Genomic DNA, 57,671 nt, shown 5'->3' with positions numbered 1-57,671 from the left:
TATCTGTTTATACTATTGAAATCCAATTGATTTGATATTGGGTACATGATAAAAACAAATCATTAAATTAAAAATTGTATTATGAAAACATTATTTTATCAGGCTTGCATCACATTGCTTCTATTTTGCCAATGTGCCTCTTCAAGTATCATCACCGGGGCTTGGAAGGCTCCCGCTGTAGGCGACACAAAGTACAAAAAGGTTTTTGTCGCAGCGTTGACTGAAAACGTACCGGCACGTCAGAAGGTAGAGGACGAAATAGCGAACGCAATACAGATGCTTGGAACAAATACCGTAAAAAGCATCGAAGTGTTTCCTCCAGATTTTAATAAAACGGGAACAAAGAAATCAGATCTGGCGCTGAGAAGAATTGCGGAAACAAATAGTGACGCCATCTTGACTATTGCCTTATTGGACCAAACTTCAGAAAGTCGATATGTGCCCAATACCAGTATCTATCCTGTAACCAGATTTGGATACTACGGCACATTTGGAGGTTATTATGACTTTTGGTATGGCAACTATAATGACGGATACTATACTACAGATAAGACCTACTACCTCGAAGCCAATCTATATGACGTGAGAACGAATAAGCTAATCTGGTCTACACAATCTGAAACATACAATCCTAGCTCATTGGATAGTTTTTTAAAAGGATATAAGAAAGCAATCATCGATCAATTGAAAAAAGACAACGTACTATCAACTAATTAAAAAATCTCCATTTGACAAGAGAGAAGGCTATCATGCATCCCACAATTTAGCTATCTGAGGGATACAAGCTAAAAGTGCTTTCAACTTTGGTTTCGAAAACTGGCTCAATTGTTCTTCTATAAAACTATCAACCCGGTCGTACCGACGTATGGTTTACATGACAAGTTCATGAAGCATATCGTCCCCCTTCTTCTCGCCTATCAATACATGCAGGAAGCTCTTGCCATCATGCACTAGCTTCCTGCAAAAGGACTCCCAAAAACACCCACAGCCAACTCTGCCCAAACAACTGCAAGTATCAGTATTGCAAGAAAAATTAACCCGTACCGCAAATACCTTTTGCTGACAAGCCGAATCAGCAACTCGCAAAACAGACCTGTCACCGTCAATAAAAAAGCCGCTATTATGAAATCTGAAAACGTCCACTTGACTTCGGATGAAAATTGCATAGCGATCAAGGGAATCGACAAAATGGCTGCTATTCCAACTGCACCCATTTTTACTCTGTTGTTTATTATGGTCATGTCAAACGTAATTAAAAGTACTTTGATTCACAAAGTAACTGAATAAATGATTAGTATCAAAATATTTTTTTTTCTAACCGTCTGTATATTAACTACCCTGCATGAACGCACTTGTTATTGTCACAACGATCAACAAGGAATTCTTCATGGTGAGATAGTCGAGAAACTTGGCTTCAGCTATCGATGCGAGAGTCCAGATCTATCGTTGTTTATCTGTACTAAATGCTTTACAGCGCTCGTCATATTTTCAGGACTTACCTTTGATAACGTCACGAATGTACAGCCATTGAAGACTGCAAATTGTTTCATCCGTTCGGCAAAAGACTTACCCCATAATTCAAAATCTATTTGCGAATTTTCAATATGAAGGTGTATAATTTCAAGCTTCCTTTCTTTTCGGTGCGCTTTGCAATCTACTCTACCTAAAAATGTGCAGCTAAATAGGATCGGTAGGCAAAAATACCCGTACTGTCTTTTCTCCTTTGGTGTATAACATTCGATACGATAATCAAAATCGAAAAATTGCTTAACCCGGTCACGGTGTATAATAGAATTATCGAAGGGGGATAACAGCTTAATTTCCAAAAAATTCTTACATGCTCGCTTCTCCATTAAATCATTTAATACAAAAATAGAAGGGAAACCTTCAATATTGATTTTTTCTATTACTCGATCTTCAAGCATAGTATTTAAAATTTCTCTTACATTTTTTCTTATCGCTTCGCCTGCTTTAAGATGAGTTATTTGTCTGACAGTCGTCCATCCATAGGCCTTCAAGTATGTATTTACTAAATACGAGGCAAACTCGACGGGAGTAGGTACGGTCAAATCAATATCATGAGGTAACACTCTCTCAGGGATATCGTATGTCTTTTGCATGCCATTACGTTCTGAAATCAGCAAATCGCCCTGTAAGAAAAGACGCTCTAAAGCAACTTTAGCTGGTTTCCATTCCCACCAACTTCCTCCCTTTTTGGCTACGCTTTTAAAGTCTCTTGTTTTTTTCGGCCCTTCAGAACGAATAGTATCTATAACATACTTCATCACTCTAGAGTCTGCATTGTAATAATGAGACTCGTTGTGTCTGACCTTTGACATCTGGGGTAATACAAATCGGAAGTCCTTTATAGGAAGATAAGATGCGGCATGAAACCAATATTCAAATACTTTACGTTCTTTCACCAGTTCATCCAAATAGATGGTAGCGTAGTCCGGAACTCTTGTCCAGAGTACGTGGTGATGTGCTCTTTCAACAATCGATAAAGTATCAATTTGTAAATAACCAAGCTGTTCCAATGTACTGAGCACGGCATTTTTCCCTGTTCCGAATGGTGATTTGGACAGTAATCCCTGACTGGATAACGTAATCCGTTGTAACTCCTGTATTGTCAATGTTCTTTGTGAATTATTAAAACTGACTTTTTACCTAAAAACTAGTTTTACCGCTATAGTGTCTTCTTTTATCATTTTCTATCACAAAAGTACAATATGCCTACGACAACCCTATGACAAGAGTCCTCAATGCTTCTTTTACCCCCTGACTTAAAAATAAAATAGAAGGGGTAAAAAATAATTTACTACTCCAAAACGAAGAATACCGTGAAGTAGAGGATACAAATTTTAGAGCTTTGCCCAAAGAGATAAAACTGAAAGCGGAGAAAATGCTGAAAGTTGCAAAAAGTCAACTTTAATGAAGCGGCTGGAATAGAAGAAAGCCGTATTTCTTAACGAAATACGGCTTATAATCTCAAGTAATCCGTTTGTTATTAATTCAAAACTTCGATCTTTTTGACCGCTCGGTGCTCTACTCCATACATATCGGTAACCCGAACTTCAACAGTATGTGTGCCGGCTTTTAAATTGGGTAATTTCATTTCCCAAAGATGTGTTGAATTTACAGCATCGGAAGGTCTACGTCCTTCAATAAGCGCTGTTGCGTTATCAAATTTCAAGACATCATATTGGTAACTTGGATCTGTCGTCTCCACACGATTCATTGCTTTCCAATCTTTACCATCCAGACTATACTCCACTACATCTTCCGTGCGTCCCATAAAAAAGTTTGCATATACTTTATATCGTCTTGCATGTTTACTTTTAACGGCACTTGGAGCTATTAGATTAATCTGATATTCGCTATTATGACCAGCTACTTTATAATCAAAAGCATAAGAGTTATCGCTAATATTCATAATCGCATACCCTTTAGGTGTACCATCTCGCATGGTAGATGCCGGTACCCCTTGATGGTTCATCTGCCCAGAGTACCAATCGCCTGATGTAGTACCCACGTTATACTCATGGTGTGGCTTCGTCTGATGCCAACCTTCAGATTTCCCATAAAAGTTCTGTTGTTGATAATGTGTATGTGCGGAAAGGGAAACGGTATTAGGGAAGTCCTTTAAGAGATCAAAAAGACGTTGTCTATCTTCATTACGAAATACGTCCGAGTTTTTGTGAACTAACGGAATATGAAAAGCTAAAACAATAAGCTTTTCTTTTGGTACATACCTTAAATCATTCTCTACAAAGTCGAGTTGATCTTTGCGAAAACCTCCAAGATAGCCTTTTCCACTACGCGGATTGGGATAGATGATATTATCTAAAATAATAAAGTGCGCATTGCCGTAATTAAACGAATAGTTATTGGGACCAAAGTTCAACTCGAAACTTTCATCTGATAATGAATCTGCGACTACATCATAATTCATATCGTGATTGCCCATTACATTGTACCATGGTAATCCCATACCTGCAATTGTCTCTTTATAAGGCTCGTGAAGCGTTAAATCATCTCCAACAAGATCGCCTAAACTGACTCCAAACAAAAATCGCTCTTTGTTTACTATATCATCGACGATACCTTTTTTGAAAAATTCAAGTTCCTCTTTGGTATATGCCTGTGGGTCACCAAAGACCAATGCTTTGAAATCTGTAGGCTCTTGCTGTGCATACACCGGAAAGTTCAAAGACTTAGGTAGCTGACCTGTGGCTTCAGCTGTTGTGTGTTTTAACTTTGGAGATCCAAAAGGTTTATGTATATAGTAAAAAAGGGGACGATGCTGCTTATCTTGAGGAAAGACGTAATCTTTGGGTTTGATCACAAAGATTATGTTATCATTTTTTACCGGAAGGCTATAATTACCTTTGCTATCGGTCTGTACAACATCTCTACCGTTACTAACGCTAACACCTCCCACTCCGACTTCACTCTTTTCGCGTTTGCCATTTTTATTGGCATCAACAAAGACGGTTCCTTTTACCACTTCTTGCGCCTGCACGATTCCTGTACAAAGCAATACTCCAGCTAATAAATACTTAATGTTCATATAATAATTCGTTTCTCAAAAATACGCTTAAGAAACGAATTGCAATTTAAGATACTATTAAGTAAATGTTAAAAACAAACAATGCGGGCTATCTATTGCTTAGCTTGGTATACAAGTCGACCACAAACTCCAATTGTTGGCTCTGATTCAAGTCGGAATTATCTAATACCACAGCATCTTCGGCTTGTCTTAAGGGGCTCTCGGTACGTGTGCTGTCGATATGGTCTCTATGAGCTAAGTTAGCTTTTACCTCTTCCATAGTTACCTGTTCTCCTTTCGCTGTCAATTCGGCATAGCGTCTCTCTGCCCGCACGTTTGGATCGGCTGTCATAAAGATCTTGAGATCTGCGTCTGGGAATACAGTAGTACCGATATCACGCCCGTCCATCACAATATTACGCTTCTGCCCCAGTTTCTGCTGTTGAGACACCATCGCCTGACGTACCTCTTTTATCGCACTCACCTCACTGACATTGTCCGATATCTCCATCTTCCGGATATCTTCGGAAACATCTTCATTATTAAGAAAAATCTGCACTTTGTCGGTATTAGGTACAAAGTCAATATGAATATCTTCTAAAGCAGTCACAACGGCGTCGTGATCAGTATAATCAATCGTGTTACGTAAGAAATATAAAGTCACTGCTCTGTACATGGCTCCGCTATCCACGAAAACAAAATTCAGTTTTTTTGCTAAAGCTTTTGCAATAGTGCTCTTGCCACATGAGGAGAAGCCATCTATCGCTATAATAAAATTTTTTCTTGCCATAATGTGATTACGAATTTCCTCCTATTAAAACTCCTGGCTTATTAACCAAAGGAACCTTGGATAGATTTTCGTCAACTATGCTTTCAGGTAAAAAAATATATTTTTTATCATAGATAGTATCATCAATATAATAACTTAGCCAATATTCATTGGTCAGGCCAAAAACCTGCTGATCTATCGCTTCTATACGAATTGAACTATTTGCAGCTACATCTCCAATAAAATGACGTAAAGTGGTTGTCTTTACTTCTCTTTCATCTTTCAGACCATAGCCCTTAGAAGTCACAAAGACATTTCTTAACGGTAGTTCCTTCTCATTCACCAAATACACATTCCATGATTTTTGGGTAGGAGAATCGCTTTCGAGTACAACGGCTATAGAAATGTCTTCTACAATATTAATCGGCAAATCTTTCTTCATCTGCTACTTCTTTTTTGTTGCGGCTTTCTTCGTTGCAGGTTTCTTTGTTATTTTTTTTACAGTTTTACCAGCTTTAGGGTCTTCTGCTGCCCATTTTAAAACATCCTCATAAGTGATTGCTGATACGTCTGTCCCTTTAGGAATTTTGATATTCTGTTTTTCCAATCGAATAAATGGGCCCCATCGTCCATTTTCAATCTGGGCTTTTGGATTTTCGTCAAAGACGCGTATTACTTTTTCAATATCTTTCTGTCTTTTCTCTTTAATAATTGCTATAGCCTGCTCTTCGGTCACGTCTAAAGGATCTACTCCTTTGGGTAAGGAGTAAAATGCAGACTCATGCTTGATGTAAGGTCCAAAACGTCCTATAGCGACCGTCATTTCCTTTTCTTCAAATTGACCCACCTTTTTAGGAAGCTTAAATAACTCCATTGCTTCTTCAAAAGTTATCGTTTCGATCATCTGTCCCTTGCGTAAAGATGCAAAGCGTGGCTTTTCCTCGTCATCGGCTGTTCCGATCTGAACCAATGGTCCGAAACGGCCTACACGTACACTAACAGGCTTTCCTGTTTCTGGATCAGTACCGAGCTCCCGCTCGTTGGTCGCTCTTTCGGCATTTTCCAACGTATCCTCTACCTCATGATGAAAAGGACGATAAAACGCTTCTAGCATATCGGTCCACTCCTTACTGCCCTGAGCGATCTCATCGAATTCTTTCTCAACACGAGCCGTAAAGTTAAAGTCCACAATACCTTTAAAATGTTCTACTAAAAAGTCGTTAACTAATACACCTATGTCTGTAGGAAAAAGCTTATTACGCTCTACTCCTGTCATTTCGGTCTTTAATACTTCACTAATCTCAGTTCCGACCAATCGAAGTACGTTGTAATCACGCGGCTTACCATCACGATCCTCCTTAATTACGTAACCACGATTTTGAATAGTAGAAATAGTCGGTGCATATGTAGAAGGTCTTCCGATCCCCAACTCCTCCAATTTCTTTACCAAAGAAGCCTCTGTATAACGGGCAGGAGGACGAGAGAATCGTTCAGTGGCCGTCATCTCGTTGAGCGTTAACACTTGCCCCTGCTCTAAAGGTGGTAACAATGCATTGTCCGCATCCCCATCCGCAACCACATCATTTTCCTCGTCCGTAGACTCCATATACACCTTCAAGAAGCCGTCGAATCGCATGATTTCACCGGTTGCGGTCAATTCCTCTTTCCGTGTAGAAATATCAATCTTGGCCACAGTCTTTTCAAACTCTGCTTCACTCATTTGCGAAGCAATAGCGCGCTTCCAGATCAACTCGTATAAACGTCGCTCGGAAGCATCCCCGTCGATAGAGTGTTCTGAAAAGTAAGTCGGCCGTATAGCTTCGTGTGCTTCCTGTGCTCCTGCGGCTTTTGTTTTATATTTCCTTAGCTTGTGGTACTTCTCCCCATAAGCATTTACAATCTCATTTTCGGCCGCTTGAATTGCGGTATCTGATAAATTAACCGAATCGGTACGCATATAAGTGATCCGTCCAGCTTCATACAGCCGCTGCGCGACCTGCATAGTCCTAGCAACTGAAAAACCTAACTTACGGCTAGCCTCCTGTTGCAACGTCGAAGTTGTAAAAGGTGCAGCTGGATTTCTTCGGGCAGGCTTTTTCTCTAATGATGCAATCGAAAAATCAGCTTTCATGCAGTCATTTAAAAACAACTTCGCATCTTCTTTTTTATCAAAACGTTGTGGTAGCTCGGCTTTGAAAAACTCCTTCCCCTTGCCTGTATAAAAAATAGCGACAATTTTAAAAGCTGCTTCCGCATTAAATTTATTTATTTCGCGTTCACGCTCTACAATAACACGTACAGCCACTGACTGTACACGTCCAGCAGAAAGTGATGGTTTTACCTTTCTCCAAAGCACAGGAGACAATTCAAACCCCACAAGTCTATCAAGTACCCTACGTGCTTGTTGGGCATATACTAGGTTATAGTCTATTTTTCGTGGGTTTTCAATAGCGCTTAATATGGCTGGTTTTGTAATTTCATGAAATACGATACGCTTGGTCGCATCTTCCTTGAGCCCTAATGTTTCGAACAAATGCCATGAAATGGCCTCTCCCTCGCGGTCCTCATCGGACGCTAACCATACTGTTTCTGCAGTCTTTGCTAATTTCTTCAACTCGCTGACAACAGCCTTTTTATCGGCAGGAACTTCATATTTTTGTTCAAACTTATTATCGGTATCGATAGCGTCATCCGTCTTCACCAAATCACGGATATGTCCGTAACTAGACTTTACCAGAAAATCACTTCCTAAATATCCTTCTATCGTTTTAGCCTTTGCTGGCGACTCTACTATCAATAAATTTTTAGCCATTAACTTTATAAGATTTCTGCAAATATTACTATTTCAAAATGGAATGACAATTATTTTTACCAATAATATTGTAAAACTTCGTTATATCATCCAATGCCCTGACAAAACATCCAAGAGATAAAAACAAGCAAAAACAACAGAAGCAATCCCATTTGTCGTCATAAATGCTCTGTCCACCCGCGACAAATCGGTAGGACTCACTATTCGATGCTGATAAACCAACAATGCGCCATAAAATGCCACTCCAATGTAATAAAGAATCCCTACTTGGATAAATAACGCAGGAAGTAGCACGAAAACAAATGATAACAGGTGTAATATTTCGGAGATTCTTAACGCATTCTTTGCCCCAAAATTGGCCGGTATGGATTGCAACTTGTGCTTACGGTCAAAATCCTCATCTTGTAATGCATAAATAATATCAAACCCACTGACCCAGGTTAGCACTGCTAAACCATACCATATAGGTACTAAATCAAACTGGCCTGTTACGGCAAGATAAGCGCCCACGGGAGCAAGTCCCAAACCTAACCCTAAAACAAAATGACAAAGCGGCGAGATGCGTTTCATATAAGAATAGAACAAAACGACAAACAACGCAATCGGCGATAATAACAAACACATCGGATTAATAAAGTAGGTAGCAACTACAAAAACTATACAATTAACAACTGTGAATGTTAAAGCTGCAGAGGGACTGATTTTGCCGGCCGGAATATCACGTACAGCTGTTCTCGGGTTGAGCGCATCTACATCTCTATCTAAATATCTATTGAATGCCATGGCAGCATTACGTGCTGTAACCATACATAACAGCATCAGAAAGAACAGCTTCCACTCAAAATTATATACTGTAGTCGATACCGCTAAAAAAAAACCAATAACTGCAAAAGGAAGTGCAAAGATGCTATGCGCAAAAAGCACCAACGACATATATTTTTTCATATGTGTATAATTATTTCATGAGCTCGCAAACTCGGTTTGATTTTTATCTGTCATAGGGAATATCCAAACTATATTATGCACGTTTTAGTTGCGAAATGCTGTGCATGCTGCTTCGCGGTCATTCGTGTTTGTGTAGCCGGTACTACATGGATATTTCATAACTAGGAAACAGGAGGTACCGTAAATTCTTGATTTATCGCATCAATCTTTTCTAAAATTGGCTCCAGCCCCATCTTATCTTCAGCAGATGTCAAAAACCTCGTAGGAACCTCTTCAAACCATTTGAGAAGTGCCCGCTTAAACTTGGCCATGTTTTGATCAGACTTTACTATTGACTGTTTATCTGCTTTAGTAAAGATCAACATAAAAGGTAGGCCTCTCTCTCCAAGCCAACAACAAAAGTCCAAATCTATTTTTTGAGGTTCTAGACGACTATCGATCAGAACGAAAATACATTGTAGGCTTTCCCTACTCAACAAATACTTTCTAATAAATTTTTCCCAATCGGCTCTATTCTTTTTAGAAGTCTGCGCATATCCATAGCCAGGTAAATCCACCAGATACCAAGTATCATTAATTATAAAATGATTTATAAGTTGTGTCTTTCCGGGTCTTTGGGATGTCTTTGCCAGTCCTTTCTTATTCGTCAAAGCATTGATCAACGAAGATTTACCAACATTAGAACGTCCAATAAACGCATATTCTGGTAATGTAGGATCAGGTAATTTGTCGACTTGTGTATTACTACATACAAATTCAGCGGATTTGATAAGCATAGACAAAGGTAGAATTAATTTAACAAAAATTAAAAAGGCTTTTAAGTTGATTCAAAAACCTCTGATAATTTTACTATTTTAGTCTCTCATAAAAACCTATATGTTAGAAATTAAGAATATTGTAAAACAATATGCAAATCATCGGGCTTTGGATGATGTTTCACTCTATATACCCGAAGGAAAAATATTTGGACTATTGGGCCCTAATGGTGCCGGAAAAACCTCATTAATACGCATTATAAATCAAATTACTGCTCCAGACTCGGGTGAAATATTATTCGATGGAAGCCCACTGTCCAGTGAACATATTGCCCAAATCGGCTATCTTCCTGAAGAACGTGGCTTGTATAAGAAAATGAAAGTAGGTGAACAAATGGTTTATCTGGCACAACTCAAAGGACTCAGTCGCTTAGAGGCCAGACAACGATTAAACTATTGGTTTGAAAAATTAGACATCGGAAGCTGGTGGGACAAGCGAATAGAAGATCTGAGTAAAGGTATGCAGCAAAAAGTTCAATTTGTCGCCACCGTATTGCACCAACCAAAACTCATTATCCTTGATGAACCTTTTTCAGGTTTTGATCCAGTCAATGCGCAAATCATCCAAGATGAAATTCTCGAACTGAACAAAGCTGGAGCTACAATAATTTACTCTACGCACCGTATGGAAACTGTTGAAGAGCTTTGCGACAACATCGCGTTAATCCACAAATCGAAAAAAATACTAGATGGCGCTGTCAAAGAAATTAAGAAACAATACAACAACAGCACCTATTTAATTGATTATAAACTACCTGATATACCTGAACACATACTGCAACAAACAGAATTATTCGATATCATCTCGCAGACTGTACAACACGATGAGGTTCAATTGAAAGTAAAACTAATTGATGGTGTCACATTAAATGACGGTATACGCTATCTGTTGGATAGCATCCAAATAATACAGGTTAAGGAAATCATTCCTTCTATCCACGATATATTCATTGAGAAAGTCTCCCAAACCCCACTAAACCATGCATAAGATTGTTCTAATTATACAAAGAGAATACCTGACACGCGTTAGAAAGCGTTCCTTTTTACTTACGACCTTCTTAGTACCTCTGTTTTTTATCGGAATGTATGTAGGGATCATTTTTCTTACCAAAAAGAGCTTTGAAGAAAATCATGCTACTGTATATATCGTAGACCAAGAAGGAAGTATTGCAGGCAAACTCAAATCATCCAATAATATAACCTATATCCATAGTAATAAAGATTTGCAGACTCAATTATCTGCAATAAAAGATGCCGATAACAACACCAGTATTCTGGTAATACCAAAAGATTTCATAAGTAATCTTAAAGTTGATTTCATGGCGCCCAGCAAGCCCAATGTAGGCATCCAAAACGATATCCGCGCCAATTTGAGTGACATTGTCCGGGATTATAAGTATCAAAAATTGGGCATCAATATAGATAGCTTGAACAAGATTAATACAAGTGTCAGTATTACTGCTAAAGAAATCACAGAAGATGGAGAGGCAAAAAATAGTAATACAGAAGTCGCTATGGGTATAGCTCTTGCGCTCTCCATACTCGTGTACATATCCCTATTTCTTTATGGATCACAGGTTATGCGAGGTATCATCGAAGAAAAAAGCAGTAGAATTATTGAAGTCATTATCTCATCTGTAAAGCCATTTCAGTTAATGATGGGCAAGATCATTGGTATAGGTCTTGTCGGGCTCACACAGTTTGTATTATGGATATTGTTGTCATTTATGTTAGCCGGCGTTGCCTCTACTTTCTTTGTGTCAAAAACCGAATTAAGTAATCAGGTTGTTGGGAATAAGATGGTAGAATCTGACGGAGCCATGCTATCTCCAGAGACTTGGGCTGTGGTGCAATCCATCAATTTTCCTGAAATTATTATTTGCTTCTTTATATTTTTTTTAGGAGGCTATTTAATATACAGCGCACTGTTTGCTGCCGTAGGCTCTGCGGTAGATAGTGAGACAGAAGCCTCCCAATTTACCATGCCTATAACCATGCCTTTACTCCTTACCTATGCACTATCCTTCGGAGTCCTGATGAACGATCCGCACGGTACGGTAGCCACATGGCTGAGCTTCATCCCTTTCACATCTCCAATTGCTATGCTGGTACGCATTCCGTTTGGTGTACCGACTTGGCAGATTGTCATTTCGGCGTTACTTTTGGTGGGTGGGTTCGTTTTGACGACCTGGATCGCAGCACGTATCTATCGTATCGGCATATTAATGTATGGAAAGAAGGCCAGTTATAAAGAAATAGTGAAATGGTTTAGATACAAAAGTTAATTATCTTTGTCGAAAATCAAATTTCAGTATAAGATGTCTAAACTCATTAACCTCCGATCATTTAGAAATTTTTTCGAATCTAGTTCAGGCGGTGGTATTCTCCTGTTTATATGTGTCATACTTGCCTTAGTTATTGCCAATTCCTCTTACGGAGAATCTCTTACCAACCTACTATCAACCACTATAGGTTATGAGAGCGACACAATTCATTTAAAGTATTCTATCAAGCAATGGATTGACGACGGCCTAATGGCCTTTTTCTTTTTACTCGTTGGTTTAGAAATAAAGCGGGAATTGGTTGAAGGCGAACTTGCATCCCCCAAGAAAGCTGCATTGCCAATCTTTGCTGCTATCGGTGGGGCTCTTTTGCCCGCTGCTTTGTACACCTTGTTTAACCATGATCAACCCACTGTGCATGGTTGGGGCATACCTATGGCTACAGACATTGCGTTTGCCCTTGCTGTAATTTCATTACTGGGAAATAAAGTTCCCGCCAGTCTGAAAATATTTCTAGCAGCACTGGCTATCGTCGATGATTTATTAGCTATATTGGTTATTGCACTATTTTACTCAGGGACTCTTCATTATACTTATCTATTATTGGCTATCGGACTTGTTATATTGCAATTGGTTTTCAATAAAATCGGCATTCGCAATCTATTATTTTATATCGTGCCAGGTATATTTATGTGGTACTTTATCCATCATTCAGGGATTCATGCTACTATAGCAGGAGTTTTGACCGCGATGACTATCCCGACCACACCGGATGACAAAGAATCGCCTCTGGAATATCTCGAGCATTTACTGTCAAAACCGGTAAATTTTATTATTATACCGCTATTCGCATTTGCCAATACCGCTATCGTACTACATGCTGAAATGATCCATGGGTTGGCATCCCCCATGGGAATGGGTATTATCTTGGGCCTGTTGGTCGGAAAGTCAGTCGGTATACTCTTTACATGTTGGGTGTGTGTAAAGCTAGGGATATCCACTCTGCCAGAACATGCAGGCTGGAAACACATGTTTGGAGTCGGAATTCTTGGAGGTATCGGATTTACCATGTCCATATTTGTCGCCATGCTTTCCTTTAACGATATGCTACATATCGAAGAGGCTAAATTGGCTGTATTATTGACTTCTTGCGCAGCGGGTATACTTGGCTATAGTTACCTCGCGATGCTAAACAGAAAAATGAAGAGACTATCGTAAAATTCATCTACGTTCGAAATTATATTCATCCCTGTCTTGTTTTTATAAAATAATATTGATTAAATTTAAAGTACTATTAATCATTCGTATTAAATAAACAGAAACAACAATGAGTAAATTAGATGAAAAAGTAGCAGCATACGTTGCCGAAGCAAAAAAACTAAATCTTGATATTGATGCAGACCTCATCGCGTCTGTGGCCAAAGGGCTAGGACCATCTATCTATAAGGCAGACGCAGAAACTATCGCTGCATCGGATAAGGCGGAATTGGATCGTTTAAAAAATAATTTCTTGATCAAAAAGTTGGGATTAAAAGATGATGCTAAACTGGATGCCGCTATCGAAGAGGTTATCGAAGCGGTAGGAAAATCCAACAAAAATAAATATAGAGCAATCGTATATGCACTATTGGTCAAAAAATTCAAAAAGGAATCTATCTATAAATAAAACTACCCTGATCTGCCAGCCGGTGGATCATCAACAAAAAAAAGACATGTGCTAAAGGTTTTTCTTCAGTACATGTCTTTTCTACTCCGATCTAGCTTAACTCAGGAAATTAGTTACAGCATCTTCACCAAATTCAGCAAAATCAACAGCCCTCCCTATTCGTTTCCAGGTCATATAAGCATGAACAATCTGCCCACCGGAACATATAGGTTCTAAGGATTTTTGGAAAAGGACATCTCCCTCGAAATCCAATTTTCGAATCTGTTGGCTATCCTCCCAATTCGGAAAAAGGGAATTTGTAATATCATATACTACATGTGCATTTCTATTGTCGACCGTATACCTCCCACTAAATGCGATATATCCCCGCACACGTCGATCCAATTCGTCGAACGAGGCTTGCATCCTATCCTCCGAAATGTACTTTATTGCATCAGACCCTGAAATCTGTACGGCCATATAGCCATCGGGACTATATAACAGTAGCCCTTTTGGAGATTTTCCGAAAGGGAAAAAAGAGTCTACGCCATCTACTGGAACTTCGATATAGGACAGTAATTCCCACGTTCCTATTATTTCATTTTTAATTGATGTCATTTTGTTGAGGTTGTTTTATACAACAACGAAGAAAGCCAAGGAATAGTTTGCCCACTAAGTTGTATTTATGTCATAAAAAAATTAAATATTTATTACTTTTATGCTTAAGCATTAAAGCATATGATTCTATCCGAAGTAGATACAGTTCAAGATATATCCAAAGAGGAGTTTTTAACAAAGTATTTCCAACCCCAAAGACCAGTACTCATAAAGGGATTTGCACAAAAATGGAAGGATTTTGATAAATGGAACTTAAATTACATATATGACAAAGTTGGGGAGCAAGAAGTTGGGCTATACGACAACAAACCTGCCGACCCAAATAAAGCGACAGACGAACCTGTTACCCATATGCGTTTTAAAGATTACATTACGCTTATCAAAAACCAACCATCGGATCTTAGGATTTTTTTCTATATCATCACCGATCATCTCCCTGAACTTCTAAAAAACTTTACCTATCCCGATCTAGGGTTCAAATATTTTAAACGTATTCCTACACTATTTTTTGGTGGAAGCGAAGCGCGAGTACTCATGCACTATGATGTAGATTTGGGAGATTTGCTCCATTTTCAGTTTGAAGGAAAGAAAAGGGTACTTCTATTCGCTCCCGATCAATCTCCATTTTTATACAAAGTACCGTTATCCGTACACACCGTTTATAATATTGACTTTGAAAATCCCGATTTTGAAAAATTTCCAGCTTTAAAGTACGCTCAGGGCCATGAGATCTTTATGGAACATGGAGATGCCTTGTTTATGCCAAGCGGCTACTGGCATTTCAATCGCTATCTGGAAGCAGGATTCTCCATTACTTTGCGTTCATTTCCAAGCAGTGCTCGACGATTGTTTAAGATGTTGAATGAGGTGTTTATAATCCGATATACCGACAAGTTAATGCGTAAAATTCTAAAAGAAAAATGGGTAGAACGTAAACAAAGACGGGCTTACGAAAAAAGTCAAATGGTATTAACAGAATATCTAAACAAATAACAATACGAACAATGGAATGTCCCTGTGGAAGCACATTGATATTTGAGCACTGCTGCGAGCGGATACACAATGGAATAGTAATACCTAAATCAGCAGAGATGTTGATGCGCGCGCGATACAGTGCATTTGCCGTTGGAAACATTGACTTCTTATACAATAGTTTCCATCCATCGACACGACGATTTCAAAACAAACAAGATATTAAAAAGTGGGCTTCGGAAAATACCTGGCTAGGACTGGAAATCGTTAAATCTACAGCGCTCACAGTCGAGTTTAAAGCTCGATACAAAGACTTAAGAAGCCCGGTACAACATATACATCACGAGAAGTCAAATTTCAAACAACTTCAAGGAGCATGGTATTACGTAGACGGTAAGTTAATACAATAAGGGTTAACATAAAATTAATACAACACTAACACATAACTAATAAATCCCTAGTACATTTGTATTAAATAAAACAAAGTGTTATGATTAAAGATTTAGAAATCACAAATTTAGAGTCAATCTTCGATACAGCAGAGTGGTTGTACGATGGAGATGACTTGGCTATTCTAGAAGACTAATATAGCCATCAAGATACTTAAACCATGTTTAAGTATATCATTAAGCCTCATTCAGTAATTCATTTATATAGCAAAAAAGGCTAATCCATTGGATTAGCCTTTATCTATATCATATAGTAGTTGATACTAACTGCTGAAATATGCTCTCACATTCTTTCCTTCCACCCAGTTCATAAACGCCTTATTAACGACTTTATTTCCTCCTGGCGTTGGATAATCACCTGAAAAATACCAATCACCTTTATGATTTGGACATGCCAGGTGTAGGTTGTCAAGAGTTTGGAAAATAACGACAAGCTCTGCATTTAGATCATGAGGTCTTACTATTCTAGCGATCTCTTCCGAAATCTCTTCGTCTGTAAACGGCTCATATATTGCTTTCACGTAGTTCTCAATCTCGTCTTTAGGCTTAGCAACAGATGCCAAACATCTTTGATATACTTCGTCTATGACATGTGACATTCCGTTACGCTTCAATAGGTTAATTGCGGCTTCAAAAGCAACAAACTCGCCCATCCTTGACATGTCGATTCCATAACAGTCTGGATAACGTATCTGAGGTGCAGACGAAACAATGACGATTTTCTTAGGATGCAAACGATCCAATATAGTTAATATCGATTGCTTCAATGTAGTCCCTCTGACAATAGAATCATCTATGGCTACAATGGTATCTTCATGATCTCTAACAATGCCATAGGTAGTATCGTACACATGCTGCACCATATCCTGGCGGTCAGCATCTTGTGTAATAAATGTACGGAGTTTAGCATCCTTTACATTCAGCTTTTCGAAGCGCGGATGTATGCTTAAGATCTCATCCAGTTCCTGATCGGAGATCTTTTCGTCTCTATTCAGTAAAACATCTTTTTGATAATCTCTTACATATTTACTCATACCTTCCATCATGCCGTAGTACGATACCTCAGCTGTATTAGGAATAAATGAGAAAACAGTATTCTTGATGTCATTATCAATGGACTTCAATACTTGCCCGCATAATAGTTTCCCCAAAGATTTCCGCTCTTGGTAAATATCAGCATCAGACCCCCTAGAGAAATAGATACGTTCAAAAGAACAAGATTTTTGCTCAACGGGCTGTCTAAACATCTCTTGAGAAATTGTTCCGTCCTTCTTTGCAATTAAAGCATGACCGGGCTTAATTTCCTGAACCGCTTCTAAAGGAACATTAAAAGCAGTCTGAATAACAGGACGCTCAGAAGCTACTACTAAAACTTCGTCATCTTGATAAAAGAATGCAGGACGAATTCCAGCTGGATCACGCATTACAAATGCATCGCCATGCCCTATAATACCGGCAATCGTATAGCCTCCATCCCAAGTTTTGGCTGAACGTGTTAAAATCTTAGCAACATCGAGATTCTTTGCGATTTGTGCAGAAATCTCAATATTGGAGTATCCCTCCTTTTTAAACTGATCGAACAGTTCTTGGTTTTCGTCATCCAAAAAGTGACCAATTTTTTCCAACACGGTAACCGTGTCTGCCTGTTCCTTTGGATGTTGACCCAAATCATAAAGCTGCTGAAGAAGCTCATCCACGTTAGTCATATTAAAATTTCCAGCCACTACTAGGTTTCTGGTCATCCAATTATTTTGACGTAAAAAAGGGTGACAGCTTTCAATACTGTTTTTACCGTGGGTACCATAGCGCAAATGCCCTAATAACACTTCACCGGTAAAACTAACATTGTCTTTAAGCCACTGCGTATCTTTAGACTCCTTCGGATAAGCTTTATTTACAGCTGCGAATTTTTTCTGAACGTACTCAAAAATGTCCGCAACAGCAGTGGAACCCATAGCCCTATACCGGCTGATGTATCGATTACCTGGCTTTACATCAAATTTAATTGTTGCAATACCAGCCCCATCCTGTCCACGGTTATGTTGCTTCTCCATAAGAAGATACATTTTGTTAATCCCGTAGTAAGGAGTTCCATATTTTTCCTGATAATATGAGAGGGGTTTTAATAGTCTGACAAGTGCAATACCGCACTCGTGTTTTATAGCGTCACTCATAGCTTGAATTGATGATGCAAAGGTACAAAAATTACATTTCTTACTAAAGCGCCCCTGCATTTTTTTTAAGTAAAAAACTTTTAGGTGACCCTATTTCTTTAATCTATCTTTAGATTATGGAAGAGTTATTCAAGATTTACAAGGTGGATACCGAGGAAGCCGAAAACATTAAAGGGAGTATAAATGTTCCTCACAAGCACGATTTTGAGGAACTAATTATTGGGTTAAAAGGAAAACTAACGCATTTTATAGACTATGAAGTGCAGGAATGGGATGCTCCTTTTATCTCCTTTGTTACAAAAGGTAAAATCCATCGCGTCCAGCCAGATCTTCAAAATGGACAGTGCGATTTCTGGGTTATACGCTTCAAAAGTGAATTCATCCCGGAAATCACCTTCCATCTATACAATTCTTACCATGATCAAGCCAATTTTCAATTAAGACAAGACTCATATTTAGATCGTCTAGACAAGATCTGTGATTTGATGAACGATGAAATGAAACAGGCAAGTCCTGAACTTTGTGTTATCCGTAATCTTCTTTCTTCCCTCTTTATCATGATTGATGTCGAGCGGAAGAAAAGTACTGAAGGTCAACTATCGAAATTGAATAACCAAAATCTTACCTTCCAAAGCTTTCTCGCTATTCTAGAAGATAACTTTAGACGTTCCGAAGGGGTAAATTTTTATGCAGAAAAACTTTTTATGACTCCACGAGCGCTAAATACCATAACACAGCGTATTCTACAGCAGACCGTTTCCGAAATCATCGAAACCCGAAAGCTAACTGAAGCAAAAAACTTACTGTTTACCACCGAAAAAAACATTGCAGAAATAGGGTTCGAACTGGGATATACCGACAAAGCATACTTTACCAGTGTCTTTAAGAAAAAATCAGGACTTACACCAAGCGAGTTTAGACAGGATATGAGAAAGCATATGGATTAATATCTATACTTTTTCGCCAAATTCTTATACCACCGACCTATATATATTAAGCACTTTTGTAACATAGTTATTTAAATATAAAGAGAAATGGAAGATATGAATAGAAAGCAATTTTTGACTGCAGCCTCAATCTTACCACTAACAGGAGCAGCCTTAAAACTCAGCTCACTTAATAGTTTTGTTGACAGTCTCGACAACAGCAGTAAAATGCCCGTTCTCTTTCTCGGTCATGGAAGCCCGATGAATGCTATCGAGGACAATGAATTTGTTCAGGGGTTCAAACAAATCAGCAAAGCGATTGAGCGTCCTCGTGCTATTTTGGTTATTTCCGCGCACTGGGAAACACGTGGTACATATGTCACCGCTATGGAAAACCCGGTGACCATTCACGACTTTGGAGGCTTCCCTCAGGAGCTTTTCGATGTCCAGTACCCGGCTCCAGGTTCACCAGAACTTGCTAAACTAACGAAAGACATCATTCAATCTACAGATGTGCATCTAGATGATAAATGGGGATTAGATCATGGTTCATGGTCCGTTATAAAACACCTTTACCCCAAAGCAGATGTTCCTGTTATCCAAATGAGTATAGACTACACCCAGCCTCCCTCGTTTCATTATGCGTTGGCCAGAGAGTTATCCGTACTCAGACACAAAGGAGTACTGATAGTAGGAAGTGGAAACAATGTCCATAATCTATCTAAAGTATCCTGGTCACATATTCATACGGTGGGGTATGCATTTGATTGGGCCAAGCAGGCTGACGATATGATGAAAAAATTTATTATTGATCGTAATCACCAGGCTTTGATCGATTACGACAAACAGGGGAAGGAATTTCAATTAGCAATCCCCACCCCCGAACACTATATGCCCCTGCTCTATGGTCTAGGTCTTCAGGAAAAACATGAGGATATACATATTTTTAACGATCAAGCAATAGCTGGATCGCTAACAATGACTTCTCTTAAGATAGGTTAGAGTACGCTATGATCCGTCTTTTTTTGGAGAGTTAGAACAAATAACTTTTGTTTTAGCTCCCCAAAAAAAGCCGTTTCAAAAAGCTTTCCTTCACTTCTATATACCATTTGTTTTCTCGTTCTTGTAGTGGATAAATGGTGATATAATTCCCCTGACCAATCAATCCTTTACCTGTTTTAAGGTCAAACTGTTGCCTGTGATAGCCACATACTACAAAACCATCCGAACACCAGCCCTGCTCGAGAGGAGCACCTGCATGCGGACATTTTTTGGAAAATGCCACCCAGCTGCCTCCATGAAAAACTAGACAAAATGTTAATCCAGTAACAGACACCTGTCGGATATTTCCGTCCGCTATCATATACTTTTCTGGAACTTCAACCCAAGCCATACTGTAAATCTAATAATTGGATCCACAAAACGAGAATAAACAATCTACCTAATCAAGTAGAAGATTTTATTCTTTTTTTAGATCTGACCTCCAATAATACAAAGCTTTTTTCTAAGTTTAACTAAAAAAAGGAAAGCGTGTCTGTTGATTTAAAAAAAAGATTTGATCGGATAGTAGAGATTCTTATTCAATTGCAATCCAAAAGAGTGGTAAAAGCCAAAGAACTTGCTGATCGTTTTGAAGTTAGCCTGCGGACTATCTATCGAGACATAAAAAGCCTAGAGCAGGCAGGAGTACCAATCATAGGAGAAGCTGGGAGTGGATATTCGATAGTGGAGGGTTACCGATTGCCCCCTATCGTATTTTCTAAAGAGGAGGCTATTAGTTTTATAGGAGCTGAAAAGCTGATGGAAAAATTTATGGATAAAAAACTTATGTCTGATTATAAATCAGCCATGTATAAAATAAGATCTGTTCTAAAGCACAATGAAAGGGACTCCATTGCTATGATCGAGAATCAGATCATTATGAGTAAGTCTAGCTACAATACATTCAACCAGTCGGTCCCCCACGCTTTACAGACATTTTTTGAGAGTATCGCCCACAAACGACAGGTAGCCCTCTCCTATCAGGGTGCCATTGATAAACAGCCTGAAGCTAGAACGATTGAACCTATTGGTTTATTTCATGAAAACAACTTCTGGTATGTAGGGGCTTATTGCTTAAAAAGAAATGACTATAGGCAGTTTAGAGCCGATCGCATCTTTACTATCGAGCTTTTAACGGCTAGTTTTACACGAGAACATATCAGTCTGGCCGAGTTAATGGCCAACCGTAAGAACAATATTACACCAATCTCTATACATATACGTGTGGGTAAAGACACGGCTCCTCATCTGGATTGGCAAAAATCGTACTTCGGGTTTACGCACGAAGAGGATCGATCAACTCCATACAAGGATCTGTTTTTTGAGTATAAAGGCCCTCTTGATTACTTTGCCAGATGGTTTATGATGTATGCGGATGACGCTTTGATTGTACAACCCACCGTACTCAAAGAAGCTGTCAAAACGATACTTAAAAACGGACTTACCCGTATTGAAGCATAAACTTTGACAAAACACGTTTTTAATTACAAAATGTGATAAATAAGAAACAAAACAATGGCATACAAGACCTCTAGGATCCCTGAAATTAAACTCTCAGAAGATGTAACCTTAAAAAGTAGTTCTCCAGATCAAGCCGATGCCCTGTACCATGCGATACAAAGCAACAAGTCTTATCTAGGTCAATTTCTCCCCTGGGTAAAACATGTAAACGACGTATCTGATAGCATAACATATCTTCAAAAATCTCAAGAAAATTGTGAACAAGGTAGTGAGCTAAGCTATAACATATTTAAGAATAATACATTAGTAGGACGTATCGGCCTGCATCAGATTGACAAGATGAACAACAACGCCTCAATAGGTTATTGGCTCACCGAAAACTCTCAAGGACAAGGAATTATCACAACATCCTGTGTCACTTTATTAAATATTGGATTCAACGAACTGAATTTTCAGCGTGTAGAAATCTTGACAGCAACAACCAACACAAAAAGTACAGCTATTCCGTTACGTCTAGGCTTTGTACATGAAGGTATTTTAAGACAGGTAGAGCGCCATGAACAACAATATTTCGATCTCAACATCTTTTCGATATTAAAAAGAGAATGGCAGCGATAAAAGCGCCAGCTATTGTTTCATCCGGCTCACGCTAACGACCAAAGGATAGCTTCCTTATCGCAGGTGCACTCGAATACAACCAAATTTAATTCCTTAAATTTCCAAATTATTTTCCCTAAATTTATAGAAAAGATATCGTATCATGAAAGATAACTTTTCTACCATATCAGACAAATACGCGAAGTTTAGGCCTGACTATCCGCAAACAATCTATGATTTTCTATACCCGCTTTTGAGGGAAAAAGAAAGAGCTTGGGATTGTGCTACAGGCAATGGTCAGGTGGCTCGTGAGCTTGCTAAAGACTTCGCATTGGTAGAGGCTACTGATATAAGTGCGCAGCAGCTAAAGCATGCCTACCAAGCGGACAACATCCACTACTCTATTCAAAAAGCAGAACACACGCAGTTTGCTGATGATAGTTTTGATTTAATTACTGTAGCACAGGCTGTACATTGGTTCGACATAGAAAAATTCAATAATGAAGTAAAGCGAGTGGCCAAGCCTAATAGCATTATTGCGTTAATAGGATATGAATTAAATCATATAACTCCCGAAATCGATACTATAGTCCAGTCTTTCTACAACAATGTTATTGGTCAATATTGGGATTCTGAAAGAAGGTACATTCAAGAACGCTACCAAAGTATTCCTTTCCCCTATCGTGAACTGGAGACACCAGAAGTTACAAATATCAAACTCTGGAAGATAGAAAATCTCATTGGCTATCTTAATACTTGGTCAGCGGTACAGCATTATGAAAAGGCCCATGGCAGTAATCCTGTAGCTCAAATCGAGATAGATCTTCGTAATGCTTGGGGGTCTGTTGAATTCAGGAAAGTCAACTTTCCGATTATCTTCAAGGCAGGAAGAATCAAGTAGTACACCTAGAAGTTTACTTTTTTCGCAAACAATATATGCGCTAGCAAGGCCATGATATTAAAGGTAAAACCTACAATACAAACCCCGGTCCACTGTCCATATTGCCAAGCCCAAGCAGCTGTCAGCGTACCTAGCGATCCTCCAATAAAATAGGAAACCATATACACGGTATTCAATCTATTGGTAGCCTTCGCGTTTAATGCGAAAAAGTCAGTTTGATTCATAATATGCGAGGCCTGTAGACCCAGATCCAGCAAAATGATACCGACTACCAAACCCCAATACGTATGACCAGCACCAAAAGTAAATAGCCAACTGCTTAGTAAAATCCCCAATGCTACAGTTATGATTTTAAAATTGGACCATTTCCTTGTAACCTTTCCCACGAAAGCGGCTGCTAATGCTCCCACAGCGCCAACAAGTCCAAAACTTCCAACGACAGTCGCTCCTACATAAAAAGGGGGGCCTTCCAAATGGAACACCAAACTTGTAAAGACCGCTGACATACCAGCAAAGGCCATCGCTCCCCGAAACGAAGCTAAGCGCAATAAAGGGTATTTCCTAGCCATGTCAAGTACAGAACGAAGCAACGAGGCATAACTACCTTTAAAATTAGGCGTTGGATTAGGCAACAGCTTATATATCCCCGTCCATGTAAGTATCATCAAGCCTACAGCTATCAGGTACATCATCCGCCATCCCCAGAGATCTCCAACAATACCACTAAACATACGAGAGAGTAATATGCCTAACAGCAATCCAGACATGACCATACCTATATTTGAAGAACGTTTTTCCAAAGATGAAAACTCGGCCGCCATGGGCACAAAAAGCTGAGGGACTACAGAAGCAATCCCAAGAATAAAATTGGCCACATATAGCATCCACAGATCCTTAGAAAAATAAATCCAGATTAAGCATGCTATAACCGCTAAAAGATCTATCAGCACCAGCTTTCGACGCCACACCTTGTCTCCCAGGGGAACAATGAACAATAGTCCACAAGCATACCCTATCTGAGTCATCACCGGGATCTTACTCACAGCCATCTCTGCGACCTTAAAATCTTCCGCAATTAAGATCAATAAAGGTTGATTGTAATAGATGTTTGCTACGACTAAGCCGGATGCAATGGTCATTAACCAGAGTGTGGCATTTTTTAACGTTACCGTTTGCGTCATGTTAGTATTTTCCGTATGCGAACTTACAAAATCATCTATGAATTGTGGACATAAAATAGAAAAGCGACCATCTTTTACAGAGATCGCTTATTTCTTATTCCAGGCACGCTTTAATATCTTTCCCAGAAAAAAGGAGGTTCGATTCCTAGTGCGCGTAGATATACATAGCCTTGCGCACGGTGATGAATCTCGTTGTCAATAAAGTATTGAATATTTTCGATTATTGGAAACTCATATTCCCCAAAAATTTTAAAGTTCTCCTTAAACCGGTCTACAGGAATCTGATTGAACAGTGCTTCTATTTTTGGTGTATCCGCATCCCATCGTTCCAGTAACTCTTGTTTGGTAGTTAATGGTAGATTATGATCGTACTTCTCAATTTTATTCGAAACTATGCTTTCCAACCCCGGAACAGCAATAGACAACATTTCCTTTACCATATCCGCAAAGGGACGCATTCCGCCGATCGAAAACGCAAACAATTCTTTTTCTGGAAACTTCTCGATAACTCGTCTAGCCAACGAACGATGCCCCTGCCAGCTTTTTAAAAGCTCCACCTTTGAAATAATACCTTGTGTGTTCATATATCTTTATATTTTAATTATAGTCAAAATTATAGATGTCCGTGACAAGGGGCTGTCAGTAGTAAAAAGTGAAACGCTTCTTTCCAAAAAAAAAGGTCATACTTTACGAAGTATGACCTTTTTCGTTGACGATAGTTACTACTTGACCTGGTTTTTACGAATAATATTTAAAGCACCTCCCGCTTTAAACCACTCGATTTGTTGATCATTGTATGTATGATTTACAGAAATACGATCTTCTGAGCCATCTTTATGATGCAGCACCAGCATCAAAGGTTTGTTTGGAGCAAACTCAGTCAATCCGATAATATCGATTGTATCGTTTTCTTGGATTTTATCGTAATCATCTTTATTGGCAAAAGTCAAACCTAACATTCCCTGTTTCTTCAGGTTAGTCTCGTGGATACGAGCAAAGGACTTGACCAATACTGCGCGAACTCCCAAGTGACGAGGCTCCATTGCAGCATGCTCACGGGAAGAACCTTCACCATAATTTTCATCGCCTACAACTATAGAGCCAACCCCAGCAGCCTTATATGCTCTCTGGGTAGCAGGTACTGCGCCATACTCACCTGTCAACTGATTCTTTACATTATCCGTCTTTTCATTAAAATAGTTGACAGCACCAATCAAAAGATTATTTGAAATATTATCCAAGTGACCGCGGTATTTCAACCATGGGCCAGCCATCGATATATGGTCTGTTGTGCACTTGCCTTTAGCCTTGATCAATAATTTCAACCCCTTTAGATCAGTACCTTCCCACGGCGCAAAAGGCTCCAACAACTGGAGACGATCGGAAGTTGGAGATACATCTACTACTACAGATGATCCATCTGCAGCAGGAGCTTGATATCCTGGATCCTCTACGTCAAATCCCTTCGTTGGTAATTCATCACCGGTAGGTGGGTCTAGTTTTACCTGTTCGCCATTCTTGTTTGTTAATGTATCTGTCACCGGATTAAACCCTAAATCACCAGAAATAGCAATAGCTGCTACCATTTCAGGAGATGTTACAAAAGCATAAGTATTCGGGTTGCCATCTGCACGTTTTGCAAAGTTACGATTGAAAGAGTGAACAATCGTATTTTTCTCTTGCTTATCCGCACCTGCACGATCCCACATACCGATACATGGTCCACATGCATTGGTAAAAATCGTTGCATTTAGATCTTCAAAGGTTTTCAATAACCCATCACGATCTGCGGTATAGCGTACTTGCTCAGATCCGGGGTTGATACCAAATTCCGCCTTAGTAACCAACCCTTTATCAATTGCCTGCCGAGCGATAGAAGCCGCACGCGCTAAATCTTCGTAAGACGAGTTTGTACATGAGCCGATCAATCCCCATTCTACTTTTGTAGGCCAACCATTTTTCTGGGCTTCCTCGCGCATACGAGAAGCTGGAGTATATAAATCCGGTGTAAATGGACCATTTAAAGAAGGTTCGAGTTCAGAAAGGTTTATTTCAATCAATTGATCAAAATAAAGCTCTGGATTAGCATAAACCTCAGGATCCGCGGTTAGATGATCTTTAATTGCATTAGCAGCATCAGCCACATCTGCACGATCGGTAGCTCGTAAATAACGCTCCATAGCAGCGTCGTAACCAAATGTAGAAGTAGTAGCGCCTATTTCAGCTCCCATATTACAGATCGTACCTTTACCCGAACAAGACAAAGATTCAGCACCTTCACCAAAATATTCCACAATTGCACCGGTGCCACCTTTTACAGTCAAAATACCAGCTACTTTTAGAATCACATCTTTAGATGCAGCCCAGCCGGATAATTTACCCGTTAATTTTACACCTATTAACTTAGGAAATTTTAACTCCCATGGTAAGCCTGCCATAACGTCGCACGCGTCTGCTCCACCTACACCTATAGCCACCATCCCCAAACCGCCGGCATTTACAGTATGAGAATCGGTACCGATCATCATTCCGCCCGGAAAAGCATAGTTTTCTAAAACAACTTGGTGAATAATCCCTGCGCCAGGTTTCCAAAAGCCGATCCCATACTTGTTAGAAACAGAACTCAAGAAGTTGAACACCTCCGAACTTTCATTCTTAGCTCGAGCTAAATCTTTATCAGCACCTTCCTTGGCTTGAATCAAGTGGTCACAGTGTACTGTAGCAGGAACAGCCACTCTCGCTCTTCCTGCTTGCATAAACTGCAATAAAGCCATCTGAGCTGTAGCATCCTGCATCGCTACACGATCTGGTGCAAAATCGACATAGGATTTACCACGTTCGTAAGCTTCAGTTGCATTTCCATCCCAAAGGTGCGTGTATAAGATTTTTTCAGAAAGTGTCAAGGGTTTATTAACGATCTGACGAGCAGCTTTAATACGCTCATCATACTGTGAATAAACTTTTTTAATCATTTCAATATCAAAAGCCATAATATATTATTTCGTTCTTATTTGTTGCTATTTTATTACAATTTACTAATTATTTTTAGAATTGATTTTCAAAATATTGTCACTTCGTCTATTTAAAATGATTCTAACTAAATGACTCCAAATAGCCTATAAAAAAACGAGGTCACCCTTTAGGGTAACCTCGTTTTCAAATTTTATACGCTCGGTGTATATTTAAAATAACAACCAGACTATTTAATTGCTATCGGAGTAAATTTTGTCAAATTAATTCCTTCGACAGCTGCCTTGTACTCTTCAATGTTTGGAATACGTCCTAAAATCGCTGACAATACAACAACTGGGGTAGAAGCTAACAAAGACTCTCCTTTTTTACCATCTCTATCTTCTACAACACGCCCTTGAAATAAACGAGTTGATGTGGCCATCACCGTATCTCCCTTGGCAGCTTTTTCTTGATTGCCCATACATAAGTTACATCCCGGACGCTCTAAATACATGATGTTCTCGTATTCGGTACGTGCAGTAGATTTTGGCAAAGCATCACTAAACTCAAAACCAGAATACTTTTGTAAATACTCCCAGTCCCCCTCTTCCTTCAACTCATCGATAATATTGTAAGTAGGAGCGGCGACAACCAATGGCGCATTAAATTTAACCTCTCCTTGCTGCTTTTCTACATTACGTAGCATTTGAGAAACGATTTTTAAGTCATCCTTGTGTACCATGCAAGATCCTACAAATCCTAAATCGACCTTTTTGTCCCCTCCATAGAAAGTCAAATCACGAATGGTATCGTGCGTATAGCGCTTAGAAACATCAGCATTATTTACGTCTGGATCTGCAATCATTGGCTCTTCGATAATATCTAAGTCAATAACAACTTCGGCATAATATTTCGCATTATCATCTGGTGTCAAAGCAGGTTTTGTACCGGTTCTAATTTCTTCGATACGCTTGTTTGCTTTGTCAATTAAACCTTGTAAAACTTGATTTTTATTGTCCATACCTTTATCAATCATGATTTGGATACGAGACTTCGCTATTTCTAGGGATTGGATCAAGGTCTCATCTTGAGAAATACATATCGATGCCTTTGCTTTCATCTCAGCAGTCCAATCTGTAAATGTAAACGCCTGATCCGCCAACAATGTTCCGATATGAACTTCAATAATACGACCTTGGAATACGTTCTCTCCATCAAACTGCTTCAGCATCTGGGCTTGCGTCGCATGAACTACATCACGGAAATCCATATGTTCTTTCATAGTCCCCCTGAAAGTTACTTTTACTGACTCAGGGATCGGCATAGACGCTTCGCCTGTTGCCAAAGCCAAGGCTACTGTACCTGAATCGGCACCGAAAGCAACACCTTTTGACATACGTGTGTGTGAGTCACCCCCAATAATAATCGCCCATTCGTCAACCGTGATATCATTTAACACCTTATGAATAACATCCGTCATTGAATGATATAGTCCTTTTGGATCACGTGCCGTAATCACTCCAAAGTCATTCATAAATTTCATTAACTTAGGAATATTTGCTTGTGCCTTTTTGTCCCAAACAGAAGCTGTGTGACATCCTGACTGGTATGCACCATCAACGGTAGGGGCAATAACTGTTGCAGCCATAGCTTCCAACTCTTGAGCTGTCATTAGGCCCGTCGTATCCTGAGACCCTACGATGTTTACCTTGACACGAACATCGGAACCAGCATGCAATATTTTTCCGGGAGTAGAACCTACCGCATTTTTATTGAATATTTTTTCAACAGCTGTCAGACCATAACCATCATTAGAGATCTCTTTGGAAGGGGCAAAAACAACTGGAGCTGTGATACCTAAAGCCTGGGCAGCAAATGTTTGGATTTTTTTACCAAACACAATAGCGTAAGAGCCGCCTGCTTTGATAAACTCCATTTTTTGAGGTGTTAGAGATCTTGAGATATCAATTAGCTCTTCTTCCCCATTATATAACTTCTTTGTTTTGGTGTTGATCGTTAAAACCGTTCCTGTTGCAACGGAGTACACTTCTTCTAAAACGGGATCTCCATTCTCATTACGAACAACATCTCCGTTGGCATCAACTTTCTTCTTCCAATTTTTTAAATCAATCCCGATACCACCAGTTACATCAACTGTCGTCAAGAAAATTGGAGAAATACCATTTGTTCCACCAACGATAGGTGCTATGTTTACAAAAGGAATGTAAGGCGATGCCTGTTTTCCTGTCCATAAAGCCACATTATTAACACCCGACATACGCGAAGAACCGACGCCCATAGTACCTTTTTCAGCAATCAACATCACACTGGCATCCGGGTGCTGAGCCTGTAAAGCGCGAATCTCTTGCTGTGCTTCCGGTGTGATCATACACTTACCGTGTAACTCACGATCCGAGCGTGAGTGCGCCTGATTACCTGGGGACAATAGATCCGTAGAAATATCTCCTTCAGCAGCTATATACGTCACCACTTTTATTTCCTCGGCAACCGCAGGTAATTCGGTAAAGAACTCAGCTTTCGCATAACTTTCTAAAATTTCCTTCGCAATAGTGCTACCACCATCATACGCTCTTTTTAAACGTGCTGTATCTGCATCGTAAAGGAAAACTTGTGTTTTAAGAACAGCAGCAGCCTGCCTTGCAATTGCTTCGTCGGTTCCTAAAGCTAAATCTAAAAGAACCTCAATAGACGGTCCTCCCTTCATATGAGACAACAATTCAAAAGCATAAACACCTGTGATCTCAGGAATTGTAGCTTCTCCTAAAATAATCTCTTTTAAAAATTTCGCTTTTACGCCAGCCGCAGGAGTTGTGCCCGGTAATGTATTGTATATGAATAATCTTAACGATTCCGCTCTATCCGCGTGATTTAAATCTTTGATCTGTGCAATAACCTCACTCGTTAATTCCGCACTATCAATTGGTTTCGGATGCAATCCAATATTTTTTCTTTCCTCAGTTTCTAGTATGTAATCGTTGTAAATACTCATTTTTAGTTTTTCTATGTCTTTATAGCGGTTAAATAAAATTTTAAATCCTACCGCTTTTTATTAACTATTCAGCAATAATCTTTATTTTTTTCGTCGCAAAAATAAGAAAAATCAAGCTTCAAATACAATTTAGGCAACCAATTACGTAATTTAGAATAAGTCCAAACAGTTGTTTTGTTCGGTATAAAGTTTGGCTGTATACAATAAATACCATCACTATCGAAAGCTTTCATGTTAACCGCTAAGGACCTGGACTTTCACGAAAAAGCGATACCTCTTGGGGGAATTGCTGTATATACTTGTTTAAAATACGAGGTTTACCTATACCATTTGCGGTGGATATTGAATCATCTTTAGTTCTTTAATCGTATTAATAGGGTTCAAAGCGTTGAAAACGAAAGATCCTGCAACCAACGCATCTGCCCCGACTTTGACTAGTTCCGCGGCATTATCTAAAGTGACTCCCCCATCAACCTCAATAATAAGTCTATCATTACGTCCAGCTGCCAAATGTCTTAGCTCCTTGATTTTACTGTAGGTATTTTGGATAAACTTCTGTCCACCGAACCCGGGATTTACAGACATTATACATACCAAGTCGATATCTTGTATTACATCTTTTAACAGCTGAACTGGTGTATGCGGATTCAGCGCTACTCCTGCCCTACAACCTAACTCCCTGATTGCAGCCAATGTACGATGTAAATGCGGACATGCTTCATAATGCACCGTAATCATATCGGCTCCACTATCTTTACAGACTTTCAGATAGCGATCGGGATCAACAATCATCAAGTGCACGTCTAGCGGCTTGGTCGCATGTTTGGCAATAGCCTGCAGCACTGGAAAACCGAATGAAATATTAGGGACAAAATTGCCATCCATAATATCGATATGAAGCCAATCTGCCTCACTATCGTTTACCATTTTAATCTCAGAACTGAGATTTGCAAAATCAGCCGCCAGTATTGACGGTGCTATCAAGTGTTTGTTATATGACATCTTTTCAATCATTAAACCTAATACAAACCTAAAGAAAATGCTTCGGATTAACGAATGGATACCTTAAGACTTTTAGCCTATACGTTTGGAGGGTACCTAAACAAAGCTCTTTCCCAAAAATGCCGAATAATAGTTACTTTTGTATAAGTGTTATAAACATAAACAGGCAATATAGTGGCAAAACTCAAGATAAACTACATCGATTCCAAAATACATAGCAATTCTGTATTCCTCAAATATGGTATGGTCATCGTTACTGTATTATTAATATGCCTTTTCCTACCCAAACAACCTCGATTCGAGTATGAGTTTCAAAAAGGAAAAGCTTGGAATCACGACAATCTTATCTCTCCTTATAATTTTGCAGTATTAAAGACAAAAGAAGAACTCGACAAAGATAAGCAACAGATATTAAAGACTGTACAACCTATATACAACCTAAACACCTCAATAAACAAAGAACAAATTGATCAATTTACCACAGATCTGGCTGAAAAATGGCAAAGTAGCCAGATGGACACCATCCCATCCTTAAAGATAGAATATTACAAAAAGAAAGGTGTAGAGTTACTGACGACAATTTACAACAGAGGTGTACTTTCACTAAACAACCGTTATCAAACCAAAGGCACTGATGCCGAAAAACTTAATGAGACTGATGCTAATTATAATTTCACATTACTCAACAACAATGTAGCCTCGCAGAAAAACACGATAGATTGTTTCACTATAGAAACAGCTTACGAATTTCTTAAATTAAGCTTAGACAGAGACAAAGAGATCACCAGAAAAAAATGGTTTATCGATGTACTCAAGAATTATATTACCGTAAACCTGATCTATAATGAATCTCTAACCGACAAAGTCGAACAGACCGCATTAAGTAATATTTCTAGTACAAGAGGGATGGTTCAAAAAGGCGAACTTATTGCTGAAAGGGATAAAATTGTTAACAACGATACGTACCAAAAACTTGAGTCACTTCGTACTGTGTTTGAAGATGAAGCTAAAATCACAGGAAATAGAAATTATGTTGCATTAGGTCAGTTTTTATTGGTAGGATTAGCGATGACACTTCTCATGGTTTTTCTATATTTCTTCAGACGTCAAATCTATGAAAGCAACAGACTTTTAGTCATTATCTTCATCGTTATTCTCGCGATGCTAGGGGTCTTATCTTGGTCTATAGAGATCAAAATATCAAGTTTATATTTTATCCCCTATTGTGGTGTCCCCATTATCTTCAGAATCTTGTTCGACACACGCGTTGCGCTCAATATCCACTTGTTGATGGTTTTGATAGCAGCCTTATTTGTACCCAATAGCTATGATTTTGTCTTTTTACAATTCATGTCGGGCTTGGTTGCTATCTATAGTATCCGAACTATGGTCAAGCGGGAGCAGTTTCTAATTTCCAGTATCCTGATTTTAGCGACCTACATCATCGGTTATATGGGATTAGTACTTACCCGAAACGGGTCAGTGACAAATATCTACTGGAACGATATAACCCCTTTTATCGTTAGCGTGGGTCTTACGCTTTTGGCCTACCCGCTTATATACGCCTTTGAAAAGTTGTTTGGTATAGTTTCTGATTTAACATTGATGGAATTAACCAATAGTAATTCAAAGCTCTTACGCGAACTTTCATTAAAGGCTCCGGGCACTTTCCAACATTCCCTTCAGGTTGCTAATCTAGCCGAAGCCGCTGTTTACAAAATAGGTGGGAATCCACTATTAATCCGAGCAGGGGCTTTGTACCATGATATCGGAAAAATGATAAATCCGCTTTATTTTATAGAAAATCAAAAAAACGGTGTCAACCCACATAAGGAACTGACGTCCGAACAAAGTGCACAGATTATTATTTCTCACGTAATTAAAGGTATTGAAATCGCAAAGCGCAATCTATTGCCAGAAGTTGTTATAGATTTCATTAAGAGTCATCACGGCACCACACGGGTAGATTATTTCTACAATGAATTTATTAGGGATAATCCCGAAAAGCTTGTAGACGAAACTATCTTCCATTACCCTGGTCCTGTCCCATTCTCCAAAGAAACTGCTGTTCTTATGATGGCAGATTCTGTAGAAGCTGCCGCACGAGCACTAAAAGAACCCACCAAAGACTCTATAAGTAATCTAGTGGACAAAATTATAGAGCACAAATTAATGCAAAAACAATTTGAAAATGCAAACATCACCATGAAAGACATTAGCGATGTAGCGCACATCTTTAAGAGTATGTTGATGAGTATTTATCATGTACGCATAGACTACGATCTGAGCAAGAAAAAAGATGTTTTACAATAAATAAATGAATCTCAACAGGTTAATTTCAACGTCCGAAAAATTATCAAAAAAACAGCATTTAAAATTTGTTAAATGATTTTTTTGCCTTATGTTTGCACTGTCGAAACAGGGAGAGATGCCTGAGTGGCCGAAAGGAACAGTTTGCTAAACTGTCGTACTGGAAACGGTACCGTGGGTTCGAATCCCACTCTCTCCGCTAAGACTAAAAAAAGTCCAACGAAAGTTGGACTTTTTTTTATTTCCACACACAACGTCATACAGCACTACATTTTCTTACTTTTAGAACATAGGCATCATAACCCACAGGGTTAGACCCAAAGAAAGCCACTATCACATCGACAGTGGCTTTCATACCTCCCCAAGTTAAGTTTTAGAATAGTATAAAAATTTAAATATAGCTCAGTTCGATTATTTTCATAATTCCTTTTTCAAACTGGCAGCTTCCAATACAGACAACACGAATATACCAGAAATTGTTTTGACTTATTTTAATTTATTTTTAACTATTATTTATACAACAAGCATTCAACTGGATTACAACACACTCTTTTTCTCATAAGATAGCATATTATATAGGTGTTACGATAATAATGATAAGTTTTTGAGTTAAGAAAAAAATAATTAAAGGTTATTTTTTTTAAGCATTCTCAAATAGAGCTCTTCCACTTTTTCCCTCGCCCAAGGCGTCTTGCGGAGAAAAGTCAGCGAGGATTTGACACTCGGATTTTCATTAAAGCATCGAATAGAAATTCGACGTCCCAATTCTTCCCACCCGTAATATTCGACCAAATCATTAATGATCGTGTCGAGTCTTTTTCCATGTAGCGGATTATTTGCTTGTTCTTGCATTTTGTAAAGATAATAATCTCTTCAATTTTAACTCACTTTAATCGTAGGTAGATGTGTTTGACATGTTTGTGCCCACCTGAGTCCCTTTCATCAATCTCAAATCTATTTATATATTTAATCAGATCATAAAGCTTGTTGAAGCCATAGTTACGCGGGTCAAAGTCAGGCTTCTTTTTGGAAATAAAACTTCCCAGCGACCCCAAGAAAGTCCATCCTGTCTCATCAGCAAGATCGTCCACACTATTAACGATCAGCGTTACCGTTTTCTTATCCACCTTATCAATAGCCTTTTGAGTTGGTTTAGACAGTTCCTTGGCCACAGATTTAACGGTGGTCTTAACATCTGCTTCTTTTTCAACAGGCTTTAAGATCTCGATATAGATGAATTTATTACAAGCGGATATAAACGGCTGCGGAGTTTTCCGTTCTCCCAGACCAATTACCAACATACCCGCTTCCCGGAGTCGTGTCGCCAGTCGGGTAAAGTCACTATCGCTGGATACGATACAAAAGCCATCCACCTTCTCCGAATATAAAATATCCATAGCATCTATAATCAATGCACTATCTGAGGAATTCTTACCAGTTGTATAACTATATTGTTGTATAGGAATGATCGCATTATCCAGCAGAACATTTTTCCAGCCCGAAAGATGTGGTTTAGTCCAATCGCCGTAAATTCGCTTCACAGTAGGTGTACCGCTCTTTGATATCTCTTCCAGCATTTCCTTCACATCCGCATAAGGAACATTGTCAGCGTCTATCAAAACGGCGAGTTTATGATCTTGCATATATAAAAAGTTAAATTACGTAGTATAAATATACTAATTTAACAATAACTTCTGAAAAAGGCATATCATTCCCACATTCTAAGTAGAAAAAACCACATTGCAGCTACCTGCTAATTTCAACTATTAGCAGGTTACTAAAATTATTCACGGGTTATAAAACAATAATAAGCTTCAGCGATAGCCATCTCCTGATCGAATAAAACACTAGTCTACAAAGAAAACAAAAGGGTCAAGACGAATGATCTCCAAGTAGACCTACATAGACTATATTGAAGACACCAAATATATAAGGTTAATTATCTTTCTACAAACCACGCTCCAACATGATCATATCCCGCAGTTGGATGCCATTTTCAACAATAGGTTCCTCATAATTATGGATAAAAAAATCCTTTCTCACAGCATACTTAACAAAACTATTACGCTCGTAGAATCGAATCTGATCCACTCCACAGTCCGCTGTACCAACGATAACTCGCCTACAACCTCTAGCTTGTGCAATTTCGATTATCTTCTCTATCAATAGCGATCCTAATCCTTTGCCTTGCAGTTCACGGCATACAGCAATATTTTTTATTTCGATAATCTCATTATCTACAAGGTATAGGCAAAAAACAGCGACTTCACGCCGCTCGTCTTTCAGTACATATACATCACTATCAAACACATATTTTTCGATTGCATAGCGCGTCTCATCAGCCAATAAAAGTAAACTATAAGGAAGCTTATTACCTGGGGACAACAATTCCAAATGATACATAGAATTCAAAGATTGCTTGAACATCATTACATTAATTATGTTGAAAATCAAATTTATGTAAACCGATTATAAATAAAAGATTATTATATTAAAGTTCCTATAGTTTCTTCGATTTATAAAATTCTTTCTGTAATTTTGAAAATCAATTAGCATAATAAAGAGCTAAATATTTTGAAACTTTTTTGCACATACATTTTATTAGCCACGCTGACACTGCAGTCTTTCTATCGTAGTATCATGGCTATGGAGTATCAGATACACCTACCAGAATATCTGGCCAAATGTATTAACAAAGATAGACCACAACTTCATTGTAATGGACAATGTGAGTTGATGAAAAAAATAAGAGAAAAAGAAAAGCAAGAAACAAAAAAGAACCTTGTAGTTTATGAATATAGTGCATTCTACATACATAAAGATTACACTATTTTCCAATCACAGCCCCAAACTGAGGAAAAGACAATAAGCTTATTTTCTCCTTATTTGACTAATTACGCATTTACTTTCCGCACTTCGGTATTCCACCCTCCACTCGCTTAGTATTATTTCTTTATAGAGTAGATTGCATACTTACTTTTTATCAATCATTTTGAAGGTTTCATCCTGCATTAATTTGTCTTAGACGAGAAGACAGATTAACGAGGAATAACTTGGCCACAAAAATGTCCATGTAAGAATACTATGCCCCTATTCCCACAACTAACTTTTAACAACTGTCGCTAGCGTCTAATTATTCGACGTAGTCGCAGCATTACTATAAAAAATTATCTAATGGAAAAAATTACACTTTTTCTAACAGTGCTTTGCTTTGCCCTGACATCATGTACGAAAGAAAAAACAGACTATCAAGCAGAAATAGATACTATTGTTCCCGGACGCGGCGATTTTGAAGAAGTCACTACAATCCAAAGCGGAAATTATAACTTACATCTCGAAGCTCTAAATGGCACCTTATACAAGGGATATAATGCGATCAGAGTCAAGGTAACAGACCGCACCACAAACAATAAAGCGGAGGTTTCCGCTGTGACGCTGCTCCCCATCCTGAGCCGTAGTCAACAAGAACCTAGCTCCTGTCCCCATCGCTACCAGCTGATCTACAAACCCGAAGACCGTTATTTCGAAGGGTACATAGTATTTACAGAGCAAACCCTCACAAATGCCACCTGGGATCTCTACATCAACTTTACTGTAGCACTTCAAACTCAAAAAGCACAGCAAAGGCTGCAAGTAGAAAAGCAAGACAACAAAAACCTGAACATAACAGAATTTTCCGGAATTGACGGAGAGGACTACGTTATCGCTTTGGTAGCACCACACAAACCCAAAGCAGCCGAAAATGAATTAATAGCAGGCATATATAAGCGTAATGAAGCGAATCAACTCCCTTCATCCCCCTTTCCCAATCCAGCAAAGTATGCTTATACTGAAGTCAAAGGGCACACCCTGAAATTGGATCCAAGAATGCCCGGACCTTCTATGGGAAACCATTCCTCCCCCAACAATCAAGACCTCATACAGCGACAGGATGGATTATACCAAGGCGTGGTCAATTATACCATGACAGGTAACTGGACATTGAATTTCATTCTATTGAATCAACATGGAAGTGTTATTAAAGGAACTACCGTACCGAGTGATTTCACGCCTGGAGTCGAGGGCAAAAAAAGCGAACTACATATTGATATTTTATTCTAAAATCTATGAGGTGGATACATGTTATTCTTTGGGGAATCATAATGACAACCAGAGTCAGTTCACAAGAGATATCAGCACACCGAGACAGCAGCAAGCTACTCGAAGAGGTTAAGGTGATGGGCGTTGTCAAAAAGAAAGTAAAAACAGATCTCAAATTGGCCGTCACCGTTGACGAGTTTCTTGCCTCCTCTCAGAATATCAGCTTTATCAAACGTGGAGCTTATGCCTGGGAACCTATGCTCAACAATATGAGCTCAGAACGATCTTCCGTTACCATTGATGGTATGCATATATTCGGTGCCTGTACCGATAAAATGGATCCGATTACCTCTTATGTCGAGACCAATAACCTGTCTACCATAACTATTAAATCTGGACAGGAAGGAAACCTACACGGAGCAACCGTTGCTGGCAGCATCGACCTTCAGCGTAAAAATACTGCATTTGGTGGCGATAAAAAGATAAGTGGAAGTTATCAGACGGGATTCGAATTCAACAACAAGCAGTTCTTCAATCTTGCGGACCTTTCTTATTCGAGTCAGAAGTTTACTGCAGAAGGCAGCATTTCCTTGCGTAATGCAAAAAACTATTATAATGGTAATAATGAAGAAGTAAAGCACTCCCAGTTTAATAAGTTCAACAGCTCTTTAGGCTTCGCAGTCAAAACAGGAGACCGCTCGGCCATACGTATAGATGCCATCTACGACAAAGCCAAAGACGTAGGGTTTCCGGCTCTCCCCATGGACCTCTCGCTATCACGTGCCATCATTACCTCCGCATCCTACAAACAGTTGTTTGAAGAGGGTATAATACAGTTTTGGGATAGCAAAGTTTACTTCAATACCATTGAACATTATATGGATGACACCACACGCCCCGAGAATCTCGTACATATGGATATGCCGGGCTGGAGCACCACCTATGGTCTAATTTCTAAGATAGCCCTTAAAAAAGACAATTATACATCGGAGGTTCAACTCAATGTATATGACAACTTATCTATCGCAGAGATGCGAATGTATCCGCAAGACCGCAGCATGCGAACCATGTTTGCCTACAGCTGGCCCTGGGTGACCACACGGTTTGCCGGGGTGTCCAACAATAATTCCTGGAATCTATCAGAACGCAGTCATGTTGTAGCCGGAGGCTCCTTGGGTGTCCACTACAACTACTCTAAATATGCCGAGTTCAACTGGATTTTTCACCCTGGTGCCCCACCGCAAAAGACGCGGATATTACCAGGTTTATATGCCAGCTATCACCTCCAGATAAATCAGTTCGAAATCAGTGCCGGAACCGGTTACGGACATCGGGCTCCTTCCATATCAGAAGCCTATGGTTACTATATTTACAACAGCTTTGACCGATACGATTACATTGGCAACCCCAACCTGAAAAACGAAATATCGTACGAGACCAATGCCAGCATAGCATATAAAACAGACCGAATGGGCGTACAGGCCAAGGTTAATTATTTCTACATTCAGAATTATATCGTCGGTAAGATATTGAATATGGGAAGCCCTATGAACTATCAGTCGGTAGGCGTTAAAGGATATACAGCTCTGGATCAAGCGAATATATTCAATGCAGCTATAAGCGGACACTATGACATTCTAGCTCATCTGCACTGGAAAGGAAACCTGACCTATGCCCGGGCCACTGATGGTCAGGGAGGCAATCTACCTTTTATCCGTCCATTGACTTATCAGAGCAGTCTACATTACATGTACAAACGATTTGGAATACAAACCTCACTTCAAGGAGACGCCGTACAACGTGATTATAGCCCTGAATATGGTGAGGACAAAACTCCGGCATACTGCATTTGGAATATGTCGGCCGATTACATTCTACCCATCCGAAACCTCAAAATCACATTACAGGTTGGCGCCGAAAATCTCTTAAACGCGTATTACAGTACATATGCCGACTGGGGCAATATCCCACGGATGGGAAGAAATATCTTCACCTCCGCAAAAATCAATTTTTAAAAAAAACTATTAAAAAACAAATGACAATGAAAAATTTAACAAACCTCTTATTTGCATCTTTAATTTCGGTAGCATTGATTTCGTGCAACAAGAATGAGCCTTCCTCGAACAATCTAACTTTGCGCTTTGAGAATACATTTAAAGAGAAAGCTATTGTACTTGGTGACAAGAACTCCTCCACCGCTACAGTCAATATATCATCTGAAAACCAAACACATCAGTTTTCCGAATTAAAGTATGTCATCAGCAATATAAGATTAATCAAAACCGATGACCAAGAGGTACCGTATAACATAAATGACCTGGACAATGGCGCTAGGGTGATCGATCACTCCAAAGCAGCCAGCTTAGAATATGTACTGTCCAACATCCCTTCTGGAGATTACAAAGGACTAAAATTCGGACTTGGTGTCAAACCGGAATTAAACACCCTTGATCAAGTACGCTTTCCTCAGTTTTATGCAGCAGCGGGCGCCAACGATACGGAGATGATGTGGGAATGGGGTACGGGGTACCGTTTCACCAAAATCGAAGGATTCTATGATACAGACAAAAAAACACTTTCTATTCACACAGGCAGTACTTTGAATGGCAAACAAGAAGATCCTTCAACCTACATACCCGGTGTAAATGCCTATAGGGATATTAATCTCTCCCTACCCGAAACAGCTTTTGTCGGCAAAGGATCACCGATCATCAACATCCGTGCTGATTTTGACAAACTATTGAGCGGAAAAACTAAAGCAATCAAATTAGGTGCTGGAAATGCTACACCTAGCATTCACAGTGCCGATGGAATGGTCGAATTTGTAAACAATCTCGGTGGCAACGGGGATTCAGACCAATCAGGAATATTCTCTATCATCAGTGTAAAAAAATAAATCACACCTACAAGCGGGAGCGTCCTATCGTCTATAGTGCACTCCCCTCTTACTTTGCAAATCATGAAAAAGTTAATTGGCATTCTCATTTCGTCACTACTAGTACTAACTGTAGCCTGTAGTCGCGAAAACTCAGATAAAAAAGCAATTATCGACAACCCAAAGATACAGCTCGCTACCCCTAAAGGTTTTCCTGCTTTAAATGAGGCTGTATACCGAAATCCTCCTACCAAATACGGTGTAGAATTGGGCAAAAAGCTCTTTCATGAAAAAAAGCTAAGCAGCAACAATACCATATCCTGTGGCAGTTGTCACCAACAGGCAAAAGCTTTTGCAGACAATCATGCACAGGCTATAGGGATTTATGACCGAATAGGCCTGCGTAACACCCCTGCTATACAGAATCTAGCTTTTATCAAGCACTACAATTGGGATGGCAGCAAGCGCGAACTGGAAAAACAGTCCTTAGTACCCATTATCACCCATGAAGAGATGAACTCCTCCATCATGGAGGTAATGAGCAAGCTTCAGGCTGACAAAGATTACCCCATACTATTCCATAAAACATTTGGAGATCAAGAGATTAGCCCCGAAAGAATCTATAAAAGTATCGCCCAATACGAATACTCGCTCATATCAGCCAATAGCAAGTATGACAGGATACGACAAAACCTGGGCGAACAGTTTAGCGAAAGCGAAGCTTGGGGTTACCGATTGTTTAACACCAAATGTGCCAGTTGTCACCAAGGAGAGTTATTCACAGATGAGAGCTTTCGAAATGTAGGTTTTCCCTTAAATCCCAACACCGATGAAGCGGGCCGCTCTCGGGTAACAGGCATACCTGCCGACTATATGAGTTTTCGTGTCCCCAGTCTACGTAACATCGCCTACACAGCTCCTTACGGCAGTTTTGGTCAATTTAAAACCCTTCGAGCGGTATTAGACTATTTTGACAAGGGCGTACTCGACAGTGACAATCTCGACCCTATTTTAAAGAAAAACAAAAACAGAATCCCAATGACTTCCCAGGAAAAGTCGGCTATTATCTCCTTTCTGCATACCCTCAGTGACGAACAATTTATTGATAATCAACAATAGCCTATATTCTTTTTCTCCTTCTGGTTACATATTATTTCCCGATAAAGTGTAAATTGTACAGCTGTTGTCGCATTGGGCGACAATTAGAAACATAAAAAAGGGTAAAATGAGCACGGAACACAACTATTTAGCGGTAAACCGCGAGTCTTGGAACAACAGAACAGAAACACACTTAAATTCCGATTTTTACAACATGGAAAGTTTCCTTAATGGAAACACCTCTCTCAACGACATCGAGTTAAAGCTACTTGGCGACATACGGGGCAAATCCATACTCCATCTACAATGTCATTTCGGTCAGGACAGTATCTCGCTGAGCCGATTGGGCGCCACCGTTACCGGCGCCGATCTTTCCGACAAGGCCATAGATAGTGCCCGTCAGATTGCACAAAAACTTCACACTGACACCCAATTTATCTGTTGTGATATCTACGATCTCCCAAACCATCTCCACGAGACATTCGACATCGTATACACCAGCTATGGTGTTATAGGCTGGCTTCCTGATCTGGACAAATGGGCTCAGGTGATTTCCACATTCTTAAAACCAGGAGGGAAACTCGTCTTTGTAGAGTTTCATCCCGTAGTATGGATGTTTGATGATAATTTTGAAGGAATAGGCTACAGCTACTTCAACTCAGGGGCTATTATCGAATCCGAAACCGGTACATATGCCGATAAGGAAGCACCTATCAGCCAAGACTACATCTGTTGGAACCATGGACTTGGAGAAGTTCTAAATAGTTTATTGGAAAACGGACTCCAGCTCAAATCCTTTGACGAGTTTGATTACTCTCCTTACAACTGTTTCAATAAAACTATTGAATTCGAACCTAAGAAATATAGAATAGCGCATCTAGCAGACAGAATACCTATGGTGTATGCGCTGGTTGCGGAGAAAATATAACACCGAGAAGCATACAGGATCCGAGGAATATCTCGGGTTCTGTATGCAATATACAGCTATTTTGACATTCTAAACCCAATGATTACAAAAGGAATCGTGCCTACCATAACCAATGCTGTAGTCAATAATGCAGTATTTGAAAACAACGACACGATACCACTGGCTAAAAAACAAGTCCCTAACTGTAGCGCATTCTGCAATGCAGAAGCTTTACCAAGACTACCCGGAAATAGCTTCATGGCCTGAGCCACAACAATTGGGTAACAAGCACCATTTGCAAGGGCCATCAAGCAAAACGGAATCAACAGCATAACCAATGTGGGGGGTGTAATCAGTGTAATAGCCAACACACCTATTACCGCCACCGAATAAAGAACCAGCAAAAAAGGCAGAATACGTCTTCCTTGCATCCGATCCGAAAGCGCCCTGTAACCATATCCGCCCAGCATGAACGCTACCGTCTGCGGCACAAAGCTGAAACCTATTTGCGCCTCATCATATCCTAGTTCTTTTAAAAAAAATGGCGAACCGGTCAACCAAGCAAAGAATGCTCCCGAACAAACTGCATAGATCATCACATTACCAACATATGTTTTAGATTGCAGCAACTGTATATACGACGCTCCTTTTTTCGGTATAGCCTGGTTACCTCTTGCTGCTTCCTCCCTTAAAGTAAGTGTATAGAACATCATTAATAGAGCAATAATAGCCAAAACGATAAATATAGATCTCCAGCCAAAATAGTCCAATAGAAATACGCCAAGCAGTGGAGCCAATGCTGGAGACAAAGCCACAAGTGGCATAATAGTAGCAAACACCTTATTCGTCTTATCCGCCGGATAACGCTCGATCACCAGTGCCTGCCAACTTACTGCCGCCGCACAGACACCTATCGCCTGTAACAAACGCAACACCAGCAATACCGTGACATCATAAGTAAAGAAAATCGAAAGCGAAGCCACTGTAAATATCCCCAGTCCCACCAAAATAGAACGCGGCTTACCGATCTTATCAGCGAAGGGTCCCCACAGCAATTGTGCTATCGCATATCCTGCAAGAAATAACGTAAGACTCGCACTTATATTATTTTTACTCGTGTCAAGATCTATACGCATTTTATCAAATGCTGGCAAGTACATATCTGTCGCCAAAAAACCAATGACACTCAATCCTGCCAGATAGACCAGAAAAAAGAAATTACTTCTCTTTTTATTCCCCATATATACTTTCATTTTTGATCAAGTCGCAAAGTTAATATAATACAGACTCCCATACATCCATTTTCGATGATCTTGACTTAGAAACTACCAAATAGAGTCCCGCTGATCCTAAAAAAATCGCCATCCTGAAAACAAGATGGCGATTTTCTATTTTTCCGTCCTCATTATAGTTTTTTTAAATGGTAGAACATACCCCGCCGCGATAGTAAAAAAAGTATTATGTAGCTTGATCGGAAGATGATCCGTAGGAGCATCGATAACATTGTTTACACCATAATTAAACACAGCCCTTATCTGCCATACCGGACTCAACGCATAGACTCCCCCCACGTGCAAACCTATATCGGTCTTATTCACAAGTTTAGAAACATCAAATGTAGCACTCGAAATCTCTATCTTCGGTGTTGTAGGATCTCCTAATCGTACGTAAGCATTATGTACACTACCTTCAAACGAACGATATACTGCACGAGCGACCGAAAAACCACCGAGCAGCGACCATTTGGGACTCAACTCATAATGAGCAGACACTGGGAGTTCCAGGTATAAGTTATTAAAGGAAGAACCTACAGATCCTGTAAAATAACCTATAAAGCTAGGTATAGGTTGATCCTCAAACTCAATCATCGCTTTAAAATTTTCAGCGAAAGCCCTTGTTTTCATCCCTTTATTTACTAGATTCAATCCCGAAGAAATAGTCAATTTATTATTTATCTTGTAAAAAGGCACCTCTACACCAACCGAAATCGGATTCACCGGATGATAACTTTCTACTTCACGAATCTCTTGAGGAATGGATGCCGGCGTCACACCACCGATATGTACACCTGAATGGATAATTACCCGATCAATCGCTACCTGTGCAGACGCCCCTAAACTAGTCACACCGGTAACTAACAGCAAAAAAATACATCTTATCATTTGACCGTAATCTTAATATCATCCACTAATAATACACTACCTATAGCACCTTGAAATATATCACCATTCTTACTGGCGCTCATTACAATTGCTAAACGGTACTTACCACCTGCAAATCCATCCAACTGGGGAACTTTGCGATAGTCAAAATCAACTTTAAAAGACTTAAAGTCTTTAGACACTGTAGCCAGCTCATCATACAGCAACGCTGTCGCAACGATACTTTTATCTGTCAATAAGTTTGTGCCATCCAGATAATCGACCTTCGTACGGGCCTTTAGTTCATCGGCATCAAAAAGTACCGCGACTATAGAGCAGGTATCCTTAACATTAGGCATAGGCTTGCTATTATGATCGATCACCTGCTTGCCCGGCGTATAGTGGTAAAAACCAGCGAACGAAACAGGAGCTGCTTCGATAGGACGTCCAAAATGCGTAGATTGCAACGGATCTCCCATCACATTACCTGAATCAAATTCCCCCATGAATATATTTCCTGCAGCAATTGGCTTTTTCGCCCCAGCACCAAAGCTCCCGGTAGATTTAGTTTCCAATTTTACAGCGACCTTTCCACCATGTGCTACTGTGCTATATTGCATAGGATACAGTTCGGCTTGCTTCTTCACGATCGGTGAGATACTGAAAACAAATCCTGCATTACCTGAATCCCAGGTATCCAGTTTACGCTCATCGCGTAAGCTAAAGAATTCAGTATACTTGTTTCTATCGTGAATACTATAGTCCTCAAAGTCATATTCCAACGGCATGAAAGTCACTCGCTCGTTAGTCAGTGTCACCGTATACTTTTTACTAAACTCCCCATTTTCGGAAGTCACCGTATAGATGACGGGATCTGTAAAGTCCTGAATAGAACCACTAACCGGTACACTGCTGGCTCCCCGACTCAGCTTAAACGCGAACGCATAGGCTTTTACGTTAATCTTTTGATCGTCTACAAAGAGCTTCACCTCATCATTTGTAACAACCGGATCCGCAAAAAAATCATCCTCTTTATGCACTATAGATAATATATCGGCTTCAATATTTGGCAAAGCTTTCTTGATACAGCTTGAGAACATCAATACTGTACCCCATAAAAACAAGCAAAATAAGGAGCTAACCGAACGTAAACGTCGACTTCCCATCGTTTGAATCTACTAATTTTAAAATTTTATAAATGAAATGTTAACTGTTAAATGCCCATAAACTTAAATGGTTTAGCTTCCTTAAAGTTAGCATTTGATAAACCATTAAATGTCGAAAATGCCTTTAGATCAAGCATCATTGTCTTAGCACCCTCGGCCAGATTAAACTTATTTAAATCGACCCAAAAAGTATTTGGAGTAAGTACTGTTTCGAAGTAGTATACTTTATTCTTTTGATCAGCTACGGATCTCCAACGGGTAGATGATATATTAGGTTCTGTTTCAGAACTTATACCAAATGGAACTGAACAATTACGTATTACAGAGAACACACTTGCTACAGATATACGCGTATCTTCAGTCTGTGGTATTGCATTGATGTAGTAAGATGCACGTACAAAACGGTCTGCTGCCCGATTAGTACCTGGCAACATTACAGTACCCGGTATACCTTGCCAATACTTATTCAGTGCTAACTGTTCTTCGAACACAGGAGAATTCGTCATTACCGTATATTTAGGGCTGTGGTGAATGATCAATTTACCATTGATATATTCCAAGATCGCATTATCACCCGTTGCATCCGAAAGAGATAAATGCAGTGTAGTAAACTTTTGTGTACCTGGAATATAATCACTGACGACCACAAAAGATTCCTTACTTAGGTCTATCACAGCTTCCTGTACTGTAGCATAATTATCCAAAGCGTACTGTGCCCAAGCCGATATGGTCAACCCTTGCTTCGAACCTACCGGATCAAATTTCGGATAGTTAGATTCGACCAACCAAAGCACGTTTGCTACAAGTCCTTTTTCATTCAAACCATCTGTCGTTGCGATATCCCAAGCAGAAGCGATAACAGATCCATATTTGGATTTCCATTTGATAGATTGTGTACCCACTTCGCCATTACGCGCTATGCCACGTGGGAATACCCATAAATTGGCCGCGATATCATCTTTCCAATCCATGCTACGTGCGGTAATGATATTTCCATTAGGACCTTTGTAGACAACACGTGTACATGCCAATGCAGGTGCCGTCAACAAAGTGATACCGGCTAATAATAAGGAAAATACTTTTTTCATATAAATAATTATTTCATGATCCGCCAGCTGGCGGATTGGTTTGCTTTTCAATGGTTAACTCCAACATTAGCAATCACAGATGTGCTTCAATTATTGAAATCTATATTGTGTTCCCTAGATATTTCATATAAGTTAAACACAAACTCAACCAGCACACTAGGGTATTTATATTAAACAAACGGCTAAAATAAACATTTTAATTCCACAGAGCAAACGCATTATATTATATTTTTATGAATGTATTTCACTATTAATTACATCATAAAAAACGATACTATAACCATTTTTTCAACAAATAGCGTACGTTACTATTTCACGCAATCGATTTCGTTGCCAACAAACTTCTAAATAGACTAAAATAACCCTACTTTGGGAGCATTATTCCATTGGAATAAGATCTAAACCTAGTAAACACTTTTTTTAAATCTATGAAAGAAAAAACTAAACCCTTTTTCGCTACGAACTTTTATCCAATCAGCTCTGCTCTCATGCTAGCTCTTGCTCTGCCAAGTCATGTCTTAGCAGATAAGATAGATCGATTCGATAGCTTAACAGAAATTCAAAATCAGAACGCTGTCACTGGTACGATTCAGTCGAATTCAACTCCACTTATTGGGGTTACCGTTACTGTAAAAGAAAACCCAAAAATTGCGACATCCAGCGGTCCAAACGGAGAGTTCACGATTAAGGCCACTAAGGGAGAAACCTTAATATTCTCACTGATTGGATACCAACCTCTAGAGAAAGTCGTCGATTCAAACGTCATTAATGTTCAATTGATTGCGTTAAATGAAGCACTAGAAGAAGTTGTCGTTGTCGGATTTGGCACTCAAAAGAAGGTAAACCTTACCGGTGCTGTACAGGCCATAGGGAGTAAAGACCTAGAGGATAGGCCGGTAACGAATGTATCTACAGCTTTACAGGGTAAATTCGCTGGGGTCACCATTATACAAAACTCAGGCCAGCCGGGCAAAGACAGTGGATCTATCCGCATCAGGGGATTGGGCACGACAAATAATGCAAACCCATTAGTATTGGTCGATGGTGTAGAAAGTTCCATGAACAATATCAACCCTAATGATATTGAAAACATTTCTGTACTAAAGGACGGCCCCAGCGCAGCTATCTATGGGTCTAAAGCTGCCAATGGTGTTATTCTCATCACAACTAAAAAGGGTAAAATTGGCGCGCCTCAGCTGAACTACTCTGGCTATGCAGGTTGGCAAGATCCAACCCGTCTCCCTGAATACATGCGGTCTTACGACCATGCCGTAATCCTGAACGAAGCATTAGCAAATCAGGGCTTATCATTACGTTTTACAGACTCGGATTTAGAAGGTTTTAAAAACCAAACAAACCCAGATAAATATCCAGACACGGACTGGTTAGGGCTATTATATACAGGTAGTGGGCTACAACAATCGCATAACTTACAAGTTTCTGGCGCTACCGATCGAATTAACTACATGGCTTCATTAGGATTTATGGGCCAAAAAGGTGTAATCGATATAGCAAAATCTGATCGATATAATTTTAGGACAAACCTAGGCACTAAAGTCAGTTCAAAACTCTCGCTCAATCTAGGGTTAGCATATAATTACCAACGAATAAACGAACCGATCAACCCCTATACCGGTGACATGGCTCAGATTTTTAGACAGGTCAATCGTATCCCCTCATTTATACCCTATAAATATACCAGTGGTCGTTATGGATACTATGGTGACGGTAATCCGATTGCTTGGGTCGACATGGGATCTACAGACAGAATGATCTATAAGCATACGAATATTAATTTGTCTGGAGAGTACCAGATCATGGACGGACTAAAATTCAAACAAGTGGTCAGCTTCCAACCCCGAGATAATATGTCTTCAAAATTTGTAAAAGAAATCCAATACTACGACAACAATACGGGTTTACCTAGTCAAAAGCAAGGAATAAATAATCTTACCGTTTACAATAATCAGGAGGAATTACTGACGCTACAATCTTTGCTTACTTATGACAAGTCTATAGGTGATCACGACTTTAATATTTTGGGCGGGTTCATGGATGAGACTAGGCGGGCAGATTTTACCAGTGCATATCGGCAAAATTTCTTAGGCACGGAATATGAAGAGTTGGTATTAGGAGATGCTTCAGGTCAAGTCGCTACAGGTGGAGCAAAAAAACTGATTCTTCGATCTTGGTTTGGAAGATTCAATTACGCATTTGCTAACAAATACCTGTTTGAAGCAAATGTAAGACGAGATGGTACATCCCGCTTTGTTGGCAAAAACAAGTGGAATACTTTTCCTTCCTTTTCAGCAGGTTGGAGAATTGCTCAAGAGAGCTTCTTTCAAAACTCTAGCTTAGCAAACATCTTCTCCGAATTGAAGCTAAGGGGAGGTTGGGGTGTATTGGGTAATCAGACAACTGCTGGAGTCGGAGAAAACGCGTATCCAACAAATGATGACTGGTATCCGGGCATATACACCATAAACTCTGGATTTAACTATCCCTTCGGCAATGAACTTTCTTCCGGAGGTACTGTTTCTGTCGCTCCAAACCCAGCTCTGCTTTGGGAAAGATCAATCAGTTCAAATATTGGTCTAGATCTGAACTTAAAAAACAATTGGAGCTTCGTCGTTGATTATTTTAACAGAAGTACCGAACAACTTTATACGGCTTTGGTAGTGCCTATCCAATTCGGTCTTCCAGCTCCAACTCAAAACGCAGGAATAATAAGAAATAGAGGCGTGGAAGTCCAAGTCAACTATTCAAATAATATCGGCGAACTTAAATTCGACCTCAGCGCCAATGCCTCCTATATCGACAATCAAATCCTACAATGGAAGTCAAACGCAGCAGAGCCACATAGCACATTCTACGTACGTGACGCAGGACTACCTCTTCGTTCGTTCTATGGATATGAGAACATGGGTATTTATCGCTCGGATGAAGAATATAAAAATTCGAATGTAAAAGGTGTTAATAATACTGTCGGCGCTGGTGATCTAATTTACAAAGATCAAAACGGAGATGGTAAGATTGACGGTCAAGATCGAGTCTATCTAGGTTCACCTGATCCAAAATACATTTTTGGGTTAACAACAAACCTTTCTTACAAAAATTTTGATCTGAATATGTTTTGGCAGGGAGCTGCGGATGTACAGGGTTATTTATGGGGAGAAGCTCTAGGAAACATTTCAGGAGCGGACAAACCAACTGAAATATTTTCAGATAGATTTCACATCACAAATAATCCCAACGGCTCCATGCCTCGCGCATTGACATCTTGGACACAGAATAAAGCGGAAAGTAATCCTTCAGACTTCTGGATTCAAAATGCTAGTTACGTAAGACTAAAAAATATAACACTTGGATACAATATACCCCAAGCGATCACAAACAGGATAGGAATAAAAGGAGCTAAAATATACTATAGCGGACAGAATTTGCTGACATTTACTGGCTTTGCTAAAGGTTTTGACCCCGAAACACCAGCAGATTCCAGAGGTAATTTTTATCCGCAAGTAAAGACCAATATTTTTGGTTTAAATATTAATTTTTAAAATAGAAGACAATGTTACATAAATATAAATATATACTCTTAGCTTGTGTCTTAGGTTTTTCATCCTGTGAATCTTTGGATCAAAATCCTTTGGATAGATTGGGAGAAGCTAATTTTTGGACAACAGAAAAAGAAACACTTTTTGCAGTCACAGGGTTATACAATGGTTGGGAATCGGGAAGCCAGATTTTCTACATGGACTGTGCTTCGGACAATTCCAATAATGATTTTTCTCATGAAGGGTTTCAACAGATTGGAAATGGCACCTTTAACCCTACCAATTCAGGAAATGCACTATCACGTTTTAGCTATACACACATTAGAAGAGCAAACTGGATCCTAGAAAATATAGACAAAGCACCTATCGGTGAACAATTAAAGAACAGATTAAAAGCCGAAGTTAAAACCATCAGAGCCTACAGATACCTTGATATGGCCATTTTATTCGGCAATGTTCCATTAATTACAACAACCCTCTCAATAGAAGAGTCTGCTGTTCCAGCTAACGATCGGGCAGATGTTTTTAAGTTCATAGAAGAGGAGTTAATAAGTGCATCGAGAGACCTACCTGCAGTACAAAATGGCCAAGGACGGATGACCAAAGGTTCTGCTTTAGGACTTTTAGCTAGGGCTTACGCATTTCAAAAGAAACACGCAGAAGTACTAAAAACGACCCAAGAGATTATCGATTTAAAAACTTACAAACTATTTGATAATTATGAAGATTTATTCGAAATAGCAAACGAAGGTAATTCGGAAGTCATTACAGACATTCAATATATTGAAAATACGTTTGGTTATACCAGTCTAGGAATCATGTTGCCGAATTCCATTGGAGGATGGAGTTCAATTGTCCCTTTGCAAAGTTTAGTAGATTCTTATGAGACCAAAGATGGAGAGACAATAACAACATCAGCATCTTATAATCCAGCGAAACCCTATGCAAACAGAGATCCGAGACTAGCTGCAACAATAGTATATCCTGGAGCGCTATACAACGGCAAATATTTTAATCCATTGGGCAATACGACTGATCACCCTAATAGTGCTGATAATGCTTCGAATTCGGGTTATAATTACAGAAAATACCTAAAAAATCCTTCCTCCTACGCCAATGTTTGGAACGTAGGAGTCAATATCATCGTACAACGATACGCAGAAATACTCCTGTTAAATGCCGAAGCTGCAATCGAATTGAATCAAATTAATGATGCTGTCTACGAATCTATTGATTTGGTTAGGGAGAGGGCCGGTTTACCGAAAATAAACCGAACACTATTTGCTTCGCAAGAAAAATTGAGAGAGCTTGTGCGGCGTGAATTTCGAGTTGAACTGGCAGGAGAAGGAAGAAGAAGATTTGATATTATACGCTGGGGTATTGCAAAAGAAGTGATGAATGGTCCAGTTTACGGTTGTTTGTCTAAAGGTTCGGTGGATTTAGCAACAGGGCAAGTAACATTTAGCAATCTCACAGATAGGTTTTTTGTAGAAAACAGAACTTTTACGGCGAATAAAAATGAGCTATGGCCTATTCCTCAAAGTGTTATCGATGCTGGCAAAGGTAGTTTGAAACAAAACCCTAATTATTAGCGGTATGCCGATGTACGCATTAAGACAATAGCTAAACCTACTTAAACAGTAAAGAGCCGTGGCTTCTACAGCACACGGCTCTTTCGTCTACAAAAGCTAAGGCTCATACCAACGAAAAATCGATATTTTATGTCCTTCGGAGGGGCGTATTGACATACAGCTAATCCAACCTATAAATAGCCAATAATTGTAGTAGTAGTAGTAGTAGTAGTAGTAGTAGTAGTAGTAGTAGTAAATAGCATAGATCGACTCTCCCTTCAAGATTCCGCGCATAAATTCACCTAAGCCCTGCATAAAAAGTTAAAAGAGGTATTACTCCATGAATTAAGAAGAGGGTATCTAAAAAGCAAGGGGTTGTCGTCATTGCGAACCTGAGGAACTATGTCGTGTACGTCTAATTCTCTACAAACGGCAGATTGCTCCATCGTCCCTCCTCGCAAAGACCAATTCTTATGGCAATTAAAAAGCTTTAGACACGGCCCCATCTACAATTTTCACCGAAACAATCAGCGATTTCACCGAAAAGTAAAAACATTTGGTCGAAAACCCATTTCCTACCTCCACTTTCTAGCCTACTTTTGAATCAACAATTAAAACAAACAGCAGACGCAACCTTGGGAAAAGAATTAGCGTCTTATGAATAAAAGATAAAAGAAACAACAATTAAAAAATCAACACCTCAACAACATGAACCGAGACATAAATAATGCTAAACCATTTGAAGCATCATTTATTCGAGCTCTCATCTTCAACTAAAAAACAAATTACTCAGATGAAAAAGATTATCGCAACCATCGCAACCCTATTCACCTTACTATTCGGTTTTAATGCTTCTGCTGCAGAAACTGCCAACCCATTAAAAGATGTCAACGCTAAGAAAATCGCCCTTACCTACGTAGAGGCCATCACACTAGGCAATACCGAATTCAATAAGCATCTGTTCACTTCCGATTTCGAATACCGCAACGCAGCGAACGAACTCGTATCCAGTAGGTCAGAATATCTTGCTTTCTTAAAAGCTAACAAAGGTTTAAAATACAACTGTAAGACTACATACGAAATATTGGATCAAGCAGGTACAACTTCCGTAGCAAAGGCTATTATGAAGTTTGAAAAATTCACGCGTGTAGACTACATCACCATGATACAGACCGTAGATGGATGGAAAGTCAGCAAAGTGGTAACGACATACCCATAGGCATTTAGGAATCCTCAAACTGAGGAAGTCTTCATAACGAGTTTATTTTAATAGGTATTCAGGAACCTTCAATAAACTGAAGGTTTTTGTTTCAACATAGACCCGCAGGAGTGCGGGTCTTTTTTTGCACCGAACAGATATAGCCCTAACCTTTAGTCCCAAACACCATTCTTTTGCGTTAAGATAATAGGCTTATCATCCGTAACGACAATGGTGTGTTCATGCTGTGCCATGTACCCGCCTTTATCACCTACCATTGTCCACCCATCGTCGCCTACTACGGCATACGAAGAATCTGTAGAAATGAAAGTCTCTATCGCGACCACCGTATTCTTTTTAAATCGTCTCTGGTCAAATCGATTCTTATAATTGAGCAGTTCATCCGGTTCTTCGTGAAGGCTCCTTCCGACACCATGTCCCCCTAGATTTTTGATGACTCTAAAACCTCTTTTCTTAGCTTCTACCTCCATGAGCTGTCCTACTTCTGCGATCTTCACTCCCCCTCTGATCATACCGATGGCTTTTCGCAATACTTCGACAGAGGCATTGACCAACTGCTGATGTTTATGTATATCATTCCCCAGAATAAACGAAGCCCCATTATCTGCCCAGAAACCCCGGAGTTCTGCAGAAACATCAATATTTATTAGATCCCCCTCCTGTAATATTCGCCGGTCTGATGGTACCCCATGACAAAACTCTTTATCTATACTTATACAAGTCCACCCCGGAAAATCATAGGTCAATCGTGGGGCTGATTGAGCACTAAACCCAGCAAGAATATTTGCACCAAAATCGTCCAGCTCTTTGGTCGTCATCCCCACTTTGGCGTAGCTCTTCATTTTCTTTAAGGTATATGCCACAGCATCACTCACTTGTTGCATTCCGATTAAATCTTCTTCTTTCGTTATTAACATCGCATCCTATCCGTTTGTCCTAGAGATCCCTTCTCTACTTTACAAAGGTAGGGGCTAGTATAGGCTTCTAAAAGTAAAAATCGGACATTAGAAAATTTATAATACATTATTCCGTATTATTGCACCTTGATATGCCAATAAATTTTTTACAGAATATCAAGTCATCGTTTCTTTTAGAAACTATCTCCACCGAGGGACAGAACCCGTTTTGTAAACAAATAGCGATAGATCACCGAATAAAAGCATATGTTTTCTCTTGTAAAGATCTACCCCCGCAACAACCGCTTTTTAACGATGGCACCCCATCCCTGATCCTCCTCCCAAACAAATTGGACACTGCACGTCTAAACGTACATGGAAAGAAAATATCCATTGGAACAGCTTGGTTATGTTGTGGAGTCATAAAAAACACCTACTGGGAGATCGCTTCAGCACTCGAGTACATTCTGGTATTGCGTTTCGCCCCTGCTTATTTTTACTCGTTTTTCAATGTATCACCATCCGTCTTTCTGGCAAATCCGATACGTCGTTTGGAGGACGTCCTACATGACAAATGGCTTCATATGTTTGACCAGATGTATGAAAAGAAAACACTGTCCGATAAAATTTCTTTTTTGCGTGACAGGCTATCTTTACCAGGTACAGAAGATAACCTCTCTCCGATGTTAAGCATTGCTACCGAATATATCCAAGCTCAACGAGGAAACACCAATGTTGTAGATGTACTCCAACATTTAGGTGTAGGCGTAAACGCAAAGTGGTTACACCGAAACTTTGTCAAATACCTGGGAATAGCACCAAAAAAATACATCTCTCTACAGCGATTTATTTTTACCTATCAAGCCTATAAATCCAGCAAATCAAAAGATTTATCCGATGTAGCCCTATCAGCAGGATATTACGACTACAATCATTTTCTTAAGGATTTCAAGCAATATATAGGTATAGCACCGACTCGCTATTCTTGGACTTAGTAAATTACAGTTACTAAGTTAGTCAATAAGGAAAAGACACTTTCTTTTTCAAGATGGTTTTATTATAAATTAATAATTTAAAAAAGTATATTCGCCCGATATTAATCTAATTTATGAAAAGAATATTTGCTTTCCTTGCTATAGCGACAATCTATAGTAGTGTTTATGCACAGGACACCAAATTACTCCTAGAGCTAGGAGGTACATTCAGTAAACGAAAGATGGCTCCGTATGTCGATCGCAATAAAACAAGCTCTTTGTCGGACTCCAAGTACGCACATTTTAATATCCAACTGGGTTATCAAGTAACTTCAAACTCCTATTTAGGATTGAGCTATCAACATAGCAAAGGAACTATATTACAGGCAACGGAATTCTTCGTTAATAGTGATTATTTTAGTCATTCCTACTCACAGGAGAAGGTAAAAATCGGCTCTTATGGTATTTTTTATCGTCATTACTTATTACCCATAGATGTGAGTCGATGGAACGGCTTTGCAGAATTGGCTACCAGTTTACAATATCAAAATCGAAGTTATTTATCATCAACATACGTCACATCTTTACGGGATTATGAAATAGATTATGAAAATTATCTTTCAAGTGAGCGAGAAGTCAGTGCTTGGGATACCGATCTACGAATAGGAGGCTCCTATCGCATTTCTCAAAACTTTCTTATTCAACTATCTCTTCACTCCGTTGGAAGTATCAATCATAGCTTAAAAGATTCCTGGAACTCGGAACTGGAAAAGAAGACAACATACGAGTTTTTTAAATCACCTTTATCAAATACATATCTTTCTATTCTTTTTAAAATATAGCTCCCATGACAAAATACCGTTTATTTGCCCTGTTTATCACCCTTCTATTTTTGAACTGCGGCTATGCCCAATACAAAAAGGTAACCCTGTCTGCGCATACCAATCTAAGCAGATCCGCTTATGGCTCAGGCCCCTTTTATAATTCGAATGATAACTATCGAGATTTCAATTTGATTCCGAGCCTATCCTACAGATTGAACAAGGTGTGGGCCATAGGTGCTGGTTATCATTACGGATTCAATAAAAGTTATACCACAGTTGCCGTTGATATACCAGATTACTATTATATGCTCAGACTTGAGCAGCGCAGTACAACTAATCAATTTGCATTATTTGTTCAGTCGTATTTATATGATAATGGTAAATTTGCAGCTTTTCTAGAGGTAGACGGTGTCAAAGGAAGAACAACGGCCAAATCGATACCGCCAGATGGGGCTATTGTTCCTGAAGACATTAAATATGAGAAATTCTCCACGGGCTTACATGCAGGCGGTCGTTATACTTTCTATAAAGGCTTAGGTGCCGAGTTCCGACTCAACAAGCTGATCCAATATCAGCAGGCCAAAGTAAAAGGTAATGACACTAAAGATTCCGAATTCCGGGTGTTTGAAAACATCTGGCAAAACTGCTCTATCGGTCTATCCTATCAATTTTAGGAGACTTCTTTCAATGACATAAAAGGCAAAGGGGTTCAGAAAAATCCGAACCCCTTCTAACTTTTTTAACAATTTCCTTTTTTTCCGTGTCTATGTTTCTTTTTTCGAATCAGTCGTCCGACTTTTCTTTTCGGATATTGTAATCAAGCGTTTATTTTATAATATAACCCCCTATTGCAGGACGTTACTTTTTAATATTATTCTCTGGTTTATTAACGTATCGTATTCTATATTATTGTGTTGATATGTGTTTTTTAACCAAAATATTTTATAAAGAATCAAAATTGCATTAAATAATGCCTAACGGATTATACGAAGCTTTGTCCCAGCTTCCGCATGTTGTATATTTGATTTCTTGTGATTGTAACCAAAAGACAGTGCATAATTGGCATTAGCCGATCCCCCATTCAAGCCCAAGTAATGCTGCTGCTGTGTATCATTTCGGTAGACATAGCGCTCGAGATCTCTACGGACCGGTTACATTCACTTTTAGCCTTTCAGTGATTCCCTTTCCGACCTGATTGTGAAAGGCGGTACTGTCCAATTGGGAGGCGGTGCCTACAAATCGTTCTTCGGGTATCTTCTGATAGCCTGTCGAGACCACCTCGACTTCTTCGATCTGTTTTTCACCAGCGTGCAGGGCGATATTTAGTATTGTAGATGTATTCTCATAGGCAACACTTTGCTCTTTATAGCCTATATACTTGATTAATAATCATCCATATGTTTTATCTACAGCGATGCTAAACCTGCCATTTTTATCTGTACGCGTATGCTTGATCCCGTTGGATACGGATGCCCCTTCGATGATCGACCCATCGGCAGCCGAGCGTACCTCACCTTGGAGTACCGACCCCGGCTGCGTCTGAGCGACCGCCCCGCTTGCCATAGACCCTCTGCCATACGCTCTTTGTTTAAGCTATTTTAAGCTCCTCTCCCACATTATTTTCTGCCGACGACCATAGACTCCACTTTGTTCCTGAAAGCTCTACAGCGCGCCCGAAAACCTCTTGAGATCAATCGAACGACATATAGGTCATCTGCGGGGTTGATGTCCGTGCGGGTCGGAGGAACGACAACGAAGCAACCGATCTCTCTTCCAGCAGGTCGTTCTGGTATCATCCCTCGTTCAACCTTCGTTCGCGCACCCTCCGCTTCGACAAGGCTTCGAGTGCCCTTCGACTGTTCTTCGA

General features: G+C 39.5%; 51 protein-coding genes and 1 tRNA gene. 25 read left to right on the top strand and 27 right to left on the bottom strand.

What is annotated here, in order from left to right:
* Positions 1–81 precede the first annotated feature (81 nt).
* A complete protein-coding gene (locus G7B18_RS18715; RefSeq protein ID WP_164113024.1) occupies positions 82–717 on the top strand; it encodes a hypothetical protein in 636 nt (211 codons plus the stop codon).
* A 233-nt stretch (positions 718–950) separates the two neighbouring features.
* Here G7B18_RS18715 and G7B18_RS18710 read toward each other — a convergent pair whose 3' ends face one another.
* From G7B18_RS18710 to yihA, 8 genes are all read right to left on the bottom strand, one after another.
* A complete protein-coding gene (locus G7B18_RS18710; protein ID WP_164113023.1) occupies positions 951–1,241 on the bottom strand; it encodes a hypothetical protein in 291 nt (96 codons plus the stop codon).
* A 177-nt stretch (positions 1,242–1,418) separates the two neighbouring features.
* Positions 1,419–2,633, bottom strand: a complete 1,215-nt coding sequence (locus G7B18_RS18705; RefSeq protein WP_164123747.1) for a winged helix-turn-helix domain-containing protein — start codon at positions 2,631–2,633, stop codon at positions 1,419–1,421.
* Between the two features lie 374 nt (positions 2,634–3,007).
* Positions 3,008–4,570: a calcineurin-like phosphoesterase C-terminal domain-containing protein gene (locus tag G7B18_RS18700; RefSeq protein ID WP_164123745.1), complete on the bottom strand. Its 1,563-nt coding sequence runs from the start codon at positions 4,568–4,570 to the stop codon at positions 3,008–3,010.
* 88 nt (positions 4,571–4,658) lie between these two features.
* Positions 4,659–5,339, bottom strand: a complete 681-nt coding sequence (gene cmk, locus G7B18_RS18695; protein WP_205600366.1) for a (d)CMP kinase — start codon at positions 5,337–5,339, stop codon at positions 4,659–4,661.
* A gap of 7 nt (positions 5,340–5,346) precedes the next feature.
* Positions 5,347–5,760, bottom strand: coding sequence for a hypothetical protein (locus G7B18_RS18690; RefSeq protein WP_164113020.1), 414 nt, complete (start codon positions 5,758–5,760; stop codon positions 5,347–5,349).
* A gap of 3 nt (positions 5,761–5,763) precedes the next feature.
* A complete protein-coding gene (topA, locus tag G7B18_RS18685) occupies positions 5,764–8,130 on the bottom strand; it encodes a type I DNA topoisomerase (protein ID WP_164113019.1) in 2,367 nt (788 codons plus the stop codon).
* An 81-nt stretch (positions 8,131–8,211) separates the two neighbouring features.
* A complete protein-coding gene (locus tag G7B18_RS18680; RefSeq protein ID WP_164113018.1) occupies positions 8,212–9,075 on the bottom strand; it encodes a UbiA-like polyprenyltransferase in 864 nt (287 codons plus the stop codon).
* A gap of 161 nt (positions 9,076–9,236) precedes the next feature.
* Positions 9,237–9,851, bottom strand: coding sequence for a ribosome biogenesis GTP-binding protein YihA/YsxC (yihA, locus tag G7B18_RS18675; protein WP_164113017.1), 615 nt, complete (start codon positions 9,849–9,851; stop codon positions 9,237–9,239).
* A 100-nt stretch (positions 9,852–9,951) separates the two neighbouring features.
* Between yihA and G7B18_RS18670 the strand changes: the two genes are divergently transcribed.
* From G7B18_RS18670 to G7B18_RS18655, 4 genes are all read left to right on the top strand, one after another.
* Positions 9,952–10,878 (top strand): ABC transporter ATP-binding protein, encoded by a 927-nt coding sequence (locus G7B18_RS18670; protein WP_164123743.1) that lies wholly within the window; start codon positions 9,952–9,954, stop codon positions 10,876–10,878.
* Positions 10,871–12,175: an ABC transporter permease gene (locus G7B18_RS18665; RefSeq protein WP_164123741.1), complete on the top strand. Its 1,305-nt coding sequence runs from the start codon at positions 10,871–10,873 to the stop codon at positions 12,173–12,175. The genes G7B18_RS18670 and G7B18_RS18665 overlap by 8 nt, the downstream gene beginning before the upstream one ends.
* 33 nt (positions 12,176–12,208) lie before the next feature.
* Positions 12,209–13,390, top strand: a complete 1,182-nt coding sequence (nhaA, locus tag G7B18_RS18660; RefSeq protein ID WP_164113014.1) for a Na+/H+ antiporter NhaA — start codon at positions 12,209–12,211, stop codon at positions 13,388–13,390.
* A 109-nt stretch (positions 13,391–13,499) separates the two neighbouring features.
* Positions 13,500–13,838, top strand: a complete 339-nt coding sequence (locus tag G7B18_RS18655) for a DUF2853 family protein (protein ID WP_164113013.1) — start codon at positions 13,500–13,502, stop codon at positions 13,836–13,838.
* Between the two features lie 96 nt (positions 13,839–13,934).
* Here the strand turns inward: G7B18_RS18655 and G7B18_RS18650 are convergent, their stop codons facing one another.
* Positions 13,935–14,435 carry a lipocalin-like domain-containing protein gene (locus G7B18_RS18650; protein WP_164113012.1) on the bottom strand — a complete coding sequence of 167 codons (501 nt, stop codon included), beginning with the start codon at positions 14,433–14,435 and terminating at the stop codon, positions 13,935–13,937.
* Between the two features lie 120 nt (positions 14,436–14,555).
* Between G7B18_RS18650 and G7B18_RS18645 the strand changes: the two genes are divergently transcribed.
* Entirely contained in the window at positions 14,556–15,428 is an 873-nt protein-coding gene (locus G7B18_RS18645; RefSeq protein WP_164113011.1) for a cupin-like domain-containing protein, read from the top strand.
* A gap of 11 nt (positions 15,429–15,439) precedes the next feature.
* Entirely contained in the window at positions 15,440–15,817 is a 378-nt protein-coding gene (locus G7B18_RS18640; protein ID WP_164113010.1) for a YchJ family protein, read from the top strand.
* 302 nt (positions 15,818–16,119) lie between these two features.
* On the opposite strand, the gene G7B18_RS18635 is transcribed toward G7B18_RS18640, so the two are convergent.
* Entirely contained in the window at positions 16,120–18,030 is a 1,911-nt protein-coding gene (locus tag G7B18_RS18635; protein WP_164113009.1) for a class II glutamine amidotransferase, read from the bottom strand.
* 116 nt (positions 18,031–18,146) lie between these two features.
* Between G7B18_RS18635 and G7B18_RS18630 the strand changes: the two genes are divergently transcribed.
* Positions 18,147–18,977 carry an AraC family transcriptional regulator gene (locus G7B18_RS18630; RefSeq protein ID WP_164113008.1) on the top strand — a complete coding sequence of 277 codons (831 nt, stop codon included), beginning with the start codon at positions 18,147–18,149 and terminating at the stop codon, positions 18,975–18,977.
* Positions 18,978–19,073: 96 nt separating this feature from the next.
* On the top strand, positions 19,074–19,958 hold the full coding sequence (gene ygiD / locus G7B18_RS18625) for a 4,5-DOPA dioxygenase extradiol (RefSeq protein WP_164113007.1): 885 nt from the start codon (positions 19,074–19,076) through the stop codon (positions 19,956–19,958).
* A 52-nt stretch (positions 19,959–20,010) separates the two neighbouring features.
* Here ygiD and G7B18_RS18620 read toward each other — a convergent pair whose 3' ends face one another.
* Positions 20,011–20,349, bottom strand: coding sequence for a Rieske (2Fe-2S) protein (locus tag G7B18_RS18620; RefSeq protein ID WP_164113006.1), 339 nt, complete (start codon positions 20,347–20,349; stop codon positions 20,011–20,013).
* Between the two features lie 137 nt (positions 20,350–20,486).
* Here G7B18_RS18620 and G7B18_RS18615 point away from each other — a divergent pair, with 137 nt between their 5' ends.
* The 3 genes from G7B18_RS18615 (at position 20,487) to G7B18_RS18605 (ending at position 22,956) form a co-directional block, all read left to right on the top strand.
* Positions 20,487–21,458: a helix-turn-helix transcriptional regulator gene (locus G7B18_RS18615; RefSeq protein ID WP_164113005.1), complete on the top strand. Its 972-nt coding sequence runs from the start codon at positions 20,487–20,489 to the stop codon at positions 21,456–21,458.
* A 54-nt stretch (positions 21,459–21,512) separates the two neighbouring features.
* A complete protein-coding gene (locus G7B18_RS18610; RefSeq protein ID WP_164113004.1) occupies positions 21,513–22,076 on the top strand; it encodes a GNAT family N-acetyltransferase in 564 nt (187 codons plus the stop codon).
* A 142-nt stretch (positions 22,077–22,218) separates the two neighbouring features.
* On the top strand, positions 22,219–22,956 hold the full coding sequence (locus G7B18_RS18605) for a class I SAM-dependent methyltransferase (RefSeq protein ID WP_164113003.1): 738 nt from the start codon (positions 22,219–22,221) through the stop codon (positions 22,954–22,956).
* 5 nt (positions 22,957–22,961) lie between these two features.
* Here G7B18_RS18605 and G7B18_RS18600 read toward each other — a convergent pair whose 3' ends face one another.
* The 5 genes from G7B18_RS18600 to rpe form a co-directional block, all read right to left on the bottom strand.
* Positions 22,962–24,137 carry an MFS transporter gene (locus tag G7B18_RS18600; protein WP_164123739.1) on the bottom strand — a complete coding sequence of 392 codons (1,176 nt, stop codon included), beginning with the start codon at positions 24,135–24,137 and terminating at the stop codon, positions 22,962–22,964.
* Positions 24,138–24,247: 110 nt separating this feature from the next.
* A complete protein-coding gene (locus G7B18_RS18595; RefSeq protein ID WP_164123737.1) occupies positions 24,248–24,721 on the bottom strand; it encodes a DinB family protein in 474 nt (157 codons plus the stop codon).
* Positions 24,722–24,859: 138 nt separating this feature from the next.
* Positions 24,860–27,127: an aconitate hydratase gene (locus tag G7B18_RS18590; protein WP_164123735.1), complete on the bottom strand. Its 2,268-nt coding sequence runs from the start codon at positions 27,125–27,127 to the stop codon at positions 24,860–24,862.
* 209 nt (positions 27,128–27,336) lie between these two features.
* Positions 27,337–30,099 carry a bifunctional aconitate hydratase 2/2-methylisocitrate dehydratase gene (locus G7B18_RS18585; RefSeq protein ID WP_164123733.1) on the bottom strand — a complete coding sequence of 921 codons (2,763 nt, stop codon included), beginning with the start codon at positions 30,097–30,099 and terminating at the stop codon, positions 27,337–27,339.
* 321 nt (positions 30,100–30,420) lie between these two features.
* On the bottom strand, positions 30,421–31,101 hold the full coding sequence (rpe, locus tag G7B18_RS18580) for a ribulose-phosphate 3-epimerase (protein ID WP_164112998.1): 681 nt from the start codon (positions 31,099–31,101) through the stop codon (positions 30,421–30,423).
* Positions 31,102–31,275: 174 nt separating this feature from the next.
* On the opposite strand from rpe, the gene G7B18_RS18575 reads away from it, so the two are divergent.
* Positions 31,276–33,414 (top strand): HD family phosphohydrolase, encoded by a 2,139-nt coding sequence (locus tag G7B18_RS18575; RefSeq protein ID WP_370626399.1) that lies wholly within the window; start codon positions 31,276–31,278, stop codon positions 33,412–33,414.
* 109 nt (positions 33,415–33,523) lie between these two features.
* A tRNA-Ser gene (locus tag G7B18_RS18570) sits at positions 33,524–33,610 on the top strand.
* A 425-nt stretch (positions 33,611–34,035) separates the two neighbouring features.
* On the opposite strand, the gene G7B18_RS18565 is transcribed toward G7B18_RS18570, so the two are convergent.
* From G7B18_RS18565 to G7B18_RS18555, 3 genes are all read right to left on the bottom strand, one after another.
* Positions 34,036–34,263, bottom strand: a complete 228-nt coding sequence (locus tag G7B18_RS18565; RefSeq protein ID WP_164112997.1) for a VF530 family DNA-binding protein — start codon at positions 34,261–34,263, stop codon at positions 34,036–34,038.
* 32 nt (positions 34,264–34,295) lie between these two features.
* Positions 34,296–35,054 carry an NYN domain-containing protein gene (locus tag G7B18_RS18560; protein ID WP_164112996.1) on the bottom strand — a complete coding sequence of 253 codons (759 nt, stop codon included), beginning with the start codon at positions 35,052–35,054 and terminating at the stop codon, positions 34,296–34,298.
* A gap of 304 nt (positions 35,055–35,358) precedes the next feature.
* Entirely contained in the window at positions 35,359–35,841 is a 483-nt protein-coding gene (locus tag G7B18_RS18555) for a GNAT family N-acetyltransferase (RefSeq protein WP_205600287.1), read from the bottom strand.
* A 744-nt stretch (positions 35,842–36,585) separates the two neighbouring features.
* On the opposite strand from G7B18_RS18555, the gene G7B18_RS18550 reads away from it, so the two are divergent.
* The 5 genes from G7B18_RS18550 (at position 36,586) to G7B18_RS18530 (ending at position 42,392) form a co-directional block, all read left to right on the top strand.
* Positions 36,586–37,512, top strand: a complete 927-nt coding sequence (locus tag G7B18_RS18550) for a hypothetical protein (protein ID WP_164123731.1) — start codon at positions 36,586–36,588, stop codon at positions 37,510–37,512.
* A 5-nt stretch (positions 37,513–37,517) separates the two neighbouring features.
* Entirely contained in the window at positions 37,518–39,506 is a 1,989-nt protein-coding gene (locus tag G7B18_RS18545; protein WP_164112994.1) for a TonB-dependent receptor, read from the top strand.
* A 26-nt stretch (positions 39,507–39,532) separates the two neighbouring features.
* Entirely contained in the window at positions 39,533–40,387 is an 855-nt protein-coding gene (locus G7B18_RS18540) for an MbnP family protein (protein ID WP_164112993.1), read from the top strand.
* A gap of 63 nt (positions 40,388–40,450) precedes the next feature.
* Positions 40,451–41,485: a cytochrome-c peroxidase gene (locus G7B18_RS18535; protein WP_164123729.1), complete on the top strand. Its 1,035-nt coding sequence runs from the start codon at positions 40,451–40,453 to the stop codon at positions 41,483–41,485.
* Between the two features lie 106 nt (positions 41,486–41,591).
* Positions 41,592–42,392 (top strand): class I SAM-dependent methyltransferase, encoded by an 801-nt coding sequence (locus tag G7B18_RS18530; RefSeq protein WP_164123728.1) that lies wholly within the window; start codon positions 41,592–41,594, stop codon positions 42,390–42,392.
* A 56-nt stretch (positions 42,393–42,448) separates the two neighbouring features.
* Here G7B18_RS18530 and punC read toward each other — a convergent pair whose 3' ends face one another.
* The 4 genes from punC to G7B18_RS18510 form a co-directional block, all read right to left on the bottom strand.
* Entirely contained in the window at positions 42,449–43,624 is a 1,176-nt protein-coding gene (gene punC / locus G7B18_RS18525; protein ID WP_205600288.1) for a purine nucleoside transporter PunC, read from the bottom strand.
* Positions 43,625–43,759: 135 nt separating this feature from the next.
* A complete protein-coding gene (locus G7B18_RS18520) occupies positions 43,760–44,533 on the bottom strand; it encodes a porin family protein (RefSeq protein WP_164123726.1) in 774 nt (257 codons plus the stop codon).
* On the bottom strand, positions 44,530–45,678 hold the full coding sequence (locus G7B18_RS18515; RefSeq protein ID WP_164112989.1) for a PCMD domain-containing protein: 1,149 nt from the start codon (positions 45,676–45,678) through the stop codon (positions 44,530–44,532). The genes G7B18_RS18520 and G7B18_RS18515 overlap by 4 nt, the downstream gene beginning before the upstream one ends.
* 47 nt (positions 45,679–45,725) lie before the next feature.
* Complete coding sequence (locus G7B18_RS18510; protein WP_164112988.1) at positions 45,726–46,766, bottom strand: linear amide C-N hydrolase; 1,041 nt, start codon at positions 46,764–46,766, stop codon at positions 45,726–45,728.
* Positions 46,767–47,194: 428 nt separating this feature from the next.
* Between G7B18_RS18510 and G7B18_RS18505 the strand changes: the two genes are divergently transcribed.
* Positions 47,195–50,323, top strand: a complete 3,129-nt coding sequence (locus G7B18_RS18505; protein WP_164123724.1) for a SusC/RagA family TonB-linked outer membrane protein — start codon at positions 47,195–47,197, stop codon at positions 50,321–50,323.
* Between the two features lie 11 nt (positions 50,324–50,334).
* Complete coding sequence (locus tag G7B18_RS18500; protein WP_164112987.1) at positions 50,335–51,912, top strand: RagB/SusD family nutrient uptake outer membrane protein; 1,578 nt, start codon at positions 50,335–50,337, stop codon at positions 51,910–51,912.
* Between the two features lie 96 nt (positions 51,913–52,008).
* Here the strand turns inward: G7B18_RS18500 and G7B18_RS18495 are convergent, their stop codons facing one another.
* The gene (locus G7B18_RS18495) at positions 52,009–52,206 is read right to left on the bottom strand and encodes a hypothetical protein (RefSeq protein WP_164123722.1); all 198 of its coding nucleotides are present in this window, start codon (positions 52,204–52,206) and stop codon (positions 52,009–52,011) included.
* Positions 52,207–52,684: 478 nt separating this feature from the next.
* Between G7B18_RS18495 and G7B18_RS18490 the strand changes: the two genes are divergently transcribed.
* Positions 52,685–53,110 carry a nuclear transport factor 2 family protein gene (locus G7B18_RS18490; protein WP_164112985.1) on the top strand — a complete coding sequence of 142 codons (426 nt, stop codon included), beginning with the start codon at positions 52,685–52,687 and terminating at the stop codon, positions 53,108–53,110.
* A 152-nt stretch (positions 53,111–53,262) separates the two neighbouring features.
* Here the strand turns inward: G7B18_RS18490 and map are convergent, their stop codons facing one another.
* On the bottom strand, positions 53,263–54,027 hold the full coding sequence (gene map, locus G7B18_RS18485; protein WP_164112984.1) for a type I methionyl aminopeptidase: 765 nt from the start codon (positions 54,025–54,027) through the stop codon (positions 53,263–53,265).
* A gap of 131 nt (positions 54,028–54,158) precedes the next feature.
* Between map and G7B18_RS18480 the strand changes: the two genes are divergently transcribed.
* The 3 genes from G7B18_RS18480 to G7B18_RS18470 all read left to right on the top strand — a co-directional run bounded on the left by G7B18_RS18480 (position 54,159) and on the right by G7B18_RS18470 (position 56,478).
* Entirely contained in the window at positions 54,159–55,001 is an 843-nt protein-coding gene (locus tag G7B18_RS18480) for an AraC family transcriptional regulator (protein WP_164112983.1), read from the top strand.
* Positions 55,002–55,114: 113 nt separating this feature from the next.
* The gene (locus G7B18_RS18475; protein ID WP_164123721.1) at positions 55,115–55,822 is read left to right on the top strand and encodes a hypothetical protein; all 708 of its coding nucleotides are present in this window, start codon (positions 55,115–55,117) and stop codon (positions 55,820–55,822) included.
* A gap of 5 nt (positions 55,823–55,827) precedes the next feature.
* Positions 55,828–56,478 carry a hypothetical protein gene (locus tag G7B18_RS18470; RefSeq protein WP_164123719.1) on the top strand — a complete coding sequence of 217 codons (651 nt, stop codon included), beginning with the start codon at positions 55,828–55,830 and terminating at the stop codon, positions 56,476–56,478.
* Positions 56,479–57,193: 715 nt separating this feature from the next.
* On the opposite strand, the gene G7B18_RS18465 is transcribed toward G7B18_RS18470, so the two are convergent.
* Positions 57,194–57,367: a hypothetical protein gene (locus G7B18_RS18465; RefSeq protein WP_164112980.1), complete on the bottom strand. Its 174-nt coding sequence runs from the start codon at positions 57,365–57,367 to the stop codon at positions 57,194–57,196.
* Between the two features lie 53 nt (positions 57,368–57,420).
* Positions 57,421–57,671: hypothetical protein (locus G7B18_RS18460; RefSeq protein ID WP_164123717.1), on the bottom strand; the 251-nt coding region annotated here is incomplete at its 5' end.

This window comes from Sphingobacterium sp. xlx-130, from assembly GCF_011007405.1.
GTDB lineage: Bacteria > Bacteroidota > Bacteroidia > Sphingobacteriales > Sphingobacteriaceae > Sphingobacterium > Sphingobacterium luzhongxinii.
This window is presented reverse-complemented; position numbering and strand designations above follow the sequence as displayed.

Excerpts from the sequence above, each read along its gene's own strand:
- G7B18_RS18715 (WP_164113024.1), top strand. The coding sequence starts at position 82 with ATGAAAACATTATTTTATCAGGCTTGCATCACATTGCTTCTATTTTGC.
- G7B18_RS18710 (WP_164113023.1), bottom strand. The coding sequence starts at position 1,241 with ATGACCATAATAAACAACAGAGTAAAAATGGGTGCAGTTGGAATAGCA.
- G7B18_RS18700 (WP_164123745.1), bottom strand. The coding sequence starts at position 4,570 with ATGAACATTAAGTATTTATTAGCTGGAGTATTGCTTTGTACAGGAATC.
- cmk (WP_205600366.1), bottom strand. The coding sequence starts at position 5,339 with ATGGCAAGAAAAAATTTTATTATAGCGATAGATGGCTTCTCCTCATGT.
- G7B18_RS18690 (WP_164113020.1), bottom strand. The coding sequence starts at position 5,760 with ATGAAGAAAGATTTGCCGATTAATATTGTAGAAGACATTTCTATAGCC.
- topA (WP_164113019.1), bottom strand. The coding sequence starts at position 8,130 with ATGGCTAAAAATTTATTGATAGTAGAGTCGCCAGCAAAGGCTAAAACG.
- G7B18_RS18680 (WP_164113018.1), bottom strand. The coding sequence starts at position 9,075 with ATGAAAAAATATATGTCGTTGGTGCTTTTTGCGCATAGCATCTTTGCA.
- yihA (WP_164113017.1), bottom strand. The coding sequence starts at position 9,851 with ATGCTTATCAAATCCGCTGAATTTGTATGTAGTAATACACAAGTCGAC.
- G7B18_RS18670 (WP_164123743.1), top strand. The coding sequence starts at position 9,952 with ATGTTAGAAATTAAGAATATTGTAAAACAATATGCAAATCATCGGGCT.
- G7B18_RS18665 (WP_164123741.1), top strand. The coding sequence starts at position 10,871 with ATGCATAAGATTGTTCTAATTATACAAAGAGAATACCTGACACGCGTT.
- nhaA (WP_164113014.1), top strand. The coding sequence starts at position 12,209 with ATGTCTAAACTCATTAACCTCCGATCATTTAGAAATTTTTTCGAATCT.
- G7B18_RS18655 (WP_164113013.1), top strand. The coding sequence starts at position 13,500 with ATGAGTAAATTAGATGAAAAAGTAGCAGCATACGTTGCCGAAGCAAAA.
- G7B18_RS18650 (WP_164113012.1), bottom strand. The coding sequence starts at position 14,435 with ATGACATCAATTAAAAATGAAATAATAGGAACGTGGGAATTACTGTCC.
- G7B18_RS18645 (WP_164113011.1), top strand. The coding sequence starts at position 14,556 with ATGATTCTATCCGAAGTAGATACAGTTCAAGATATATCCAAAGAGGAG.
- G7B18_RS18640 (WP_164113010.1), top strand. The coding sequence starts at position 15,440 with ATGGAATGTCCCTGTGGAAGCACATTGATATTTGAGCACTGCTGCGAG.
- G7B18_RS18635 (WP_164113009.1), bottom strand. The coding sequence starts at position 18,030 with ATGAGTGACGCTATAAAACACGAGTGCGGTATTGCACTTGTCAGACTA.
- G7B18_RS18630 (WP_164113008.1), top strand. The coding sequence starts at position 18,147 with ATGGAAGAGTTATTCAAGATTTACAAGGTGGATACCGAGGAAGCCGAA.
- ygiD (WP_164113007.1), top strand. The coding sequence starts at position 19,074 with ATGAATAGAAAGCAATTTTTGACTGCAGCCTCAATCTTACCACTAACA.
- G7B18_RS18620 (WP_164113006.1), bottom strand. The coding sequence starts at position 20,349 with ATGGCTTGGGTTGAAGTTCCAGAAAAGTATATGATAGCGGACGGAAAT.
- G7B18_RS18610 (WP_164113004.1), top strand. The coding sequence starts at position 21,513 with ATGGCATACAAGACCTCTAGGATCCCTGAAATTAAACTCTCAGAAGAT.
- G7B18_RS18605 (WP_164113003.1), top strand. The coding sequence starts at position 22,219 with ATGAAAGATAACTTTTCTACCATATCAGACAAATACGCGAAGTTTAGG.
- G7B18_RS18600 (WP_164123739.1), bottom strand. The coding sequence starts at position 24,137 with ATGACGCAAACGGTAACGTTAAAAAATGCCACACTCTGGTTAATGACC.
- G7B18_RS18595 (WP_164123737.1), bottom strand. The coding sequence starts at position 24,721 with ATGAACACACAAGGTATTATTTCAAAGGTGGAGCTTTTAAAAAGCTGG.
- G7B18_RS18590 (WP_164123735.1), bottom strand. The coding sequence starts at position 27,127 with ATGGCTTTTGATATTGAAATGATTAAAAAAGTTTATTCACAGTATGAT.
- G7B18_RS18585 (WP_164123733.1), bottom strand. The coding sequence starts at position 30,099 with ATGAGTATTTACAACGATTACATACTAGAAACTGAGGAAAGAAAAAAT.
- rpe (WP_164112998.1), bottom strand. The coding sequence starts at position 31,101 with ATGTCATATAACAAACACTTGATAGCACCGTCAATACTGGCGGCTGAT.
- G7B18_RS18565 (WP_164112997.1), bottom strand. The coding sequence starts at position 34,263 with ATGCAAGAACAAGCAAATAATCCGCTACATGGAAAAAGACTCGACACG.
- G7B18_RS18560 (WP_164112996.1), bottom strand. The coding sequence starts at position 35,054 with ATGCAAGATCATAAACTCGCCGTTTTGATAGACGCTGACAATGTTCCT.
- G7B18_RS18555 (WP_205600287.1), bottom strand. The coding sequence starts at position 35,841 with ATGATGTTCAAGCAATCTTTGAATTCTATGTATCATTTGGAATTGTTG.
- G7B18_RS18550 (WP_164123731.1), top strand. The coding sequence starts at position 36,586 with ATGGAAAAAATTACACTTTTTCTAACAGTGCTTTGCTTTGCCCTGACA.
- G7B18_RS18545 (WP_164112994.1), top strand. The coding sequence starts at position 37,518 with ATGAGGTGGATACATGTTATTCTTTGGGGAATCATAATGACAACCAGA.
- G7B18_RS18540 (WP_164112993.1), top strand. The coding sequence starts at position 39,533 with ATGAAAAATTTAACAAACCTCTTATTTGCATCTTTAATTTCGGTAGCA.
- G7B18_RS18535 (WP_164123729.1), top strand. The coding sequence starts at position 40,451 with ATGAAAAAGTTAATTGGCATTCTCATTTCGTCACTACTAGTACTAACT.
- G7B18_RS18530 (WP_164123728.1), top strand. The coding sequence starts at position 41,592 with ATGAGCACGGAACACAACTATTTAGCGGTAAACCGCGAGTCTTGGAAC.
- punC (WP_205600288.1), bottom strand. The coding sequence starts at position 43,624 with ATGAAAGTATATATGGGGAATAAAAAGAGAAGTAATTTCTTTTTTCTG.
- G7B18_RS18520 (WP_164123726.1), bottom strand. The coding sequence starts at position 44,533 with ATGATAAGATGTATTTTTTTGCTGTTAGTTACCGGTGTGACTAGTTTA.
- G7B18_RS18515 (WP_164112989.1), bottom strand. The coding sequence starts at position 45,678 with ATGGGAAGTCGACGTTTACGTTCGGTTAGCTCCTTATTTTGCTTGTTT.
- G7B18_RS18510 (WP_164112988.1), bottom strand. The coding sequence starts at position 46,766 with ATGAAAAAAGTATTTTCCTTATTATTAGCCGGTATCACTTTGTTGACG.
- G7B18_RS18505 (WP_164123724.1), top strand. The coding sequence starts at position 47,195 with ATGAAAGAAAAAACTAAACCCTTTTTCGCTACGAACTTTTATCCAATC.
- G7B18_RS18500 (WP_164112987.1), top strand. The coding sequence starts at position 50,335 with ATGTTACATAAATATAAATATATACTCTTAGCTTGTGTCTTAGGTTTT.
- G7B18_RS18495 (WP_164123722.1), bottom strand. The coding sequence starts at position 52,206 with ATGCAGGGCTTAGGTGAATTTATGCGCGGAATCTTGAAGGGAGAGTCG.
- G7B18_RS18490 (WP_164112985.1), top strand. The coding sequence starts at position 52,685 with ATGAAAAAGATTATCGCAACCATCGCAACCCTATTCACCTTACTATTC.
- map (WP_164112984.1), bottom strand. The coding sequence starts at position 54,027 with ATGTTAATAACGAAAGAAGAAGATTTAATCGGAATGCAACAAGTGAGT.
- G7B18_RS18480 (WP_164112983.1), top strand. The coding sequence starts at position 54,159 with ATGCCAATAAATTTTTTACAGAATATCAAGTCATCGTTTCTTTTAGAA.
- G7B18_RS18475 (WP_164123721.1), top strand. The coding sequence starts at position 55,115 with ATGAAAAGAATATTTGCTTTCCTTGCTATAGCGACAATCTATAGTAGT.
- G7B18_RS18470 (WP_164123719.1), top strand. The coding sequence starts at position 55,828 with ATGACAAAATACCGTTTATTTGCCCTGTTTATCACCCTTCTATTTTTG.
- G7B18_RS18465 (WP_164112980.1), bottom strand. The coding sequence starts at position 57,367 with ATGGCAAGCGGGGCGGTCGCTCAGACGCAGCCGGGGTCGGTACTCCAA.